49 protein-coding genes and 1 pseudogene (1 of these 50 running past the window's edge) are annotated in these 56,480 nt (G+C 74.0%); 22 read left to right on the top strand and 28 right to left on the bottom strand.

What is annotated here, in order from left to right; genetic code table 11:
* Positions 1 to 18 carry the 5' end (the start) of an Acg family FMN-binding oxidoreductase gene (locus SNE206_RS15810; protein ID WP_407913991.1) on the bottom strand. 981 nt of this gene lie to the left of the window's left edge, so the window shows 18 of its 999 coding nt (coding positions 1-18); it begins with the start codon at positions 16 to 18; the stop codon falls past the left edge of the window.
* Positions 19 to 561: 543 nt separating this feature from the next.
* On the opposite strand from SNE206_RS15810, the gene SNE206_RS15805 reads away from it, so the two are divergent.
* Both SNE206_RS15805 and SNE206_RS15800 read left to right on the top strand, forming a co-directional pair.
* Positions 562 to 1,647, top strand: coding sequence for an IS110 family transposase (locus SNE206_RS15805; protein WP_407913990.1), 1,086 nt, complete (start codon positions 562 to 564; stop codon positions 1,645 to 1,647).
* Positions 1,648 to 1,696: 49 nt separating this feature from the next.
* Positions 1,697 to 2,011: a hypothetical protein gene (locus SNE206_RS15800; protein WP_407913989.1), complete on the top strand. Its 315-nt coding sequence runs from the start codon at positions 1,697 to 1,699 to the stop codon at positions 2,009 to 2,011.
* A 215-nt stretch (positions 2,012 to 2,226) separates the two neighbouring features.
* Here the strand turns inward: SNE206_RS15800 and SNE206_RS15795 are convergent, their stop codons facing one another.
* Both SNE206_RS15795 and SNE206_RS15790 read right to left on the bottom strand, forming a co-directional pair.
* Entirely contained in the window at positions 2,227 to 2,658 is a 432-nt protein-coding gene (locus tag SNE206_RS15795) for a hypothetical protein (protein ID WP_407913988.1), read from the bottom strand.
* Between the two features lie 281 nt (positions 2,659 to 2,939).
* Positions 2,940 to 3,866, bottom strand: coding sequence for an AraC family transcriptional regulator (locus tag SNE206_RS15790; protein WP_407913987.1), 927 nt, complete (start codon positions 3,864 to 3,866; stop codon positions 2,940 to 2,942).
* Positions 3,867 to 4,015: 149 nt separating this feature from the next.
* Here SNE206_RS15790 and SNE206_RS15785 point away from each other — a divergent pair, with 149 nt between their 5' ends.
* The gene (locus tag SNE206_RS15785) at positions 4,016 to 4,948 is read left to right on the top strand and encodes an NADP-dependent oxidoreductase (RefSeq protein WP_407913986.1); all 933 of its coding nucleotides are present in this window, start codon (positions 4,016 to 4,018) and stop codon (positions 4,946 to 4,948) included.
* Between the two features lie 206 nt (positions 4,949 to 5,154).
* On the opposite strand, the gene SNE206_RS15780 is transcribed toward SNE206_RS15785, so the two are convergent.
* Complete coding sequence (locus SNE206_RS15780; RefSeq protein WP_407913985.1) at positions 5,155 to 5,466, bottom strand: NIPSNAP family protein; 312 nt, start codon at positions 5,464 to 5,466, stop codon at positions 5,155 to 5,157.
* 259 nt (positions 5,467 to 5,725) lie between these two features.
* Between SNE206_RS15780 and SNE206_RS15775 the strand changes: the two genes are divergently transcribed.
* The 3 genes from SNE206_RS15775 (at position 5,726) to SNE206_RS15765 (ending at position 7,634) form a co-directional block, all read left to right on the top strand.
* Positions 5,726 to 6,085 carry a hypothetical protein gene (locus SNE206_RS15775; protein WP_407913984.1) on the top strand — a complete coding sequence of 120 codons (360 nt, stop codon included), beginning with the start codon at positions 5,726 to 5,728 and terminating at the stop codon, positions 6,083 to 6,085.
* Between the two features lie 371 nt (positions 6,086 to 6,456).
* A complete protein-coding gene (locus SNE206_RS15770; RefSeq protein WP_407913983.1) occupies positions 6,457 to 6,609 on the top strand; it encodes a hypothetical protein in 153 nt (50 codons plus the stop codon).
* 545 nt (positions 6,610 to 7,154) lie between these two features.
* The gene (locus SNE206_RS15765) at positions 7,155 to 7,634 is read left to right on the top strand and encodes an ATP-binding protein (RefSeq protein ID WP_407913982.1); all 480 of its coding nucleotides are present in this window, start codon (positions 7,155 to 7,157) and stop codon (positions 7,632 to 7,634) included.
* A gap of 221 nt (positions 7,635 to 7,855) precedes the next feature.
* Here the strand turns inward: SNE206_RS15765 and SNE206_RS15760 are convergent, their stop codons facing one another.
* A complete protein-coding gene (locus SNE206_RS15760; RefSeq protein WP_407913981.1) occupies positions 7,856 to 8,719 on the bottom strand; it encodes an NAD(P)H-binding protein in 864 nt (287 codons plus the stop codon).
* A gap of 114 nt (positions 8,720 to 8,833) precedes the next feature.
* Between SNE206_RS15760 and SNE206_RS15755 the strand changes: the two genes are divergently transcribed.
* Positions 8,834 to 9,289: a MarR family winged helix-turn-helix transcriptional regulator gene (locus tag SNE206_RS15755; protein ID WP_407913980.1), complete on the top strand. Its 456-nt coding sequence runs from the start codon at positions 8,834 to 8,836 to the stop codon at positions 9,287 to 9,289.
* A 156-nt stretch (positions 9,290 to 9,445) separates the two neighbouring features.
* On the opposite strand, the gene SNE206_RS15750 is transcribed toward SNE206_RS15755, so the two are convergent.
* The 7 genes and pseudogenes from SNE206_RS15750 to SNE206_RS15720 form a co-directional block, all read right to left on the bottom strand.
* Positions 9,446 to 10,015: a DUF3291 domain-containing protein gene (locus SNE206_RS15750; RefSeq protein ID WP_407913979.1), complete on the bottom strand. Its 570-nt coding sequence runs from the start codon at positions 10,013 to 10,015 to the stop codon at positions 9,446 to 9,448.
* Between the two features lie 456 nt (positions 10,016 to 10,471).
* The gene (locus SNE206_RS15745) at positions 10,472 to 10,708 is read right to left on the bottom strand and encodes a hypothetical protein (RefSeq protein ID WP_407913978.1); all 237 of its coding nucleotides are present in this window, start codon (positions 10,706 to 10,708) and stop codon (positions 10,472 to 10,474) included.
* A gap of 37 nt (positions 10,709 to 10,745) precedes the next feature.
* Positions 10,746 to 11,195, bottom strand: a complete 450-nt coding sequence (locus SNE206_RS15740) for a hypothetical protein (protein WP_407913977.1) — start codon at positions 11,193 to 11,195, stop codon at positions 10,746 to 10,748.
* 698 nt (positions 11,196 to 11,893) lie between these two features.
* Positions 11,894 to 12,184: a hypothetical protein gene (locus tag SNE206_RS15735; protein WP_407913976.1), complete on the bottom strand. Its 291-nt coding sequence runs from the start codon at positions 12,182 to 12,184 to the stop codon at positions 11,894 to 11,896.
* A gap of 521 nt (positions 12,185 to 12,705) precedes the next feature.
* On the bottom strand, positions 12,706 to 12,909 hold the full coding sequence (locus SNE206_RS15730; protein WP_111553719.1) for a cold-shock protein: 204 nt from the start codon (positions 12,907 to 12,909) through the stop codon (positions 12,706 to 12,708).
* Between the two features lie 255 nt (positions 12,910 to 13,164).
* A pseudogene (locus SNE206_RS15725) lies at positions 13,165 to 13,718 on the bottom strand (aldo/keto reductase); the annotation flags it as partial.
* Between the two features lie 3 nt (positions 13,719 to 13,721).
* A complete protein-coding gene (locus tag SNE206_RS15720) occupies positions 13,722 to 15,815 on the bottom strand; it encodes an alpha/beta hydrolase family protein (RefSeq protein ID WP_407913975.1) in 2,094 nt (697 codons plus the stop codon).
* A gap of 277 nt (positions 15,816 to 16,092) precedes the next feature.
* Between SNE206_RS15720 and SNE206_RS15715 the strand changes: the two genes are divergently transcribed.
* The gene (locus SNE206_RS15715) at positions 16,093 to 17,277 is read left to right on the top strand and encodes a glycosyltransferase family 2 protein (RefSeq protein WP_407913974.1); all 1,185 of its coding nucleotides are present in this window, start codon (positions 16,093 to 16,095) and stop codon (positions 17,275 to 17,277) included.
* Between the two features lie 128 nt (positions 17,278 to 17,405).
* Here SNE206_RS15715 and SNE206_RS15710 read toward each other — a convergent pair whose 3' ends face one another.
* Positions 17,406 to 20,501, bottom strand: coding sequence for a type I polyketide synthase (locus tag SNE206_RS15710; protein ID WP_407913973.1), 3,096 nt, complete (start codon positions 20,499 to 20,501; stop codon positions 17,406 to 17,408).
* Between the two features lie 209 nt (positions 20,502 to 20,710).
* Between SNE206_RS15710 and SNE206_RS15705 the strand changes: the two genes are divergently transcribed.
* The 3 genes from SNE206_RS15705 (at position 20,711) to SNE206_RS15695 (ending at position 25,548) form a co-directional block, all read left to right on the top strand.
* On the top strand, positions 20,711 to 23,935 hold the full coding sequence (locus tag SNE206_RS15705; protein WP_407913972.1) for an AMP-binding protein: 3,225 nt from the start codon (positions 20,711 to 20,713) through the stop codon (positions 23,933 to 23,935).
* A complete protein-coding gene (locus SNE206_RS15700) occupies positions 23,932 to 24,339 on the top strand; it encodes a RidA family protein (RefSeq protein WP_407913971.1) in 408 nt (135 codons plus the stop codon). The genes SNE206_RS15705 and SNE206_RS15700 overlap by 4 nt, the downstream gene beginning before the upstream one ends.
* A gap of 144 nt (positions 24,340 to 24,483) precedes the next feature.
* Complete coding sequence (locus SNE206_RS15695) at positions 24,484 to 25,548, top strand: alpha/beta hydrolase (RefSeq protein WP_407913970.1); 1,065 nt, start codon at positions 24,484 to 24,486, stop codon at positions 25,546 to 25,548.
* Positions 25,549 to 25,706: 158 nt separating this feature from the next.
* On the opposite strand, the gene SNE206_RS15690 is transcribed toward SNE206_RS15695, so the two are convergent.
* A complete protein-coding gene (locus tag SNE206_RS15690) occupies positions 25,707 to 26,945 on the bottom strand; it encodes a helix-turn-helix domain-containing protein (protein WP_407913969.1) in 1,239 nt (412 codons plus the stop codon).
* A gap of 299 nt (positions 26,946 to 27,244) precedes the next feature.
* On the opposite strand from SNE206_RS15690, the gene SNE206_RS15685 reads away from it, so the two are divergent.
* From SNE206_RS15685 to SNE206_RS15665, 5 genes are all read left to right on the top strand, one after another.
* Positions 27,245 to 27,403: a hypothetical protein gene (locus SNE206_RS15685; protein ID WP_407913968.1), complete on the top strand. Its 159-nt coding sequence runs from the start codon at positions 27,245 to 27,247 to the stop codon at positions 27,401 to 27,403.
* Between the two features lie 692 nt (positions 27,404 to 28,095).
* Positions 28,096 to 29,154, top strand: a complete 1,059-nt coding sequence (locus tag SNE206_RS15680; protein WP_407913967.1) for a glycosyltransferase — start codon at positions 28,096 to 28,098, stop codon at positions 29,152 to 29,154.
* Positions 29,155 to 29,309: 155 nt separating this feature from the next.
* A complete protein-coding gene (locus SNE206_RS15675; RefSeq protein ID WP_407913966.1) occupies positions 29,310 to 30,101 on the top strand; it encodes a phytanoyl-CoA dioxygenase family protein in 792 nt (263 codons plus the stop codon).
* A 25-nt stretch (positions 30,102 to 30,126) separates the two neighbouring features.
* A complete protein-coding gene (locus SNE206_RS15670; RefSeq protein ID WP_407913965.1) occupies positions 30,127 to 31,158 on the top strand; it encodes a polysaccharide deacetylase family protein in 1,032 nt (343 codons plus the stop codon).
* A gap of 181 nt (positions 31,159 to 31,339) precedes the next feature.
* Positions 31,340 to 32,599 carry a D-arabinono-1,4-lactone oxidase gene (locus SNE206_RS15665; RefSeq protein WP_407913964.1) on the top strand — a complete coding sequence of 420 codons (1,260 nt, stop codon included), beginning with the start codon at positions 31,340 to 31,342 and terminating at the stop codon, positions 32,597 to 32,599.
* A 92-nt stretch (positions 32,600 to 32,691) separates the two neighbouring features.
* On the opposite strand, the gene SNE206_RS15660 is transcribed toward SNE206_RS15665, so the two are convergent.
* Entirely contained in the window at positions 32,692 to 35,082 is a 2,391-nt protein-coding gene (locus tag SNE206_RS15660) for an ATP-binding cassette domain-containing protein (RefSeq protein ID WP_407913963.1), read from the bottom strand.
* A gap of 433 nt (positions 35,083 to 35,515) precedes the next feature.
* Here SNE206_RS15660 and SNE206_RS15655 point away from each other — a divergent pair, with 433 nt between their 5' ends.
* Positions 35,516 to 36,541 carry a helix-turn-helix domain-containing protein gene (locus SNE206_RS15655; RefSeq protein ID WP_407913962.1) on the top strand — a complete coding sequence of 342 codons (1,026 nt, stop codon included), beginning with the start codon at positions 35,516 to 35,518 and terminating at the stop codon, positions 36,539 to 36,541.
* Between the two features lie 134 nt (positions 36,542 to 36,675).
* Here the strand turns inward: SNE206_RS15655 and SNE206_RS15650 are convergent, their stop codons facing one another.
* The 7 genes from SNE206_RS15650 to SNE206_RS15620 form a co-directional block, all read right to left on the bottom strand.
* On the bottom strand, positions 36,676 to 37,581 hold the full coding sequence (locus SNE206_RS15650) for an alpha/beta hydrolase (RefSeq protein WP_407913961.1): 906 nt from the start codon (positions 37,579 to 37,581) through the stop codon (positions 36,676 to 36,678).
* Positions 37,581 to 38,432: an alpha/beta fold hydrolase gene (locus tag SNE206_RS15645; protein WP_407913960.1), complete on the bottom strand. Its 852-nt coding sequence runs from the start codon at positions 38,430 to 38,432 to the stop codon at positions 37,581 to 37,583. Before SNE206_RS15645 ends, SNE206_RS15650 begins: the two co-directional genes overlap by 1 nt.
* A gap of 55 nt (positions 38,433 to 38,487) precedes the next feature.
* Positions 38,488 to 39,012, bottom strand: coding sequence for a DoxX family protein (locus SNE206_RS15640; protein WP_407913959.1), 525 nt, complete (start codon positions 39,010 to 39,012; stop codon positions 38,488 to 38,490).
* Positions 39,013 to 39,027: 15 nt separating this feature from the next.
* Entirely contained in the window at positions 39,028 to 39,702 is a 675-nt protein-coding gene (locus SNE206_RS15635) for a hydrolase (protein WP_407913958.1), read from the bottom strand.
* Positions 39,703 to 39,773: 71 nt separating this feature from the next.
* Positions 39,774 to 41,663, bottom strand: a complete 1,890-nt coding sequence (locus SNE206_RS15630; protein WP_407913957.1) for an amidohydrolase — start codon at positions 41,661 to 41,663, stop codon at positions 39,774 to 39,776.
* Between the two features lie 101 nt (positions 41,664 to 41,764).
* Entirely contained in the window at positions 41,765 to 42,493 is a 729-nt protein-coding gene (locus SNE206_RS15625) for a GPR1/FUN34/YaaH family transporter (RefSeq protein WP_407913956.1), read from the bottom strand.
* Positions 42,494 to 42,588: 95 nt separating this feature from the next.
* Entirely contained in the window at positions 42,589 to 43,557 is a 969-nt protein-coding gene (locus tag SNE206_RS15620) for an alpha/beta hydrolase (RefSeq protein WP_407913955.1), read from the bottom strand.
* Between the two features lie 244 nt (positions 43,558 to 43,801).
* Here SNE206_RS15620 and SNE206_RS15615 point away from each other — a divergent pair, with 244 nt between their 5' ends.
* Positions 43,802 to 44,815, top strand: coding sequence for a helix-turn-helix domain-containing protein (locus SNE206_RS15615; protein ID WP_407913954.1), 1,014 nt, complete (start codon positions 43,802 to 43,804; stop codon positions 44,813 to 44,815).
* 97 nt (positions 44,816 to 44,912) lie between these two features.
* Here SNE206_RS15615 and SNE206_RS15610 read toward each other — a convergent pair whose 3' ends face one another.
* The 6 genes from SNE206_RS15610 to SNE206_RS15585 all read right to left on the bottom strand — a co-directional run bounded on the left by SNE206_RS15610 (position 44,913) and on the right by SNE206_RS15585 (position 51,945).
* Complete coding sequence (locus SNE206_RS15610) at positions 44,913 to 45,281, bottom strand: VOC family protein (protein ID WP_407913953.1); 369 nt, start codon at positions 45,279 to 45,281, stop codon at positions 44,913 to 44,915.
* A gap of 241 nt (positions 45,282 to 45,522) precedes the next feature.
* Entirely contained in the window at positions 45,523 to 46,323 is an 801-nt protein-coding gene (locus tag SNE206_RS15605; RefSeq protein ID WP_407913952.1) for an SDR family NAD(P)-dependent oxidoreductase, read from the bottom strand.
* Between the two features lie 214 nt (positions 46,324 to 46,537).
* A complete protein-coding gene (locus tag SNE206_RS15600; RefSeq protein WP_407913951.1) occupies positions 46,538 to 47,320 on the bottom strand; it encodes a thioesterase II family protein in 783 nt (260 codons plus the stop codon).
* Entirely contained in the window at positions 47,317 to 49,320 is a 2,004-nt protein-coding gene (locus tag SNE206_RS15595; RefSeq protein ID WP_407913950.1) for a non-ribosomal peptide synthetase, read from the bottom strand. The genes SNE206_RS15600 and SNE206_RS15595 overlap by 4 nt, the downstream gene beginning before the upstream one ends.
* A gap of 161 nt (positions 49,321 to 49,481) precedes the next feature.
* A complete protein-coding gene (locus SNE206_RS15590) occupies positions 49,482 to 50,702 on the bottom strand; it encodes an MFS transporter (protein WP_407913949.1) in 1,221 nt (406 codons plus the stop codon).
* Between the two features lie 250 nt (positions 50,703 to 50,952).
* On the bottom strand, positions 50,953 to 51,945 hold the full coding sequence (locus SNE206_RS15585) for an aldo/keto reductase (RefSeq protein WP_407913948.1): 993 nt from the start codon (positions 51,943 to 51,945) through the stop codon (positions 50,953 to 50,955).
* A 226-nt stretch (positions 51,946 to 52,171) separates the two neighbouring features.
* On the opposite strand from SNE206_RS15585, the gene SNE206_RS15580 reads away from it, so the two are divergent.
* The 4 genes from SNE206_RS15580 to SNE206_RS15565 all read left to right on the top strand — a co-directional run bounded on the left by SNE206_RS15580 (position 52,172) and on the right by SNE206_RS15565 (position 56,435).
* A complete protein-coding gene (locus SNE206_RS15580) occupies positions 52,172 to 52,915 on the top strand; it encodes a class I SAM-dependent methyltransferase (protein ID WP_407913947.1) in 744 nt (247 codons plus the stop codon).
* Positions 52,912 to 53,649 carry an SDR family oxidoreductase gene (locus tag SNE206_RS15575; RefSeq protein ID WP_407913946.1) on the top strand — a complete coding sequence of 246 codons (738 nt, stop codon included), beginning with the start codon at positions 52,912 to 52,914 and terminating at the stop codon, positions 53,647 to 53,649. Before SNE206_RS15580 ends, SNE206_RS15575 begins: the two co-directional genes overlap by 4 nt.
* A gap of 66 nt (positions 53,650 to 53,715) precedes the next feature.
* Entirely contained in the window at positions 53,716 to 54,987 is a 1,272-nt protein-coding gene (locus SNE206_RS15570; protein WP_407913945.1) for a cytochrome P450, read from the top strand.
* Between the two features lie 77 nt (positions 54,988 to 55,064).
* Positions 55,065 to 56,435 (top strand): aspartate aminotransferase family protein, encoded by a 1,371-nt coding sequence (locus SNE206_RS15565; protein WP_407913944.1) that lies wholly within the window; start codon positions 55,065 to 55,067, stop codon positions 56,433 to 56,435.
* The last annotated feature ends 45 nt before the right edge of the window (positions 56,436 to 56,480 follow it).

The following is a 56,480-nucleotide window of genomic DNA, read 5'->3' as shown; positions in this document are numbered from 1 at the left end:
CGGCAGTGTCGCGATCATGGTGGATACTCCTTGCCCTCATGCCCTCGGCGGTGCGTCTCCGGGACGGGAGCAGCACCCCGCTGTCTCCAGCGTGCACCGCCGGCCGGTGCGTGCGAAGAGTCGTTGGACCCCTCTGTGGCAGCCCGCCGCGCCGGGGGCTGCGGCCCTCGCCGGCCGGGCCGGCGGCGTGCGCAGTGCCGTCCGACGACCAGCACGTCGACGTGATCACCAGGAGACCCGCGCCGATGATCCAGCCCGCCGTTCCGTATCACCGTGAGTCGGGCCGGGCTCCGGTTGACCCGAAACGTCGGTTCGACCGAGGCCGGTCGACTGACAGTGACGATGTTCGTGGTGATGTTGCCAGCGAGTCTGACCCATCGACTGACTGACGCTTCGGCTGTCCTGTTCGCGATTTGTCGGCTCGTTGGCACGTCATCACGCACGCGGCCGGACGGGCGTTTGTGACTTCATAGGAGCCTGGCCAGAGGCCCCGTCACTGTCTTGTCCACCCGCCCGACCGGCGCGTGCCGCCCTCGGCTCGGACAAGCGGCAAGGACGGACATGACCAGCATGACGCACGACGGTTCGGAGATCACCGGCGGAGTCGACACTCACGGCCTGACCCACCATGCGGCGGTGATCGACCCTCTTGGCCGGCATCTCGCCGATCGGGAGTTCCCGGCCACCGTCCGCGGCTACCGGGACCTGCTGGACTGGATGCGCTCGCACGGCGAGCTGACAGCGGTCGGCGTGGAGGGAACCGGCGCCTACGGCGCCGAACTCGCCCGGGTACTGACCGCCGCCGGGGTCACTGTCGTCGATGTCGACCGCCCGGACCGCAAGACCCGGCGGCTGCGAGGCAAGTCCGACCCGATCGATGCCTACGCCGCTGCCACGGCGGTGGCCTCCGGGCGGGCCACCGGCATCCCGAAGAGCCGCGACGGCCTGGTCGAGGCCGTGCGTGTGCTGCGGGTCGCCCGTCGCAGCGGTGTCAAGGCCCGCACCCAGGCAATGAACCAGATCCGCAGCACGCTCGTCTCCGCCCCGGCGGCGTTGCGAGAGCAGGTCGCGGGACTGCAGCGTGCCTCCTTGATACGCGCGCTCGCCCGGTTGCGGCCCGGCACGGACCTGTCCACGCCGCTGGCCGCGACCAAGGCGGCCCTACGGCGCCTGGCCCGCCGCCACCAGGCTCTGGACGAGGAGATCACCGAGCTCGATGCCGAGATCGGCCCGCTGGTCCGACGAGCCGCGCCGGAACTGCTCGCGCTGTTCGGCGTCGGCCCCGAGACCGCTGGCCAGCTCCTCGCATCCGCCGGGGACAACCCTGAACGGATGCGCTCCGAGAGTGCGTTCGCACACCTTGCCGGGGTCGCACCGATCCCCGCGTCCTCCGGCCGCACCCACCGCCACCGCCTCAACCGCGGCGGCGACCGGGCCGCCAACAACGCCCTGCACACCATCGTCCTGGTCCGCATGCGCTACGACGAACGCACCCGCGCCTACGTCGCCCGCCGCACCAAGGAAGGGCTCTCGAAGAAAGACATCACGCGTTGCCTCAAACGCTTCGTCGCCCGCGAGGTCTACCGCGCGCTCACCAGCACAACAGCCGCACAAATCACTCGAAACGACCTCGTGCCTGCCGCTTGACGTCTATAGGAGCATCGCCGAGTTCAGCCGCGTGGGAGGATCCGGTCCCATGACGGTCAACGGTCGGCTCTGGTCCGGCAGCGGGCTTCACGAAGATCAGATCGTCCGGTGCGAGGTCGTCGGACACCGCGGGCGCTTCGGTGTCGAGGTCTCCGTCGTCGAGCCCCGGTCCGACGCCACCGCGTTCATCGACTTCGTACTGCTGACCGACGAGAACAGGCACCTCACCCCGGACGAGTTCCCGCCGATCGGGAGCCTGCTCGACGCTGTGACCATGGACTTTCACCCGAACGGCGAACTGCGGCTGTGCGCCCGCCCGTCCTCACTGGCGCGTCGGCGGATCCTGGACGGCCGGGTGAGGTGAGGCCACGAAGGCAGTGCCCGGCCCGCTCGGCCTCGTCGACCGCTGACTGCCGTCCGGCGGTGCTCCGGTTCGGCCGCGATGGGACAGGAACCGACCGCCGCGGTCTTCAGGACGTACGGAGTACGCGCTTGCGGAGGAGGTCGGGTTCGGCCCGGCCGAACATCCGGCGCTTGATCGTCTCGATGCGGTTGACGTGCCCCTCCGACGGCCGGGAGTCACGGTCCCTCCAGCGGGTCGGCGAGGCGGCGGTACCACCAGAACTCCGTGCGCCAGTGGCGTCGGTGGGTGAACGGGTCGGGGAGCGTGCGTCGCCGGAAGGTGGTGTCCAGGGGGCGTAGGAGCCGGAGGAGTTCGGCGCGGGCCCGTACCGGCAGCTCGCGGAGGATCTCGTCCAGCACGTCACGTGCGTGGCGGACGTCGTCGAAGGAGCAGCCCGGGCACGAGCAGGGCGCCTCCCGCGGGTACAGGGGGCGTCTGCCGGGTGGGCTCAGGAACTCCCGGTACCGGCGGAGTGCCCAGTCGGTGGCACCGGGGTGGAGGTACCAGCTCCCGCCGGCTCGCTCGGCCCGGTGCACCGCCAGGCTCGTTCCGGTGGAGAGGCCGCGGATCCTGGGCGGCGGGGCAGGTCCCCAGAGGCGGGACGTCACGTGGTCGCCGCGCAACGCGCGGGGCGGTCTACGCGGCATCGGCCTTTCGACATGTGGTCACGGCAGCACGATGCCATGCCGTCCCGGTGCGTGTCATGTGGATTCCCCGCCCCTCCACGCGCCCCCGGCAACACCCGGACCGCAGGCAGCACCCGGGCCGCAGGCAGCACCCGGGCCGCAGGAAATCTTGCGTCACCGGCCGGAAGAGATGCGCCACTTCGGGGGTCTCGTACCGCAAGATCTTCTGTCACCCGGGAGAACCCCGCCGGTCCGACCTCCGGTCAGGAGGCCGCACCGGCCCGTCGCCGGTACTGGCCGGGCGGCACGCTGTGGGCCCGTTTGAACGCCTTGGCGAACGCGAACTCGGAGCCGTAGCCGACCCGTTCGCCGACGACGGCGATCGGGGTGTCGGAGTGGCGCAGCAGCCGGGCGGCCGTGGTCATCCGCCAGCGGGTGAGGTACGTGAGCGGGGGTTCGCCGACCAGGCCGGTGAACCGGCGGGCGAAGGCGGCGCGGGAGAGGCCCGCACTGTCGGCGAGCGACTCGACCGTCCAGGCGCGGCCGGGGTCACGGTGGATGGCGCGCAGGGCCGGGGCGATGGCCGGGTCGGTCAGTGCGGCGGCCCATCCGGCGGTGGCGTCGGCCGGCTGGTCGTCGAGCCAGGCGCGGAGGATGTAGAGGAGCAGCAGGTCGATCAGCTCGCCGACGATGCCGTCGGATCCGGGTCTGGGGTCGTCCAGTTCGGCGCCGAGCATGTCGATCGCGGCGCGCAGGGCGTGGTGGCGGTCGCGCCGGGCGGGCAGGTGGATCATCTCGGGAAGGCCGGCGACCAGGGGGTGGGGGCGTTCCTGGTCGAGGTGGTAGGAGCCGCAGAGCAGCACCGTACGGGCGCCGGGGCCGTCGATGGCGAACCGGCCGATCGGCGAGGTGCGGTCGGTGCGGTCGGGACGGAAGTCGGTGGCCGGGGAGTCCGGGTCGTCGGTCAGGGCGTGCTCGGCGCCGCTGCGCAGGAAGATCACGTCACCGGCGGCCAGGGCGAGGGACGAGCCGTCGGGCCGGACGAGCCAGCAGGAGCCCGCCAGCACCACGTGGAAGGCCGCACCGGTGGCCTCGTGGAAGCGCAGCCCCCAGGGCGCGCGGCACTCGGTGCGGGCCGTCCGAGGGCTCTCCGACCGCATGGAGGCGACGGCCTCGGTGAGGATGTCCATGCGGACACCCTACGCCGATACGCACGGACAGAGAGACGATCAGACAGGAAAGAGAGAGTTTCGACTATTCAGCGTCTCCCGTCGGCCGCCTAGGTTTGTTCCCAGGCCCGGACGACACGATCCGCGCCACCGACGGAAGGACCCCCGCCGTGCGCACCATCGACCAGCAGTCCTACGGAGAGCCCGGCGTCCTCCGGATCACCGAGGCGGAACGGCCGGAACCGCGGGTCACCGAGGTCCTGGTGCGGGTCCGCGCCGCGGGGGTCAACCCCGTCGACACCTACACCCGTTCGGGGGCGTTCCCGCTCCTGGGCGAGCCTCCCTTCGTCCTCGGCTGGGACGTCTCCGGCGTGGTCGAGCAGGTCGCGCCGGGCGTGAACCGCTTCGCCGTCGGCGACGAGGTCTACGGCATGCCGCACTTCCCGCGGCCGGCCGGGGGCTACGCCGAGTACGTCACGGCGCCGGCCCGGCAGCTCGCCCGCAAGCCGAAGGGGCTGGACCACGCGCAGGCCGCCGCACTGCCGATGGCCGGGCTGACCGCCTGGCAGGCCCTGGTCGACGCGGCCGGACTGCAGGCCGGGCAGCGGGTGCTGGTCCACGGCGGGGCCGGCGGGGTCGGACACCTCGCCGTGCAGATCGCCAGGGCCCGCGGCGCCGAGGTCTTCGCGACGGCGAGCGCCGCCAAGCACGATTTCCTCCGCGAGCTCGGCGCCGACCACACGATCGACTACACCGAGGCGGACTTCACCGCCGGGCTGCGCGGGCTGGACGTCGTGTTCGACACGGTCGGGAACGGCAACGGCCTCCGCTCGCTGCCCGTCCTGCGGGACGGCGGCGCGCTGGTCACGATCACGGAGCATTTCGACCCGGAGCTCGCCGCCCTCACCGCGGCGGCCGGCAGGCGGTACGCCGGAGTCGTGGTCGAGCCTGACCACGTCGGGCTGGAGGCACTGACCGAACTGGTCGAGACGGGCCTCCTGCGTCCGTACGTCGAGCACGTCCTCCCGCTGGAGGAGGCGGCCACGGCGCACGCCCTGGTCGAAACCCGCCGCACCCGGGGCAAGATCGTCCTGACTCTCTGATCCTCTGATCCCGGGGCTCCGGGAGCGCCTGAGGAGCGGGCCTGTGCCGAGGCTGCGCTGCCCTTCCCGGAGGCAGAGGCAGTCCAGGTGCAGGTACTCCGCACCGTCCCAGGCGCGGTCGCACGGCCGCGGTCACCGGCCCTCCCCCGCCCGCACGGCCGCCCCCGGGATCGCCGTGGCGGGCTCGGGGGCGGCCGGGGGCACGCTCATGCGTCGGTCTCCAGCGGTGTCAGGAAGCGGCGCTCGTACCGCTTGATGCACCTGGTCCTGCGGGCCAGCTCGAAGGCCTCCTGGCAGTCGGGGTCGGCCGCGGCGGCGATGCGGTAGCGCTCGTACTCGGCCAGGCTGCCGAACGTGAAGAGGGCGTACGCGATGTCGCTGTCGCCCTCGCTCGGCAGGAAGTAGCCGTGGTGCGTGCCGCCGAAGCGCGGGACGAGCCGCACCCAGCGCCGGCCGTACTCCTCGAAGTCCGCCAGCTTGTCGGGGTCGATCTCGTACTTCAGATGAACCGTGATCATGTCCGTCCCTCTTCCGCCGCAGGGCGCTCGCGCCTGTCCGGGTCGCCGGTCCGCGGGGACGGCGACCACGGCAGGGCCGTTCGTCGACGACTCGATCATTCCGTCCCGTAGCGCCTCCGACCAGCAGCGGGAACGCCCGCGAACCACAAGATCCCGCCAATCCCGCCAATCCCGCCCCACCGCCGCGCCCACCGGACCGGAGAGGGAGCTGTGACACAGAACGCATGACGCGGCGCGCCAGGCTCTCTACGGTGGAGGCATGAGCATCGGCACACTCCCGCAGCGCACTGTCGGGATCCGGTCAGGCGACGAGATCCACGACGCCCTGCAGCAGTTGCCCACCCGCCGGGACAAGCCGCGCCCGCAAGGCGCCCGGGCCGCCCTCGGGTGGGCACTCGACCCCTGGAAGTCGCCCCCCATCCCCATGGAGCCGTCCCCCGCCGACGTCCTCCTCCGCCTCATGGCCCAGGAACGCACCGCCATCGCCGTACGGCACGACCCCCGGCAGAGCCCGCAGCAGCGCCGCTACGCCCGGGGCGTCGCCCAGGCCCTCGGCTGGATCCTCGGATACAAGCCCGACCTCCCCCTCGCCCGGGCGGAGGCATCCGCCGGACGGTGACCGTACGGCCGTCACACCTGGTTCCGACAGCGCCGCAGCATCGCAGCGCCGCAGCGCCGCGCTCCCCGGCCGCCGGAGAGGGACGTCCCGGCGGCCGGGCCTGAGCGGCGACGGGGCCGGTCCGGGCGGCCGAAGAGGCGTGACGGCCGCCCGGACCGGTACCCCGCCCGACTCCCCGCCTCACCGCCGACCGGTCCGGCAAACCCCTCCACCCGCATCCCGCACGGACGACCGGCCACCCCGTCCGGCCCAGCCGCCCGCCGTCCGGAGCCAGGCGGACCGATCGTCGACCACCGGCCACGTCTGCACCAGGCGGACATCCGGCCCCGGAGCCAGGCGGACGCCTGCCCGGACGACGCTTCCCCGGCGTCGTGATCCAGGGTGACTCCCTGTCGGTCATCAGGGCCACCGTCGAGGAGATCCGGGCGGCGTGCGCAGCCGGAGCAGGCGAGGAGCCCGGGAGACTGCGGAATTCCTCCTGGCCGACCTGGACGAGACCCTCGCGGACTACACGGACGCCTTGACCCGGGGCACGGCATCGCACGGCCGTTCTGAGCGGTCGCGCACGACAGCCCGGCCGGTCGTTCACAGCAACAACAACACGACCGTTGCGCCCGGGCCCCTAATACCGCGGCCGGAATGTGTTTGCGCTCACAACAGAGCCACCGTAAGGCCTCCAGCAGGCCGGATCCACCGGCGGCCCGCACCGCCCACCGGGGCCGGAGCGACTGCCCTCGAAGGCGGTTCACCCACCCCGATACCGGACCGGAGCTGCACATTCCGCCCCCGGCGCACTCCAAAGGCCGACCGCGACGCGGCCGTCGAATCCCTTGACGATGCCCCCGGCGATGCCGACACTGGAATGTGAGCGCTAACAAGTCGCCGCTGGCCACCCACCCGGCCTCCGGGCCGTCCGCACCCCGCACACCCCCAGGGCGCACCACCCGCCCGGAGGTGGCATCGGACCAGGCGTCGCAGGCGCCGGAAGGACCCGCCCGCCCCAGCCGGCGCACCACCGCGCGGCGAGCAGGTCGAAGCTCCGACATCACGCCCCGGGAATGAGGCTCCGATGACCTCCACCGCCGTACTCCCGCTCCACGCCATCGGCGCGCCCTTGCCCGCCGACCCCGGCGCGGCGACCGTCCGGAGCGGATTCGTCGAGCTCCCCGCCGAGGCCCCCTACGTCGGCCGTGCGCGCCGGTTCGCCCGGTGCCTTCTCCGGCGGTGGGGCACCGGCGCCGACCTCGCCGACTCCGCCGTCATGGTGGTCTCCGAGCTGGCGGGCAACGCCGTCCGACACGGCGCCGGACACCTGATCGTCGCGATCACCTCGGAGGCGGCCGTGGTCACCGTCATGGTGACCAGTCGGGCCCCGCAGCGCACCGGAGAGGCCGACCTCGGCGACCCCTGCGAGCGCGGACGCGGGCTGGGCATCGTCGCCGCCCTCGCCGACCACCTGACCGTCGAGTCGACGGACGCCGGCTGGTCCGTCCGCGCCACCCTCACGGAAGGCTCCGCGGCCGGACACGGTGCCGCATCCGACCCTTGACGGTCGGCTCCGGAAGTCCTTCGGGGTTGATCGAGCTGCCGGGGCGACGGAGGATCCCTCGTGCCGGTCGGCGGGTGCGTGCCGGTCGAGCCGGGCCGGCAGGCCGCCGGCGGCGGATCGGCCACGCCGATCGGCAGAAGCGGATGGCGGGGCAACTGCGCCGGAGCCGTCCCTTCGCGGATGGCACAGGCGGGGCGGAGGAACTTCGGTCGTCCGCCGGCTCAGACGGCGGCAGGGCGCCGGAACGCGTCGGCGTTGTGCGCGCACCAGTTGGCGAACGTGCGCGGCCTGCGTTCGAGCAGCCGCTCCACGGTGTCGGTCCGGAAGCCGACCGTGTCGGCGCGCATGAGCGTGAAGGCCTCGGTGATGGCGTCGGCAAGCACCGGGGGTGCTCCGTCGGGGAAGCGGGACCGGAGAGCCTGAGCCGGTGTGACTGCCTCGCGGACCTCGATGTCGCGGCCGATCGCGGCGGCGATGATCCGGACCTGCTCGGTGACGGTCAGCGATTGATCGCCGGTCAGGACGTACTGCTTGCCCTGGTGGCCGTCCTGGGTGAGGGCGAGGGCGGCCACCGCGGCGATGTCGGCGGGGTCGATCGGCGCGTGGCGCCCCGGGCCGACCGGGTCGAGGACGTACCCCTCCTCGCGGATGGTGGGCGCCCATTCGAGGGCGTTGGTCATGAAGCCGCCGGGCCGCAGGATCGTGGCGGGTATGCCGCAGGCGCGGACGATCTCTTCGCGCTCGTGGTGCCAGCGGCCCATCGCGGGCATCGGGTCGCCGATGACGTTGATGGAGGACAGGTGCACGATGTGGCCCACCCCGGCGGCCCGGGCGGCGGAGACGGCATGGGCGGTGTGGGCGGTGCCGATACCCGGCGTCAGGAGGAACAGCTTGTCGACGCCGCTGAAGGCGGACGTCAGCGTCGCAGGGGCGTCCAGGTCGCCGACAGCGCGTTCGGCACGTTCGGGCAGTGCGGCGGCACGGGCGCGGGCGCGCACGAGGATGCGAACCCCGGCGCCCTTCGCGTCGAGCTCGCGGACGAGCTCTCGGCCGATGTTTCCGGTGGCTCCGGTGACCAGTATCATTCGGACTCCGCATAGACGCTAGCCGACTAACGATTACCGCGGAGACGCTAGCCGGTAACTGATTAGCCGTCAATCGACCTGCTGGTGCCCGACCGACACCCACCGGAGACCGCGATGCCCGAGTTCCTGGACCTGCACAGCAGAACGACGAAGGCGCTCCGGACCCTGGCCGACGGGGCCATGCGGCACCACGGCCTGCACCTGGGCCAGAACCACCTGCTCGCCGCGCTGTGGGAACAGGACGGCCGCACACCCGGAGAGGTCGCCGCCACGCTGAGCGTCACGACGCCCACCGTCGTCAAGATGGCCACCAGGATGACCACCGCCGGCCTGCTCACCCGGCGCCGCGACGACCGCGACAACCGCCTCGTCCGGCTCTGGCTCACGGACGCGGGGCGCGCACTGCAGGAACCGATCGAGGCGGAACGACGGTCGATGGAGGAAAAGGTCACCGCAGACCTCACCGAGGCCGAACGCGAACACCTCCTGAGCGCACTGACGAAGATCCACCGGTCGGCGAGCGGTCTGCTGGGCGAGCCGGGCGGCCACGTCGACCCGGCGAGCACCTGACACTTCCACGCCTTCCGCCTGGCAAGTCCCGAAACGGCGCCTTGGCACTCATCGGCGCCCGCGAGGTGGAGGGCGAAGCGCCGGGCGCAGACGCATCCGTTCGCCGTCACTCGATCGGGGCGTTCGACGGCGAACCCGGTCGTTCAGGCTTCCCTGTCAGCGAACCTGGTCGCTCTTCGGCCCTGTGCCTTTGGTCCTGACCGGAGTTCCCTCCGGAGTTCCCTCCGGGGTGAACGAGTGGTGGAAGGTGAAGGCGTGCGGCGCGGAGCCGTGGTCGTGGAGGTGTTCCAGCCTGGAAACCCCGTCCTGCCAGGTGGGTGTCACGCCGTCGGAGACCCACCAGATCACGTAACTCGGGTGTCCTGTCCTCTCGAACCAGTCGTAACGCCTGTTCAGCGCCGCACGGTGCAGACCGGTGTGGACGGCGTCGAAGGCGGGGTACAGATCGGTCCAGAGTGAGAGGGTCGCGGCCAGGGCGGTGGTTTCCACCGTACGGCCCTTGCCGTACCAGGCCGGTACGGCGAACTCTCCCCATGCGCCCCAGTCCGCCTCGAAGAGCATGCCCCGGTCGCCGTCTGCCGGTTCAGCACGGGCGAGGTACCCGGGGTGCCGGCCGATCTTCCGGTAGACGGCCTCACCGATATCGTAGAACTCGTTCGTGAGAGGTGCGGGATCGGCGAGAGGTGACTTCAGGACGCCGAACGTGTACAGCGCAAGACGGGGCATGCGTCTCTCCCTGGTCGGGGGGTGTCTGGTGCGGACCCCGGCTCGACGGCTTACGCACGGGACGAGGATTCGTGGGGCGTGACGACTCGTCCCGTCACGGGCGGCTCAGCCTGAAGCAACTCCTGTGCGCCCGTGGGCGATCGCCGAGGACCAGCTGAAGGTAGCCGCCTCTGCGGGCCATGTCGAAGTTGCGTTTTCCCTGTCCACGTGGCCTCTTGCACCGGCCGTCACTGGGGCTTGTCGGCGGCCGTGGCAGAGTCCAGGTGTGCGGCCGGTCGAGTCCCGGCTGACGGCCACCGGAAACCCAGGTGGACGGCCGTCCGGCCTGCGGTGTTCCTGATCGCTTCCGTGGACGGAGGAGACCCCTCCGTCCGGTTTGCCGGTGTTTGCGAAGCATCGGCGAATCGGCCGAAAAGGTCCTGCGACGAAGTCCGGCAGAGGATTCCTTCTCCGAACTTACTGCCGAGCCTTGCTCGTGGCCACGATGTCGATGGCGACCCGGAGCGGAGTCTCCGCATTCCCCAGTAGTGCCCGGGTGATTGCGATCGCCTGGATGATGCTCATGCCGCGCTCGGCCAGGAGGGTCTGGACGGCCTCCATTCCATCGCTCTCAAGGACCGGCCGGGACTCCTCGACAAGCGCGACCCAGCGTGCGGCTTCCTTGGGACGTAGTCCGATCACGTGGTCAAACACGACTGCTTCCTTCCCGTGCCGAGCCGGCGGGTTGTACTCACGTCCCGTAGGAGCTGACTGCTGCGCTCAGAGCCTTCACGGCGTCATCGTATTGATGGCGGTCGAAATGGAACGGGCCGAATCCCGAGTAGTCGCGTGTCCTGCGGTGGGGCTGTTCGAAGGAGTCCCAGGTCACGCGGTCAGATGTCACTGTGATGCCGGCCATCAGCGGCCAGCATCCCCACTCGCCGCATTCACAGCCGAGCACGGGCGTCTTCGGCCCCATGGCTCCGGTAGATCGTCCGTGGAAGTGGTCTTCCATCAGGCCGAACCGAAAGAACTGCGGGACAAGTCCACCGTAGGCGTCCCCGGCCGGCTGCATCCCAGCATCCATCTCGAACTGGTCGATCAAGTTGGTGAGTGGTGTTCGGTCGATGCACGGGACGACTTCGAGCACGCCACGTTCAGCGTGGCGTCGGCAGTCGAAGTGGATCTCCTGGCTGGTCATATTCTGATTTCCTCCCCTGAACTTGTTCTTGAGCACCGGTCGGGCTGGGGCTGTCAGCGCTGGTGGTAGAGCTCGCGGTAAGTGCGAAAGTCGAAGAAGTACAGGCCGTCGAACTCGGCCCGGACTCGATTTCCTGCAGGGTCCAGGCGCGGCCGGAGTAGTCGTCAGTCGCGACGCCTCCGTGCTCAAGCAGCAGTGCGACCAGTTGGTGGACCTCCGCGGTTCCGTCGATCCGCCCGGAGATGTCGATTGGGACTGCCCAGGCCGGGTGGTGACCGAGGGCCGCTTCGACGGCCGCCACGTCGTCGGGATCCCAGTCGGAGCCCAGGCTGCGACCCCGCTCGCAGGCGGAGATCGCGCTCGTAGGCATCGGCCCCGGAGCCGGGCGCCGGCTGAAGGAGGCCGGACCCGCCGGGGCGTCCCGGATCCGCGCCAAAACGGCCCACGCCGTCGAGCTCGCCACCGTCCTGGGCAGCGACCGGGTCGACCAAGACCTCGGACTCGCGGCCGCGGCAGCGGCCGGACGATTCGCCGACGACGACCTGGTCTCCATCCTGGAGCGCATCGCGGCGAACAGGCCCGTCGGCCAGGTCGTCCGCGCGGACGAGGCCCACTCCGTCCAGAACGGCACCATCAACTGGCAAGCCCTGGGCCGGCAACAGACGGCGGCCCGGGAGTAGAGGGCCGACCGGCCGAAGTCAGTCGCCGAGGAACCACAGATACAGGTGCTGCCCGCGCTCGACGACCTGGCACAGCTCACGGGCCTGCCCGACCCAGTCACCGCCCAAGTCGACAGGAAGCCGGTCGAGTTCCGCCAGCAGCAGCGGCACCTGCCGCTGGTTGAAGACCGCATCCCCATACGGCGTCAGGGCTCGGAGCATCGGGAACTCCGCCGGGTCCAGATCCGCGAAGCCGGCCGTCCACTCCACGCCGGCCTCGGCGCGAGCCACGATGTCCCCGCTGTCTCCACGCACCGCCATATTGATCATCCGCCGAGCCTACCGACGCCCACCGCGACCCACGAAGGAATTACCGACCGTGACGTTTCCCCAGGCCCTGGCCCTGCCCGAGGCCCTCGCCGGCAAAGACGTGGCCCCCTTGACCTGACCCCCGCCCCCAGGAACACCGTCGGCCACAGCCATGGATTTCTGATGGCCCCCGGCCCGTACACCCGACGGCCGCCCACCTGGGCATCTCCATGGCCGTTGACACACGGCCCAAGCCGTCGCCGAGCGGAGGGCCCTTCGACGCCACCACTGGTGCCGGTGCCTCGTCCGAACGAGCAGTTCGCCCGGCGAACAGTTCGAGCAGTTGTCGGCACCAGGACCGACCAGCCGCCCGGGCCTCGATCTCCCGCCCCCGGAGATGCGCCCGACGGGGCCCCGGCACGGGCCGACGTGGGCGAGCACGGGCGGACGCGGCCCGGCACAGGCGGCGAAAAACGCAAGGGCCCGCACCGGATGCGATGTCCGGTGCGGGCCCCTGCTACCAGGCGGGTGCCGTGGCGAAATTACAGCGGGCGAATGTTCTCCGCCTGCGGGCCCTTCTGGCCCTGCGTGACGTCGAACTCGACCTTCTGGCCCTCGAGCAGCTCACGGAAGCCGTTGGCCTGGATGTTCGAGTAGTGGGCGAAGACGTCCGGGCCGCCACCCTCCTGCTCGATGAAGCCGAAGCCCTTTTCCGCGTTGAACCACTTCACAGTGCCATTAGCCATAAAAAATTCTCCTTCAAAGGGGCTGTCCGAGACCCGCACGGTGCGGGCCCCGAGTGCCGCGATGATGACCCACCCGGAGAAAAGATCCGGAAAAAACAAATGCGCCTGCGAAATACCAGCAGGCGCACACCAAGTCCATGGGAACCACTACTGCAACTCCCTTGAACTGTAGCAGGCCCGACAGCGGAACGGCGGGACATCGACCTCCGGGTTCGCGCCGGGTCGCGCAGCGGCCTCCTGCTGCGGCGCCCGAGGTCAGCGCGCCGCTCCCCCGCCGCCGTGGTGGAGGTCGTCGAGGGCCGCGAGGTCGGCGTCCGAGAGGCGGATCGCTCCGGCGGCGACGTTGGCCGTGAGGTGGTCGAGGCCCCCTGTGCCCGGTATCGCCAGGACGTGCGGCCCGCGGTGGAGCGTCCACGCGAGGCGTTTCTGGCCAGGCCGGCGCCGGCCTGGCCCGCGGTGGCCGCGATCGCGTAGAAGGGGACGAAGGCGATGCCCTGCTCGCCGCAGAGCCGCACGAAGCCGTCGTCCTGCGGGCGCACCCCGATGCCGTACCGGTTCTGCACACAGACCACGGGGGCGACGGCCCGGGCCTCGGCGAGCTGGGCGGGGGTGACGTTGGAGAGGCCCAGGTGGCGGACGAGCCCGGCCTCGCGCAGTTCGGCGAGGGCGCCGAAGCGTTCGGCGACGGAGTCGGTGCCGACGATGCGGAGGTTCACGACGTCGAGGTGGTCGCGGCCGAGCTGGCGCAGGTTCTCCTCGACCTGGCCGCGCAGGCGGTCGGGGGTGGCGTGGGGCGCCCAGTGACCGGACGGTCACCCGGCACCGTGGACGCCGTGCCGCGGCGCCGGGGTGCCGGGGTCCCACGGCGGCGCGTCCGCCGTGGTGAAGCCGAACGCATGGGCGTAGAGGGAGAGTTCGGCCGTGAGGCACTGCTCGACGGTGCGCGCGGTGCGGAACCCGTGCTGTTCGCCCTCGAAGGTCAGGTAGGCGTGCGGCACACCGCTGCCCCGCAGGCGGTCCAGGTAGCGTTCGGACTGTTCGGGCGGGCAGACCGCGTCGTCGGTGCCCTGCAGGATGACGAACGGGGTGCGCACGCGGTGCGCACGGCGGAGCGGGGAGACCTCTTCGTAGCGGGAACGCGCCTGCGGCCACGGGCCGATCAGGCTCTCCAGGTACCGGGATTCGAAGTCGTGGGTGCCGCTGACACGCCACTGCTCGGGGTCGAGCAGCGGGTAGTAGATGCCCGCGGCACGGTAGAGGTCGGGCTCCGCCGCCAGCGAGGCTGCGGCCGTCCAGCCGCCGGCACTGCCGCCGCGGATGCCGATGCGGGCCGGGTCGGCGATGCCGCGGGCGATCAGGGCGCGGGCCACCGCCGCGCAGTCCCGGACATCGGTGACGCCCCAGTGCCCGCGAAGCCGTTCGCGGTACGCCCGGCCGAAGCCGGTCGAGCCGCCGTACTGCACGTCGACGACACCGATGCCGCGGCTGGTGAAGAAGGCGATCTCGGGACGGGCGACGAGCCGGCTGCGGGTGGTGGGACCGCCGTGCACCTGGACGAGGAACGGCGGGAGCTCGCCCTCCGGCGCCGCGGCACCGGGATGGTGCGGCGGGTGGACGAAGGCGTGGACCTCCTCGCCGTCCGGCCCGGGCAGGACCTCGTGGCGGCCGTACGGGTGGTGGTCGGCGTGGCGCAGCGGCTCGGCCCGGACCACCTCCGCCCGCGGCCGGCCCCGGCGCGGGGCGCCCGGCGCCGGGGCGGACGGCGCCGCGTGGGACGGCACGGCTCCGGACGGCACGGCTGCGCACGGCACGGCTCCGGACGGCTCCGGGTCGTCCACGGTCACGAGGACGACGGCCCACGGGTCGCGCGGGCCGGCGGCGGTCGCGGCCACCCGTCGGCCGTGCACGGCGAGGCCGACCCACTCGGTGTACGGGGACGGGACGTCGCGGAGCGAGCCGTCCGCCCCGAGTACGGCGAGCCTGCGGTCCGCGGTGCCGTGGGTGACGGCCAGCCGCCCGTCGCCGAGGGGGAGGAACCAGCGCGTGCCGATGCGCCACAGCGGCTCGCCGAACTCCTCGGGACGGGGGCAGAGGGCGCGCGAGGTGCCGTCCAGCCGCACCTCGTGGAGGTTCCACCAGCCGCCGGGGTCGGCCACGACGTGCAGCACGCCGGGACGGTCGGGATCCCACTCGACCTGGCCGACCGAGACGCCGTCGCCCCCGGCGATCCGGCGGGGGGTGCCGAGCCCGCCGTCGGGGGTGACCGGCGCGCACATCAGCTCGGTGGCGTCCCAGGGCATCGCCGGGTGGTCCCAGCCGATCCAGGCGGCGTGCCGGCCGTCCGGCGAGATCCGGGGCCCGGTCATGAAGTGGTGGGTGGCGGCGAGCACCCGCACGGCGCTGCGCGCGTGCGCGGCACTGCCGTCGAGCGGGAGGGCGACCAGCTCGCGCCGGACCTCCGTGCCGGTGCTCCCGGTGAACTCCTCGCGCAGGCACCAGATCTCGTCGCCGACCCGGGTGAAGTCGCAGTAGCGGGCGCCGGCCGGCCGCGCGGGCCGCGGGCTGACGGCGACCGGCGGCGTGCCGGGTGACGCCCGGTGGACCCGTTGGTCGTCCCAGTGCACGAAGACGAATCCGGCCGTGGGGTCGGCGCCTAGCGCCAGCCAGGGCCTGCCGCCGTACTCGATGACGCGCGAGCGGACGTTCCACGCGGGGCCGAGCAGCTCGCGGACCTCGCCGTCGGGGGTGCGGCCGACGAGCGCGCTGCGGCCCGCCTCGGCGGGGCGGGCCTCCGTCCACCAGAGCTCGTCGCCGACGAAGTCGAGCCAGTCGGCGGCGGATTCGCCCTCGGCGACCTCGGCGGCGGTGATCGGGGACGTCCACGTCCCGTACGGCGCGGTGCGCATCGTTTCCTCCTGATGGGAACGGCGGACGGACGGCCCGGCCGGCGGGCGGCCCGGCGAACGGACGGCCGACGGCGGTCAGGTGCCGGGGCCGGGCGGGTGCCGGATCGGCCGTCCCTGGGCTGCTCTTCCCCGTTCCGCGTCGCTCCAGACCTCCGGGCAACAGATTTGGCAATATCTTGCCAAGATGTGCCTCCGCCCGTTACCGTCTGGCCTGCGGAGGGCTGGACCGGGTCGGCCCCGACCCGCACCCCCGCCGGGCCTCGTGAGGAGCACACACATGGGCACGCCGAAATTCAGCGTCGTGATCCCCTACAAGCAGCGGCTGGACAACATCGGGCTGGCCTTCGCCGCACTCGCCGACCAGACCCTCGACCGCTCGGACATCGAGGTCGTGGTCGGCGCCCTGGAGTACGCGCCGGAGTACACCGCCCTGTGCCGGGAGTACGCGGACCGGCTCCGCATCGTCACCGTGACGGCGGACGTGCCGTGGAACCTCAGCCACGCGCGCAACCTGGCCGTGGCCCAGGCCACCGGCGAGGTGCTGGTCTTCCTCGACGCCGACATGATGCTGCCGCCCGGCTGCCTGGAGAACCTCTACACCCGGCACTACGCCCATCGGCAGAACGTCTGCATCGCCGGCGGGATGATCGGCTACGACGACGTGGCCGAACGCGACATCGACACGGTCACCGCCCTGCCGTACAGCCACTACCGCACCATCCTGGCGCAGTTGGAGCAGACCGACGTCAGCGGCATGGACGAGCGCTGGTCGCCCGCCTACCGCTCGCCGATCGCCCGCTTCCCCTGGGTGTACGCGCGCGGCGGGTTCCTCGCCCTTCCCGCCGCGACCCTGCGCCGCCACGGGCTCCACTTCGACGAGGGCTTCGACGGCTGGGGCCCCGAGGACCAGGAGTGGGGGCTGCGCGTCGCCGCCACGGGCACGCCCGTGCTGCTGCCGCAGGACGTGTACGGCGTGCACCTGCCGCACGCCCGCGACATCTCCGCCAACGGTGTCACCGCCGGGGTCAACAACAAGTACTACCTTGCGAAGTGGCCGCGTCTCGACCTCGAACTCGCCCTCGCCTTCGGCTGGCTGGAGGCCGACCGGATCTACCAGGAGGTCGAGCGCGAGCTCGCTGCCGCCGCCGGGGGCGAGGGCCGGGCGCTCGGCGCCGTCCGCGGCACCGTCAACGGCACGGACGTCCTCCTCCTCGGAGTGGTGACCGCGGACGGCGTCCCCCTGCCCTCCCCCGACCTCGACGCCCTGGACGACACACGCGCCCTCCCCGCGGTGCTCCCGCTCGCCGGGTTCGGCCTGCCCCACCCCGACGGCAGCGTCGAGGAGTGCCGCATCCTGCCGCCGGTCGCGGCCCTCGGTGCGCGCTACCGCGACGCGATCCTCCGCGAGGCGGAGCGCGTCGCCCGCAAGGTCACCGCCCCTGCCGGGGCCGCACGGGGCTGAGGCTCGCCGGAGACGCACGAGGCGCCGCCCACCCCCGGGCACACCGGGTGCGGGCGGCGCCTCGCGTCCGGGCCCGGCCCGGGCTGGCGGACGGGCTGGCGGGCTGGCAGGCAGGCAGGCAGGCAGGCTCAGGAGACTCCGGCGGGCACCGTCCCCGCCCGCCCGTGGAGCAGCCCGCGGGCCAGCTCCGTCTGCCGGCCCAGGGTGCGGCCGAGCAGCATGTCACGCACCGGCACCCGGATGCCGAGTTCCTGCCGGAGCCGGTGGGCGAGACGGGTGATCAGCAGCGAGTCCCCGCCGAGCTCGAAGAAGTCGGACGCGTCGGTGAGCCCGTCGTGGCCGAGCAGTTCCCGCCAGCACCGGGCCATCAGCACGGCGACGTCCACGTCCGCGTCCACGTCCGGGACGGCGGTGGGGCCCGCGGCCGCCGACGGGTCGGCGGACACCGCAGTCCCCACCGTCACTGCCACGGCAGCGGGCATGGCGGGCGGCACGGCGGCGGGCGGCATCGCGGCGGCGGGGCGCGGGCGTGCCTCCGGGGCGATCCACCGCGGCCCGGCGAAGGCGTAGCCCGGCAGGTGGACGGTGCGCCCGCCGCCGCACAGCCCACCGGGCGCGAGGGGCAGCCCCTCCACCCAGAGGGCGCCCAGCGCGGCGAGCACCTCGCCCGGTCCAGCGGTGCGGCCCGGCGAGAGCGGCACCGCGGGCAGTCCTGCGGCGTCGGCCATCGCCGACAGCACCCGGCCGGGCCCGATCTCGACGGCGACGGCGCCCGGCAGCGCGGCCGCGACCGCCGCGAGCCCGTCGGCGAACCGCACCGCACCGCGGGCCTGTCCGGCGAAGTGGCCGGGCGCCAGGACGGCTCCGGCCGGCAGGAGGCGGCCGGTGGCGTTGGCGGCGAGCGGCACCCGCAGGACCTGCGGGGACGACCCGGCGGCCGCCTCGGCGATCGCCGCGAGGGCCGGCTCGATCAGCGGCGAGTGGAAGGCGCGGGCGGTGGCGAGCCGGCGGGTGAAGGTCCGTCCGGCCAGCCAGGCCTCGAAGGCCTCGATCTCGGCGGGTGCACCCGCGACCACGCAGGAGTCGGGGGTGTTGACCGCGGCGACCACTGCCCGGCAGCCTGCGGCGGCGATCCAGGTCAGGGCCTCGTCCTCGGTGCAGCCCAGGGCGAGCATGGCGCCTTCCGGGCAGGCCTGCATGGCACGTCCGCGGGCCGTGACGAGGCGTGCGGCGTCCGCGAGGCCGAGCGCGCCGGCGACGCAGGCCGCGGTGATCTCGCCGAGGCTGTGCCCGGCCACCGCGGCGGGTCGCACCCCGAGGTCCGCGAGCGCCGTGGCGGCCGCGTACCCGACGGCGAACAGCGCCGGCTGCGCGAGCACGGTGTCCGCCAGCGCGTCGGCGGGGGCGTCCCGGTCGAGCAGCAGCGTCCGCAGCAGGCCGGACGACGGCACCCTCCCGGAGCCGCCGGGGGCGTCGGGGGCGCCGGGGCCGTCGCCGAAGGCCGCCAGGCAGTCGTCGAGGGCGTGCCGGAATCCGGGCAGCACCTCCGCGAACGGTGCGGCCATGCCGGGATGCTGCGTGCCCTGGCCGGGGAAGAGGAAGACCGCCGGCACCGCGCCGGAGGCCGGGCGCCGGCCGGTGACGACGCCGTCACCGCTGCGCAGCCGCGCCGCCACCTCCGCGCCGCTGCGTCCGGTGACCGCGAGCCGCCAGGGCAGTGCGGCCCGCCCGGTGGCCAGGGTGGACGCGACGTCGGCGAGGTCGGCCCCGGTGGTGACGAGGTGCCGGCCCGTCCGGTCGGCGGCCCGGGCCAGTGCCTCCGGGTCGGCGGCCGACAGCACCACGAGCCGCTCCGACGGTCCGGCGGCGGTCGGGGCGGCCGGTGACCCCGCGGCAGGCGCGGCGACGGCAGGCGCGGCGGCAGGCCGCAGGGGTGGCTGTTCCACGACGACGTGGGCGTTGGTGCCGCCGATGCCGAACGCGCTGACGCCGGCGCGCCGCGGTTCCGGGCCTGCCCAGACGGCGGCCTCGCGCGGCACGTGCAGCGGCGATCCCGCGGACTCCAGCAGCGGGTTGGGTGTGGTGAAGCCGGCCACCGGGGGCACCACGCCGTGCCGGACGACCAGCAGTGCCTTGATCAGCGCGGCCACGCCGGCGGCGTTGTCGAGATGACCGGTGTTGGCCTTGAGCGCCCCGACCGCCACCTGCCCGGGCCGGGCGCCCGCGGCGGTCAGTGCGGCGGAGGCGGCCGCCCATTCGATGGGGTCGCCGACCCTGGTGCCGGTGCCGTGGGTCTCCAGGTAGCCGATGGTCGTGCCGTCGACGTCCGCCGCGCGGAGGGCGGCGCGGATCACCGCCTGCTGCCCACCGACCGACGGCGCGTAGTAACCGGCTTTCGCCGAGCCGTCGTTGTTGACGGCGGTGCCGAGCACCACGCCGTACGGGTCGAGGTCCTCGTCGAGGGCGTCCTGCAGTCGGCGCAGCACGACGCAGGCGACTCCCGAACCGGCGACGACGCCGTCGGCCCCGCCGTCGAACGGTCGGCAGCGGCCGGTCGGCGAGTGGATCCCGCCGGGCAGGTGGAGGTGCCCGCCCTGCGGGTACGGGATGCCGGCGGCGACGACGAGGGCCTGGTCGCAGTCGCCGTTGAGCAGGGCCTGGGTGGCGAGGTGCACGGCGACGAGGGAGGAGGAGCAGGCGGTCTGCACGGCCATGGCGGGCCCGGTCAGCCCGAGGCGGTAGGAGACCAGGCTCGCCAGGAAGTCGGGCTCCGTGCCGTGGACGGCGTCCTCCAGCGTGACCGGGTCGAGCAGGCCGCTCGCGGCCATGGCGCGGAGGTAGCCGCTGCCGGAGGCCGAGGCGTAGACGGCGGTCACGGGGGTGACGCCGAGCGGGTCGGTTCCGGCGTCCTCCAGGGCCGACCAGGCGGTCTCCAGGATGAGCCGGTGCTGGGGGTCCATCAGCTCGGCCTCGCGCGGGCTGATCCGGAAGAGCGCGGGGTCGAAGCGGTCGGCGTCGTCGAGGTGGCCGCGGACGGGGACGTAGCCGGGGTCGTCGAGCAGGGCGCGGGGGACGCCCGCGTCGGCGAGGGCCTGCCGGTCGTGGCGGGTGGTGAGCACCCGTCCGGCCTTCAGGGCCTCCCAGAGTGATGCCACGTCGGGGGCGTTCGGGAATCGTCCGGAGATGCCGGTGACGGCGATATCCAGGGAGCGGTCGCGGACCATCGAACCACCTTCGGCTAGCGCGGTGCCCGGGCCGTCCGCGGCGCTGCGCGGGTCGGACGGCCTCCGTGGCCGGCGGGTGCCCGGCGCGGGCCCGGCCAACATTGCCAGACCGGACAAGCCTGTGGCAATATATTGCCTCCCAGTTGGCAACATTGGCGGCCTCCGCGGTGGACCGCGAGGCCGAACGGACCCGAGGGGAGAGGGTCGGCGTGCTACCTGACCCGGCATGGACCGAGGGGCGCCCTTCCACCGCGCCCGACGAAGGACTGCACGAGACGTTCGCCCGCACCGCACGGCGCCACCCGCACCGGACCGCCCTCGCCGGGACCGGCGGCCGCCTCACCTACCGGCAGCTCGACCGCACCGCCGACGCCTGGGCGGCCCGTCTGACCGCCGCGGGCGTCGTGCCGGGCGACCTCGTCCCCGTCCTGCTGCCGCGGAGCCCCGGCCTCGTCACCGCCCTGCTCGCCGTGCTCAAGACCGGCGCGGCGTACGCCCTGCTCGATCCGGCCTGGCCCGCCGACCGCCTCGCCCGCGTACGGGAGTTGCTGGACCCGCCGCTGCTGATCGCCCCGCACGGCCACCCGGGCCTGCCCGGCACCGACCCGGCCACGGCGCCCCCGGCCGGCCCGGGCCGGGAGACGTCCGTGTGGACCCCGCCGGCCGGCCCGGTCGACCCGCCCCCGGGCTTCCGTCCGGTGCCCGTCGGCGGCGGCGCCGCCTGCTGCGTGTTCTTCACCTCCGGCACGACCGGCCGGCCCAAGGGCGTCGTGACCCCGCACCGCGCCACCGCACGGCTCTTCCCGCCCGACGGCTTCGCCCGGTTCACCCCGCACACCGTCGTGCCGCTCGCGGCCCCCACCCCGTGGGACGCCTTCTCCCTGGAGCTCTGGTCCGTCCTGCTCAACGGCGGCACCTCGCTCGTCGTGGAGGACGCCTACCTCTCCCCCGCCGCACTGCGCGACGCGGTCACCACCCACCGGGCGGACACCGTCTGGCTCACCAGCAGCCTCTTCAACATGGTCGTCGACGAGGACCCCGACGCCTTCCACGGCATCACCCAGGTGATGACCGGCGGCGAACGCCTCTCCGCCCCGCACGTCCGCCGGTTCCTGCGCCACCACCCCGGCACCGCACTGCTCAACGGCTACGGCCCGGTCGAGAACACCGTCTTCGCCACGACCCACCGCATCACGGAGGCCGACTGCGACCTCCCCGGCGGCATCCCGCTCGGCCGCCCCGTCCCCGGCACCCAGGTGCACGTGCTGGACGGCGACCGCCCCTGCGGTGCCGGCCGCACCGGTGAGATCTGCCTCGGCGGCGACGGCCTCGCCCTCCACTACCTGCGCGAACCCGCCCTCACCGAACGGGCCTTCGCCACGGTCGTGATCGACGGACACCCGCGACGCCTCTACCGCACCGGTGACCTCGGCGTGTGGGACACCGACGGCCTCCTGCACTTCCGCGGCCGCGCGGACCGGCAGCTCAAGATCCGCGGCCACCGCGTCGAGCCCGCCGAGGTGGAACGGCAGATCGAGCGCCTGCTGCCCGGCGTCACCGCCTGCCGGGTGCTCGGACGACAGGCCTCCGACGGCGGCCGGGAGCTCGTGGCGTTCTGCACCCCGCAGGAACCGGGCGACCGGCTGCCCGACGCCGTACGCATCCTGGACACCGCACTCGTCCCCTACCAGCGGCCCGCCGCCGTGGTCGCCGTCGGCGCCTTCCCCCGCACCCCGCAGGGCAAGCTCGACGAAGCCGCGCTCCTCGCCCTGGCCGCGGCACCCCCCGCGGCCCGCCCGCAGGACGACGCCGACCCGGCCGTCGCACCCGCCACCCTCGCCGACCCCACCGACCGCGCGGTCGCCGAGGCCTTCGCCGAGGTCCTCCGGCAGGACGCCGTACCGCTCGACACCCCCTTCGTGGAGCTCGGGGGCAGTTCCCTCGGCGCCGGACGGGTCTGCGCCCGCCTCGCGGCCCGCCTCGGCCGGCCCGTACCGGTCTCCCGTCTCCACGAGCTGCCGACCGTCACCGCCCTCGCCGCCTGGCTGCGCACCACCGGCTCCGAGTCCTCCGAGCCCTCCAGCCCCTCCCACGCCACCGGCACCACCGGCACACCGCTGACACCGCTGCAGACCGTCTACCTCACCCGGCAGATGCTCGACCCGGCCGACCTGACCGCACACTGCCTGCTCACCTGGACGATCACCGGCGACCTCGACCACCACGCGCTGGAGGACGCCGTCGCCGACGTGCACCGGCGCCACGAGCCGCTGCACAGCGCGTACCTGCTCGACCCGGCACCGCACGCACGGCCGACGGACATCCCCCCGCCGCCGCTCGACGTCCTGCCCGACCACCCGGACACCGCCTCCGCCGTCCGGACGCTGCGCACCGAACTCGCCGACGAACTCGCCCTGGAGGAGGGCGAGGTGTGGCGCACGGCGCTGGCGCCGGTGCGACCCGGAGGCGCGGCCGCCGGACCGCGCACCACGGTGTTCGGCTGCGTCGTGCACCACATCGCCTTCGACGGATGGTCGGAGTCCGTCCTCGCCCGGCACCTCGCCGACGCCTACGCCGCCCGCACGGCCGCCACCGTCCGGGGCCCGCATGCCGATCCGGAGCCGGCCCGGCCTGCGCCCGGCCTGGCGGAGGTCCACGCGGAACGCCTCCGCCACGCCCGGCACGCCGGACCGCGCGACCGCCACGAGTCTTACCTGCGCGACGAGTTGAAGGGGATTCCGGCTCTGCCCTGGCCCGTCTCCGACCGGGCCCGCGACACCGCGGGCCCGGGACGGGTGGAGGCCCGCCTCACCGCGGCCCAGCTCGCCGGCGTCGACGCCCTCGCGGCGGAGGCGGGCACGACCCGGTTCGGCGCCCTGCTCGCGCACTGGGCCGCGGCCCTGGCCGAGACCACCGGTGCGCGGGACTTCGGGGTCGGCGTACCCGTGGCTCAACGCGACTCGCCGCTCCTCGCCGGTGCCGTCGGCTGCCACATCGAGATGCTCTGCCTGCGGATGCGCGGCACCGCGCTCGACGGCGGCACCGCCGGCGCACGGGAGACCGGCCGCACGGTGGCCCGCGCGCTCGCCGCCCAGGACGTGCCGTTCGCCGACGTGCTGCGGCTCACCGAGCCGCGACGGACCGGCCGGCCGCCCCTCTACCAGGTGCTCTTCGCCCTCCAGGATAACGCCGCACCCCGGCTCCGCCTCCCCGGCCTGCACACGGCGTTCCTCCGGCAGCCGTACCTGGACCTGCCGCTCGAACTCCACACCGAGCTCTGGCCCGAGGACGACGGCGGCATGCGTCTGGAGGTGGCCTTCCGGCCGGACGCCGTCGCCGAGTCCACCGCCTGGGAACTCGCCGGCCGCTTCACCGACCGTCTCGCGGTGCCCGCACCGCACACGTCCGCTCTCACCCCAGGAGTACCGGCATGACCAGACTCACCCACATCTCCGCACCGGCGGGCGTCGCGCCCAGCGACGGCTACACGCACGTGGTGACCGGGCCGGGCCGGCTGGCCGCCGTCGCCGGACAGCTGCCCTTCGACGAGAAGGGCGCCCTGGTCGGCGAGGGCGACCCCGCCGCCCAGGCCCGGCAGGTCTTCACCAACATGCGGGCCTGCCTGGCCGCGGCCGGCGGCACCTTCGACGACGTGGTCAAACTGACCGTCCACCTCACGGACATGGCGCACCTGGCCGAGGTGCTCGCCGTCCGCGACGAGTTCATCGACACCGCCCGCCCGCCGGCCAGCACCGTCATGCAGGTCGCGGCGCTGTTCCGGCCCGAACTCCTCCTGGAGGTCGACGCGTTGGCGATCCTCGCCGACGACGCGCACTGAACCGCGCCGCACCGCACTGCACCGCGCCGCACCACGCCGCACCGTACGCAGCCCGACCACAGCCGCAGCAACAGCCGCTGCTGCGGCCCACCACACCCGTCGAACCCCGCACCGCGTCCCCCGCCCGCCCACGGCAGGAGTGCCATGACCGACCTCGCCACCACCGACCGCACCACCACCGACCGCACCGATACCGGCCGGACCGACACCGACACCCGTACGGCGGCGGCCCGCACCGCCGACGGCGCGCCGCCGCCGTTCGACCGCGAGCTGGCGCAGCCGCTCGCGGCGATCCTCGCCGACCTCGCGATGCCGCTGACCCCGGCGCTGATCGCCGACCGCCGCCGCCGCAGCGCGGCCGGCCGGCTCACCGACGCGCAGATCCTCCGCGGCGGCGCCTTCACCCTGGAACACCTGGAGGTGCCCGCCGCGCACGGCAGGCCCGCGATCCCCCTGCTGCTGTGCCGGCCCACCGCCGTCGCCGTGCCGCGGGGCGTCGTCCACCACACCCACGGCGGCGGGATGGTGGCCGGGAGCCACCGCAGCACCGAGCTCGCGGGCGAGCTCGACCGGGCCCAGGAACTCGGCCTGGCCGTGCTGTCCGTCGACTACCGCCTCGCGCCCGAACACCCCGACCCGGTGCCGGTGGAGGACTGCTACGCCGCGCTGCTCTGGCTGGCGGACCACGCCGTACGGCTGGGCCTGCCGGCCGACCGGATCGTGCTCAGCGGCAACAGCGCAGGAGGTGCGCTGGCCGCCGGCCTCGCCCTGCTCTCCCGTGACCGCGGCGGCCCGCGGCCGGCCGGGCAGCTGCTGCAGTTCCCGATGCTCGACGACCGCTCCGACAGCTTCTCCGCCCGGCAGATGGCCCGGGTCGGGCTCTGGGACGGCCTCTCCAACCGTGCGGGCTGGACGGCACTGCTCGGCGATCGCCGGGGCACGGACGCCGTCGCGCCGTACGCCGCGCCCGCGCGGGCCCGCGACCTCGCGGGGCTGCCTCCGGCGTTCCTGGAGGTCGGCTCGGTGGAGGCGCTGCGCGACGAGGGCGTCGCCTACGCCTCGCGCCTCTGGCGGGCCGGCTGCGAGGCGGAACTCCACGTCTGGGCCGGGGCGTTCCACAGCTTCGACGAATGGGTGCCGTCGGCGGTGGTCTCGCGGAGCGCGCACGCCGCCCGGGTGGCGTGGCTGCGGCGGGTCCTGGAGCTCTGACCGCCCGGGCGGTCACGGCGCACGGGCCGACGGCGTTCCCCCACCCGGGTGGGGGAACGCCGTCGGGCTGCGCCTGCCGTCACGAGCGGTTCGGCCGTCACGAGCGGTGGACCGTCCGTCTGCTGCGGTGCCGTCGTGCCGCGGAGCGCGGCGCCGGCTCAGGGGGCGGGGACGGGCCGGCCCTGGTGGAGCTCCTCCAGGGCTTCCGCGAGGATGCGCCAGATGTCCGCGGCGAGGTCGATGTTGGAGCTCTGACGGGCTTCCTCGCCCAGCTCCTTCAGCCGGCCGAGCCCTTCGGCCTCCCGGCCCTCCAGGAGCAGCAGGCGGCTGTCGAGGATGCCCAGCCGCACCTGGTCGCGGTAGACCAGGAGGAGTTCGTCCCGGCTGAGCTCGTCGTGCGCCCGGCGGGCGTCGTCGAACCGCCCCTCGTGGAAGGCGAGGTAGGCCTGCAGGGTGAGCAGCTCCTGCCGCAGCACGGGCGTGCCGACGAGGGAGAGCGCCGTCCCGGCCTCCTGCAGGCAGTCCCGGCCGTGGTCCACCATCGGCGGCTTGGTCTGGAGGTAGAGGGAGGCGGCGGCGAGCCGCAGCCGCACCCACAGGGTGAGGTCGACCCTGCTCTCCAGGCCGAGCATCGCGCGCTCCAGGTAGTCGCGGGCGCCCTCGTGGTCCCCCTGCCGGGAGCGCACGGTGGCCGCCGACCACAGCGCCTCGGTACGGGCCACGTCCGACCCGCCGCGTTCCGTGAGCCGGACGAGCTCGTCGACGTGCGCGCGGGCGTCGGGCAGCTGACCGGCCTCGGCCTCGGCCGCGACGAGGGTCTGGAGCGCCGCCCCGGTGTCGGAGACGGAGAGCTTCGCCTCGGAGGCGAGCTGGTAGGCGCGGGAGGCCACGCCGATGGCGCGGGCCACCTCGCCGGTCGACCGGAGCAGCCGGGCGAGCTGCGCCCAGGCACGGCACTGCAACTCGGGCAGGCCGAGTTCGTCGGCGATCCGGGCGAGCTCCTCCAGGCAGGCGCGCTCCTCGGAGTGCCGGCCCTGGCGCCGCCAGTAGCGGAAGACCACCCACAGGGCCTGCCAGCGCGAGAGGAGGTCGGCTCCCGGGGCGCGGTTCAGCGCGGTGATGAGGGCTTCGATCGCCTCGTCGCTGTCCGTGGACGTCGCGATGGAGAGGGCCTGGGCCAGCGAGCCGCCGCTGGGGGGTACGTCGAAGGCGGACCGGTCGACGCCGAACCGGTCGGCGAGGTAGGCAACCACGCGATCGGTCGGCTGCCGTGCTCCCGATTCCAGTCGCGACAGGTATCCGGTCGAGATTTCGTCGCCCGCGAGGGCGGCCTGCGAGAGGCCACGCTCCTGCCTCAACTCCCTGAGGCGGCGGCCGAAAAAGGGCTGCTCCATCATGCTGATCCCACAATCCACACGGATTCAGATTCGGTCAGACGGTCAGCCCCCTGCGGGGGGCCTGCAGGGACATGCCGGGAGCCTCACCACTGTGCCAGGGGCAACTGTAATGGGCTGACACCGTTTCTGGCAATTGTGCCCGCACACCCTAGGCAAGTGATCTTCACCACAGAGTGACACCTTGTCACTAATTTGACATCTTTCAGGCAAGGACTTGCCAACGATCTTTTCCCGCGACTAGTTTTTCTTCTCGTACCAACGGATGCACCGATCCCTGCCCCTCCTCGACTGGAGCCGTCATGCGCAAGTACATCGGAACCGCCTCCGCCGCCGCCCTGGCCACCCTCCTGCTGGCCTTCCTGGTCGCCGCCCCGTCGAGCGCCGCCATCCAGGCGCCGGGAGGCGCCTCGGCCGTCGTCCTCGCCGGCGACGGGCTGGACGACATCGACTGGCCGTGAAACGGCGGACACGCACGACCCCGGCGCCGCGCGGGCCACGCCCCGCAGGCACCCCCGCGCGCCGGACCACCGGCCGCCCCGGCCCCCTCGGGGCCCCGGGCGCCCTGCACCCGTGACGGTCGGCCGGCGGACTTCTCCCCGGTGAATCGACACCTTTCCTTGCTGCACTCCCGCGAGGATCTTGACCAACCTTGTCAACCCTTTGCCACTGCGGCATTCCAGGCTCTGGGGCGCGCACGGCCATTCGGGAGAACGCTCTCCCGGTTTTCTGCCAACGATCGCGTTCCGCCGTGCGCCGAAAAACCCCGCCGACAGGCTCGGGCTGCCCGCCCGGCCCTTCGCGGACGGCCGCCCCACACGCCCCATCAGACCCACGGAAACACCCCTTTCGGACCTGCAGCCCCACGGCTCGCCACGCCCGAACGAGAGAGCGCTTTCCCATCTGCGTTCCGTCCCGGTCCGTCCCGGTCCGGCCACGGCCCGGAACCGTTCCGGCACCGTTCCGCCGCCGTTGCGCAGGCATCCCCGCAGAGCCCGACCCGGTAGCCCGCAAGCCCGGTAGCCCACAGGCCCGGCAGGCCCCGCAGGCCCGGCAGGCCCGGCAGGCCCGGCAGGCCCGGCAGCCACTCGGCAGCCACTCGGCAGCCACCCGACCGACCCGGCCGGCATCACCCCTCCTCGAAGGAGCACCCATGCCCCTGACCGTGCACGACCCGGTGGGCACACCCACCGTCGCCGTGATCATCCCCGTCCTGAACGGGGCCGCGCACATCGACCACGCACTGGCCTCCCTCGTCACCCAGACCGTCCCGCCGACCGAGGTCGTCGTCGTCGACGACGGTTCGGACGACGACACGTACGAGCGCGCCGGCCGCTGGGCCGACCTGCTGCCGCTGCGCGTCATCCGCGGCGAGCACGGGGGCACCTGGCACGCCCGGCAGACCGCCATCGCGGCGACCGGCTCCGAACTCGTCCTCCAGCTCGACGCCGACGACATGCTCCTGCCGGGTGCCGTCGCCGCCATGACCAAGGCGTACGCCGAGCGTCCCGGGCTGATCGCGCCCCGGCGGCTGCTGCTCGTCGAGAACGAGACGGAGGACATCCCGCGGCCGGTCACCGAGCGCCTGCCGGACTCCGACGACCAGTACGCCTACATGCTGGTGCGCAACTACCTCGGCGTCGGCTGCCTCTACAGCCGGAAGGACTACGAGGCGGTCGGCGGCTACCGGCCGTGCCGGTACGCGGAGGACTGGGACCTGTGGCTGCGGTTCGCGGCCGCCCGCATCCCCGTGTCGCTGCCGATCGAGCCGACGTACGTCTACCAGATGCACAGCGGCAACCTCTCCAGCAACATCGACATCGGCGCGACCGACCTGGAGATCCTCGGCCGCTTCCTGGAGGACGGCGACGCGCACCACCGTCTGATCGCCAAGCTGGCGTACCTCCAGCGCGCCGGCCTCCCCTACGTGCAGAGCCTGGAGGAGCGCGCACCCGCGGACTCCCCCGTCGCCGCCACCGCGGCCGGGCTGTCCGAGGACGACCCCGTCGAGGTGCGGTACGACCGCGACCTCGGGTACGTCCTCGTCGGCCGCGCTGCGGAGACCGGCGACCGCCGCCTGGTGGTCCTCTCCCCCGACGGGCAGCGGCGGCTGCGGTCGGCCGTGCTGCCCACGGGGCTCCTCGAATCGAACGAGACCGACCCGGTGCACCACTGGGAGGGCTGCGACCTCACCTGGTGGGGCTGGCACTGAGGCCCGCCGCCACCGCCTCCGTACGGCACCGCCCCTGACGTCCCGGCGGTCGGCCGCGACGCGCCGGCCCGTCGCAGGCCCGCCCGCGCACCGGGCCCGCCGCGGCCGCGCCGCCCGCCGGGGGACGACCCCACGCAACAGAGCGGAGTACGCGCATGACCCCTCAGACGTTACTGCCCCTCAGGTCCACCGACCTCGACCGGTTCACGGAGGACGGCTACCTCGTCCTGCCCGGGTTCCTCCCCGACGAGCTGGCCGCACGGCTCCGGCGGGAGGCCGACCGCTGGGTCGACGACGGCCTGCGGGCCCGGTCGATCGCAGCGGTGCTCGACCCCGACGCCCACGGCACCCCGCCGGTCGTCGAGGTGGAGCTCCCCGCCCACGGCGAACTCGTCGGGCACCCTCCCCTGCTGGAGCTGCTCGCCGGGCTGATGGGCCCGTCGTTCGCCTTCCACCACCTGCACAGCGACCGGCAGGCCCCGGACACCCCGGGCAAGGCCTGGCACCACGACTACGAGCAGCGGCCGCAGACCGACCGGCGGTACGCGATGATCCACACCCTGCACTACCTCGACGGCCTCGACCGCGGCACGTCCTCGCTGGCCGTGCTGCCCGGCTCGCACCGGGAGGTGGCCGACAAGGACGCCCGTGCCGGGCTCGGCACCCGGGAGCTGCCGGGGGAGGTGGTCGTCGACCGGCTGCCGCCCGGGTCGACGGTCGTGCTGCACTCGGCGCTCTTCCACGCCCGGCGCCGCCGGCCCGGGTCGGCGGGCAAGGACCGCTACTTCGTCGACGCCTCCTACTGCGAGACCGGCCGGCTCTGGCCGCCGGTCAAGCCGTACTGGCGCTCCGTGCTGCGCAGAGCGCAGGACCTCGGCCTCGACCACGGCCGGTGGCCCGAGCTCTTCGCCGAGCGTCACTTCACCGAGTACACCCGGCCGGCCTGAGCCGCTGCCACGACGGAGGTACAGGATGTTGTACTCAGGAGTCTCCTGGGGCGCCACCGGCTTCGAGGTCGACACCGTCGGCCCCGACGGCGGGCGCGTCCTGCCCCGGATGCGGTTCGCCGCGGGCCGGGCCGACGAGATGATCGCGTACCTGCGCGGCATCCGGGGCCCGCACGCCGCCGTGGTGGAGAGCACCAACGGGATCCTCGACGGCCGCATGATGGCGGCCGGCCTGGAGGTGTTCCGGGCGGACGAGGACGCCCTGCCGCGGCGGCCGGCCTTCGGGTCCGTCCCGGCCGGCGACGTGGCGCACGCCGCGGCCCGCGACCCGGGCGCGCTCACCCGGCTGGTCCGCACCCGCGGCACCCAGACCGGGCGCGAGCCGCTGCTGGAACGGTGGATCGCCTCCGCCGCCGACGCGACGGCCGGGATGTCCGCCGCGGGCCGCTGCCTCGACCACGGGCCCCGCGAGCGCCGGGAGATCGCGCTGACCTTCGACGACGGCCCGCTGCCGCCCTACACCGGGCGGATCCTCGACGTGCTGGAGCGGTACGGCGTGCCGGCGACCTTCTTCTGCGTCGGCATGAACGCCGGCGCGTACCCGGAGGAGGTCCGGCGGATCCGCGCGCAGGGCCACGGGCTGGCGAACCACACCTGGTCGCACCCGTTCCTGCCGGAGCTCACCCGCCCGGAGCTGGTCGAGCAGCTCACGCGCACCCGCGACCGGATCGCCGAGGTGTCGGACGGCCCGGCGCCCACGCTGTTCCGGCCGCCGTACGGCGCCCGCACCCCCGAGGTGATGCGGTGGCTCACCGAGGCGGACGCCCGCGTCGTGCTCTGGGACGTCGCCCCGGACGACTGGGCGATGCCCGGCGCGGACTTCATCGCCGACACCGTCCTCGCCCAGGCCCGTCCCGGATCGGTGGTGCTCCTGCACGACGGCGGAGGCGACCGGACGCAGACCGTCGAGGCACTGCCGGCCATCGTCGAGGGCCTGCTGGAGCGCGACTACCGCTTCGTCCTCGTCGACGACATGGTGACGGCGCCGGTCGGCTGACCCGCGCCCCGCACGGCACGCAGCAGCGCCGGGTGGGGGAGCCCGTACGAGCGGCTCCCCCACCCGGCCCCGTGCTGCCGGAACCCGTACGGGCGCCGGGCGGCCCGCAGCCCCCGTACCGGCCCACGGCTCCCGCACCCGCACCCGCACCCGCACCCGTACCGATCGGAGTGATCACGCCATGGAGTCCCTCCCGGCCACGAACTGGGCCGGCAACGTCGCCTTCGGCGCCGAGCGCACCCACCGGCCGCGCGACCTCGACGAGCTGCGCCGGCTCGTCGCCGGCTCGGCCCGGATCAGGGCGCTCGGCAGCGGCCACTCGTTCAGCCGGGTCGCCGCCGCGCCCGGCGACCTCGTCCTGCTCGACGGGCTGCCGGCCACCGTCGGCGTGGACACCCACCGCTCGACGGTCAGCGTGCCTGCGGGCCTGCGCTACGCCGAACTCGCCGTCGCCCTGCACCGGGCCGGCCTCGCCCTCGGCAACCTCGCGTCGCTGCCGCACATCTCCGTCGCCGGGTCGGTGGCGACCGGCACCCACGGTTCCGGCGACGCCCGGCGCTGCCTGGCCGCCGCGGTGACGGGCCTCCAGCTCGTCGGCCCGGAGGGCGACCTCGTCGAGCTGGACCGCGCCACCGCACCGGACACCTTCGCCGGGTCGGTCGTCGCACTCGGCGCGCTCGGCGTCGTCACCCGTCTCACCCTGGAGGTCGAACCCGCGTACGCGATGGCGCAGCGCGTCCGGGTGGCGGTGCCCCTCACCGAGGTCGCCGACCGCTTCGACGCGGTCCTCGGCGCCGCCGACAGCGTCAGCGTGTTCACGGACTGGCGCAGCCCGGAGGCCCAGGTCTGGCTCAAGCGGCGGACCGACGGCAGCGGCAGCAGCAGCGGCTGGGAGGGCGGCCGGGCGGCGGACCGGCCGCTCAACCCCGTGCCGGGCATGCCGCCGGAGCACAGCACCGAGCAGCTCGACGTACCCGGGCCGTGGTTCGAGCGGCTGCCGCACTTCCGCCCGGAGCTGACGCCCGGCGCCGGGGAGGAGCTGCAGTCGGAGTACTACCTGCCGCGGGAGGCGGCGCCCGCCGCGTTCGAGGCGCTGCGCGGCATCGGCGACCTGGTCGCACCGGCGCTGCACATCGCGGAGGTCCGGACGGTCGCCGCCGACGATCTGTGGCTCAGCCCCGCGTACGGGCGGTCCACGGCGACCTTCCACTTCACGTGGGTCCGGGACGCCGCCGCCGTCGCACCGGTGATCGCGGCGGTCGAGGAGCGGCTGATACCGCTGGGCGCCCGGCCGCACTGGGGCAAGCTCACCGGCCTGGCCCCGGGCGGACTGGCGGCGCGCTACGAGCAGGCCGGCGAGTTCGGACGGCTGGCGCGGAAGCTCGACCCGGCCGGGAAGTTCCGCAACGCGTTCCTCGACGCCCTGCTGGGCGACGGCTGACCTCCGCTTCGGGGCGTGACCGCCTCCGGGCGGTGCGACAGCTGTCGCACCGCCCGGAGCGGGCCGTCCCCGTGGAGTCCGCGAGGGCCCGGTCAGCCGCCGACGTACGCCGCGAGGTGCTCGCCGGTGAGGGTGGAGCGGGCGTCGACGAGGTCGGCGGGTGTGCCCTCGAAGACGATCCGGCCGCCGTCGTGGCCCGCGCCGGGGCCGAGGTCGACGATCCAGTCCGCGTGCGCCATGACGGCCTGGTGGTGTTCGATGACGATCACCGACTTGCCGGAGTCGACGAGCCGGTCGAGGAGGCCGAGCAGCTGCTCGACGTCGGCGAGGTGGAGGCCGGTGGTCGGCTCGTCGAGGACGTACACGCCGCCCTTGTCGGCCATGTGGGTGGCCAGCTTGAGCCGCTGCCGCTCGCCGCCGGACAGCGTGGGGAGCGGCTGCCCGAGGGTGAGGTAGCCGAGCCCGACGTCGGCGAGCCGGCCGAGGACGGCGTGCGCGGCCGGGGTGCGGGCCTCGCCGGTGCCGAAGAACTCCTCGGCCTCCGCCACCGACATCGCGAGCACCTCGCTGATGTCGCGGCCGCCGAGGCGGTACTCCAGCACCGAGGCCTGGAACCGCTTGCCCTCGCACTCCTCGCAGGGCGAGGCGACACCGGCCATCATCGCCAGGTCGGTGTAGATGACGCCGACGCCGTTGCAGGTCGGGCAGGCGCCCTCGGAGTTGGCGCTGAACAGGGCCGGCTTCACGCCGTTGGCCTTCGCGAACGCCTTGCGGATCGGTTCGAGCAGCCCGGTGTACGTCGCCGGGTTGCTCCGCCGCGAGCCGCGGATCGGGCTCTGGTCGACCGACACCACGCCGTCGCCCGGCGGGATCGACCCGTGCACGAGCGAGCTCTTGCCGGAGCCCGCGACGCCGGTGACGACGGTGAGCACCCCGAGCGGGATGTCGACGTCGACGTCGTGCAGGTTGTTCGCCGTCGCGCCGCGGATCTCCAGGAAGCCGGTGGGCTTCCGCACCGACTCCTTCAGCGCGGCCCGGTCGTCGAGGTGGCGGCCGGTGACGGTGTCGCCGGCCCGCAGCTCCTCGAAGGTGCCCTCGAAGCAGATCGTGCCGCCGGCCGTGCCGGCGCCGGGGCCGAGGTCGACGACGTGGTCGGCGATCGAGATCGTCTCCGGCTTGTGCTCCACGACGAGCACCGTGTTGCCCTTGTCGCGCAGCCGCAGCAGCAGGCCGTTCATCCGCTCGATGTCGTGGGGGTGCAGCCCGATGGTGGGCTCGTCGAAGACGTAGGTGACGTCGGTGAGGGAGGAGCCGAGGTGGCGGATCATCTTGACGCGCTGCGCCTCGCCGCCCGACAGCGTGCCGGCCGGCCGGTCGAGCGCGAGGTAGCCGAGGCCGATCTCCACGAACGAGTCGAGGCTCTGCTGCAGCGCGGTGAGCAGCGGTGCCACCGACGGCTCGTCGAGGCCGCGCACCCACTCGGCCAGGTCGCTGATCTGCATCGCGCAGGCGTCGGCGATGCTGATCCTCCCGATCTTCGACGACCGGGCGCCCGCGGTGAGCCGGGTGCCGTCGCACTCGGGACAGGTGGTGAAGGTGACCGCCCTGTCCACGAACTCCCGGATGTGCGGCTGCATGCCCTCCCTGTCCTTGGCGAGCATCGACTTCTGGATCCGCGGCACCAGCCCCTCGTACGTCATGTTGATGCCCGCGATCTTCATCCTGGTCGGCTCGCGGTACAGGAAGTCGTGCAGTTCCTTCTTGGTGAACGCGCGGATCGGCTTGTCCGCGTCGAAGAATCCGGACTCGCTGTAGAGCCGGGAGTTCCAGCCGCCCCCCGTGTAACCGGGGACGGTGATCGCGCCCTCGGAGAGCGACCTGGAGCCGTCGTAGAGCTGGGTGAGGTCGATGTCGGAGACCGTCCCGCGGCCTTCGCAGCGCGGGCACATTCCGCCGGTGATGCTGAAGCTGCGGCGCTCCTTGACGCTCTGTCCGCCGCGTTCCACGGTGACCGCGCCCGCTCCGCTGATCGAGGCGACGTTGAAGGAGAACGCCTTGGGCGAGCCGATGTGGGGCTTCCCGAGCCGGCTGAAGAGGATGCGCAGCATCGCGTTGGCGTCGGTGACGGTGCCGACGGTGGAGCGCGGGTCGGCACCCATGCGCTGCTGGTCGACGAGGATCGCGGTGGTCAGTCCTTCGAGCACGTCGACCTCGGGGCGGGCCAGCGCAGGCATGAAGCCCTGCACGAAGGCGCTGTAGGTCTCGTTGATCAGCCGCTGCGACTCCGCGGCGATGGTGCCGAACACCAGCGAGCTCTTGCCCGAGCCGGAGACGCCGGTGAACACCGTCAGCCGCCGCTTGGGGATCGCGATGCTGACGTCCTTGAGGTTGTTCACGCGCGCGCCGTGCACGCGGATCAGATCGTGGCTGTCGGCACCGTGCGGAGCGGGCGACGGCGTGTCCGTCCTCGTGGTCATGCCCATCGTGTCTCCATCTGTTACGTGGGGCCGCGTGCGCGGTCCCCCCTCGGCGTCGCCTGGCTCGATCTAACCAGTTCCGGGGCGTGCGTCCGGGGTTTCCGGTGGGCACGGCCGCGGCCCGGCCGGTCGGCCGCGGCGGCCGGGTGCCCGGGGCCACCACGCTAGGGGCGGGCCGGGCCCCGGCGCTTCTCGGATCCTGACCGGTCAGGTGGCCGGGCGGGGCGGCACGGCGGGGCGACCGAAGCCGGTCGTCGGTCCGTGGTGCCGGGGCCAGGGCAGGTGGCGGCGATCCGCAGGCGTGGGCGGCGGGCTCCGCCGGGGCGGGCCGGCTCTCCTTCCGCTGCCCGGGCGCGCCTTGTCGCCGGTGCCGGCACCCGGTTGACTTCGTTCACGCGCCGGCCCACCGAGCGGTGCCAGGGGTGAGGGGAACCAGCAGATGTTGATCGACAGCACGGCCATGGCACCTGACGAGCGGGCCGAGGCGATCCGCGAGGTGATCTGGAGCAGCGTGGTACGGGTGGAGATCACCCACCAACCCGACCCGCGGCTGATCCGCACGGTGGGTGCGATCAGCCGTATCGGGCCGCTGACGGTCTGCTCCGTGCGGGCGAACGCCACCACCGTCCGGCGCACTCCCGCACTCGCCCGGGACGACCTGGAGCCGAGCGTGTTCGTCGGGTTGCAGGTCACCGGCAGCAGCATGGTCGTCCAGGATGCCAGGGAAGCCGTGCTGCGGCCCGGCGACCTGGCGCTGTACGACACCACCCGGCCCTACACGCTCCTCAACAGGGACGGGATCCATCAGCACTTCTTCCGGATCCCGCGTGCTGAACTCGCCCTGCCGGAAAGGCTTCTGGACCGTGCCACCGCCGTCCTGTTCAGCCGCCGGAACCCGCTGGCCGACCTTACCGCCACCTGCCTGCGGCGAATCGCGCGCCACCAGGCCCGGCCTGCATCGCCCTCCGGACACAGCCTGGACGCGGCAGGCCGGCCGGGCATCGAACTGCTGCGCGCTCTCGTCACGGCCCGTCTCGGTGACCACCGCACAGCCTCCCAGACTTCGCAGGAGACCCTGCATCTACGGGTCCTGGAGTACGTCCGGGCCCATCTGGGCGATCACGACCTGACGCCGGCCCGTATCGCGGCCCATCACCACGTCTCGCTCCGCCAGCTGTACGCCGTCCTTTCGAGGAACGGCGTGCATCTGGGCGATTGGGTCCGGTCGCAGCGACTGGAACGCTGCCGTGCCGAACTTGCGGCGCTCTCGGCACGTCACCGGTCGATCGCGGCGGTGGCGTACCGCTGGGGCTTCCCGAACGCCGCCCATTTCAGCCGCACCTTCAAACACGCGTACGGTCTCACCCCCAGCGACTGGCGGGCCCTGCACGCTGCCGGCCCTGAGAGCCCCCGCCTGCAGACTGACACGGAGTCACGGCCGCGAGCGGAGGAGGCCTCCGGCTGACAGGGGGTGATCGAGGTGCGGCCCCCTGTTGCCGAACGGGCGTTGTCGAACGGCGCCGCCCGCTGCCTGATCGACAACGGGCGGCGGTGCCGGGCCCGGGGATCGCGCCTCCCCCGGACCCGATCGGCCCCGTTCTAGGAGGCGGGGTCGGCGAAACGGCGGACGAAGGTGAGGGCGGTGCCGGCGACTTCGTGCCAGCCGTGGTCGATGGTCAGGGAGTGGCCGCGGCCGGGAATCTCGGTGATCTCGGTGATGGCGTGCTCGTTGCGGGCCTGCTTCTTGTAGGAGGCGTTGGCGATGGCCCAGGGGACCGTGTGGTCCTTCTCCCCGGAGATGATCAGCAGCGGTCCGCGGTCGGCGGAGGTGGTGTCGACCCTGGCCTCGGTCCACGGGTTGACGTTCGCCGCGGCCGCCTGGAAGAGGGGCTCTCCCGGAGCGGGGACGGCGAAGGTCTCGTACAGCTCGCGGGCCTCCTCCTCGCTGACGGCGTTGGCGAAGGAGTAGCGGAACTGCTGGTAGGTCAGGGGGACGGCCCGGTGGTAGTTGGCCGGGTTGCCGAGGACAGCGCTCGCGGCCCGCAGCGAGGACAGCGGCAGCGGCAGCACGCCGCGGAAGGGCGCCGGGTCGATGGCCACGGATGCCCGGGCCAGGCCGCGCCCGGCGGTGATCTGGGTGATCAGCCCGCCGAAGGAGTGGCCGATCACCACGGGCTTGCGGTCGAGTCTGCCGATGAGGTCGCAGAAGTGGTCGGCGACCTGGCCGACGCTCTTGCCGGCGAAGACCTCGGGGTGGGCGTTGGCCTCCTCGACGGTCTGCGGGTCGTCGGGCCAGCCGGGGGTGACGGGTGCGAAGCCGGCCTCCTCGAAGACCGCGGCCCAGCGGTCCCAGCTGGTGGGCAGCAGCCACAGGCCGTGGATGAAGACGACGGGGATCCGGCCGGTGGCGTTGGCCGCCTCGACCCGGGCGAGGTCACGTGCGTAGGACACGGTGGATGCGGGAGATGGCGATGGCACGGGTGGCTCCTCGGACGAAGCGGGCATCAGACGGTGACGGTACGGGAGGCGGAGCGGATGAGTGCGACAACGGCATCGGGTCTGCTGTGCATCGGCAGGTGGGAGGAGGGCACCTCGACCGTCCGGGACCGGGCCCGGGCGGCCTGGAACCGCTGGAGTTCGGGGACGATGCCCCGGTCCCGGGTGGAGATCAGGGTCCACGACGGCACCGTGTGCCACGCCGCGCCGCTCACCCGGTCGGTGAACGCGGAGGCGCTGAGCGGGCGCTGGCCCGAGGCCAGTACCCGGGTGGTGGGACGCGGAACATCCTGGGCGAAGACCTCGTGGTACCGGTCGGGGCGGATGTGGAGGTCGACGGCGGTGGTGCCGTCGGGGCCGGGTACGGGGACGGGGGCGAGTGCGGCATCGAGCCGGGAGCCGGGGAACCGCGCGGCGAGTTCGCCGAGGACCTCTCCGGTGTCGGGGATGAACGCGGAGACGTAGACGAGGGCTTTGACGCCGGGCGCGGCGACGGCGGCCTGGGTGATGACCGCCCCGCCGTAGGAGTGGCCGACCAGGACGACGGGTCCGGTGACGGCGGCGAGCCGGGCGGCGACCTGAGCGGCGTCGTGGGTGAGGCCGCGTAGCGGGTTGGCCACGGCGATCACCGGGTGGCCGTTCCGCTGGAGCCGTTCGGTGACGGGGTTCCAGCTGGAGGCGTCGGCGAACGCGCCGTGGACCAGGACCACGGTCGGCGTCCCCGCCTGTTCCGCATCGGCGCCGGATCCGGCGTGGGCCTCGGCCGCAGGGGCCGCGGCGGCCGAGGCGACGGTCAGTGCTGCTGCGGCGCCGACGGCCCTCTTCAGGGTGTGGCGTCGGCTCGGTGCACGGCCGGTCATGGTCGGGGTCCTTCCGGGTACGGGGGCAGGGCGCAGGTGCCCGGTGCCGGTGCGGTCACGGGGACCTCGGCGGAGCCTGGGGCGCGGGTACGGGCGGGTGGTGCAGCAGGGCGCGCACGGCGAGGCCGCCGGCCGCGCCGGCCGCCAGTGCCGCCGCGGCGGACCAGCCGGGCCAGGGGGGCAGGCCCAGGGCGTGGTCGAGGGAGAGGCGGCCGGGGCCCGTGAGGGCGAGCGTGGTGGCGATGCCGATGAGGACGAGGGGGTACTCGTAGCCGTCGTGCTGCACCCACAGGCCGTTGGGCCACTTGACGGTGAGTGCGACGGTCATCACGCCGACGGCCCCGGCGGCGCCGAGCGGGGTGAGGGCTCCGGCGGCCAGCAGCAGGCCGGAGCCGACCTGGCCGGCCCCCGCGGCGAGGGCGGTGAGCGCCCCGCCGCGGAAGCCGTCGTGCCGGAACTCCTCGGTGCCGCCCGCCAGTCCGCTGCCGCCCAGCAGGAAGCTGACCTTCTGCACTCCGTGCGCGGTGATCAGCAGGCCCGCCAGGAGCCGCAGGAGGAGCAGTCCGGTGTCGGTGTCCATGGTCGAGGGCTCCGGTCAGCCGGCGGCGTGCGGGTCGATCATGGAGTGGGCGTAGACGATGCCCAGGCCGTAGGCACCGCCGTGCTCCTTGACCACGTCGGTCGTGGCGGCGTACGTCTCGGTGCGCGCCCAGTCGCGCTGGAGCTCCAGGAGCACCTGCAGCCAGGTGACGGGGACGGCGCCGGCGGCGGTCATCCGCTGGAGGGCGTGTTCGTGGGCGGCCGGGGTGACGCCGGCAGAGGCGTCGGCGACGACGTACACCTCGTAGCCCTGGCTGAGTGCGGAAAGGGCGGGCAGTACCAGGCAGACCTCGGTCCACAGGCCGCTGAGCACGATCTTGTGGCGGCCGGTCGCCTTGACGGCTTCCACCAGGGCCTCGTCCTCCCAGGCGTTCATGGAGGTCCGGTCGACTATGCCGTGCTCGGGGAAGACCTCGCGCAGCTGCGGCAGGATCGGCCCGGAGAAGGAGGCGGCGGCCACGGTGGACAGGACGACGGGGACGTCGAAGGCCCGGGCCGCCTTGGCCAGGCCCACGGTGGCGTTGATGACGGCGACACGGTCGGTGCTGGCGGCGCCGAAGAACATCTGCGGCTGGTGGTCGACGAACAGCATCATCGCGTTGTCGGGGGTGAGCAGGTCACGGCTGGGCGCGGCGGTGACTGCGTCGAGGTTGACGTCGAAGTCGGACACGAAGGGTTCCTTCCGAAGGTGAACGGTGCGTGAGATGGAACGGAAAGGGGGCGGCCGCCGCGAGGGGCGGGTCAGAGGCCGAAGCAGGGGTCGAGGACGACGGGCGGCTCCTCGGGGGCGGCGAGGCCGCGCGCGACCCTCCACTGCCGGTGCTGCTCGCCGGCGGCGACCGCCTGCACCAGCAGGTCGGCCTGACGGGCGCCGGCCGCCGACGGCGGCGGGGTGGCCTGGTAGCCGCCGAAGTGGGCGGCCGGGCTCCAGGCCGGGCTGATCGGCGGGACGGCTTCGTCGAGGCCCTCGTACTCGCCGGCGGCGTAGACGATCCGGCCGCCGACGACGGTCAGCACGGCCTCGATGTGCGGGATGTCGTCCGCGTGCACGGCGAAGAAGTCGTGGCTGAGGACGGCGAAGTCGGCGTACCAGCCTTCCTTGAGGACGCCCTTGACCTCGTCCTCGCCGGTGATCCGGGCGCCGCCGCGGGTGTACAGCTCCAGGGCGCGCTCGCGGGGGACCAGCCGGTCCGGCGGGTAGAGGCACAGGTCACCGACCGTCCGCCCGGTGACCAGCCAGTGCAGGGCGACCCACGGGTTGTAGGAGGAGACCCGGGTGGCGTCGGTGCCGGCCGCCATCGGTATGCCGGAGGCGAGCATCTCCTTCAGAGGCGGGGTGCGGGCGGCGGCCTCGGAGCCGTACCGGTCGGCGAAGGCCTTGCCCTGGAAGGACATCCGGTTCTGAACGCTGATCGCGCCGCCGAGCGCGGCGATCCGCTCCAGGCTGCCCGGGGTGACGGTCTCGGCGTGGTCGAAGAGCCAGCGGCCGCCGCCGGGGAACAGACCCTCGGCGGCGAGCTTCTCGAAGACGGCGAGGTCGCGCCGGATGGTCTGGTCGTAGGTGGCGTGCAGCCGGAATCCCCAGCCGTGCTCCAGCAGCAGCCGGACCGCCTGCTCGAACTCGCCCTCGTACCCGGCGGACAGTTCGGGGCGGGGCTCGGAGAAGTTCTCGAAGTCGGCCGCCGCCCAGGTCAGGTTCTCCCCGGCGCCGTTGAGCCGCAGCCACTCGTCGCCCTCGTCGGGCCGCACGGTCTCCACCCAGCGGGCGAGGTCGGCCAGCTCCTGCCCGGCGGTCTGCGGGAAGAGGTGGTAGCCGATCCGTACGCTGAGCTCGCCCGCGCGGGCCAGTTCGATGACGGTCGCGTAGTTGTCCGGGAAGCTCTGGAAGCCGCCGGCGGCGTCCACGGCGGAGGTGAGGCCGAAGCGATTCAGTTCGCGCAGGAAGTTCCGGGTGGAGACCTTGCGGTGCTCCGCGTCCAGGGTCGGGGCGGCGGCGAGGGTGGAGTAGAGGATCAGCGCGCCCGGCGCCGCCAGCAGCACCCCGTTGGGCTCTCCGTCGCGGCCCCGGACGATCTGGCCGCCGCGGGGGTCGGGGGTGTCGCGGGTGAAGCCGGCCGCGCGGACGGCGGCCCGGTTGAGGATCGCCGACTGGTAGAGGTGCAGCACGAACACCGGGGTGTCGGGGGCCGCGGCGGTGAGCTCGGCCGGGGTCGGCATCCGCCGCTCGGCGAACTGCTCGGCGCTCCAGCCGCCGACCACCCGGATCCACTGGCCCTTGGGGGTGCGGCCGGCCTGCTCGCGGAGCATGGCCAGGGCCTGGCGCAGCGAGGGGACGCCGTCCCAGCGCAGTTCCAGCACGTAGTTGAGGCCGCCCCGGATGACGTGCAGGTGCGAGTCGTTGAGGCCGGGGACGACCCGGCGCCCGAGGGCGTCGACGATCCGGGTGCGGGGGCCGATGCGGGTGGCCACGTCGGCGTCGTCGCCGAGGGCGGTGATCCGGCCCGCGCGGACGGCGAGGGCGGTGGCGGCTGGGCGCAGCGGGTCGCCGGTGTGGATCCTGGCGTTGCGCAGGACGACATCGTCGCCGTCGCCGGTTCCGGGGGTGACGCCGCTGACCGGCATCGTGGGCATGGTGACTCGCTTTCGGGGGTGTCACGGCGGTGGGGTACGGGCGCGGGCGTAGGCGTTGGCGCGGGCGCGGGCGCGGGCCGCGCAGGGCTCGGGCGGCCGGCTCAGAGGGTTCGGCGCACGCCCGCGTGGCGTTCGAGGTTGCGCAGCTGGACCGTCAGGTCGCCGTGCACGGCCTGGTGCGCGGGCCCGCGCCGGCCGATCGGCAGCACCTCCTGGCCCCGCATGTCCTCCAGCATCAGGGCGAAGGCCGCATACATCGCCACCGCGGCCAGCAGCAGGCCGAGCGCGCCGGAGACGGTGGCGAGCAGGTGCACGCCGGAGAGGTTGGCGGCGGCGGCCACCGCGAAGCGCGGCACAGCGGTGCAGAGCACCAGCCAGAGCGCCCGCTTGGGCATCGCGACGCTCGCCATCATCAGGGCGAAGAGGGCGAAGCAGAGGTTCAGCACGCCCAACACCCGCGTGCCATGCGCCGGTTCGGCGGCCAGGACCAGCGAACTGGCCAGCCACATCCCGGAGAAGCAAGCCATCAGGGTGGCCGCCAGGACATCCCGGGCGCCGAACGCCAGGAATCCCACCAGGAGTTGGAGGAAGAAGGCAGGCAGGATCGCGAGGGCGACGGCGCGCTCGGCGCCGTCCTCGAACAGGCCGAGCTGGAGGCAGCCGACGATGGTCGAGGCGATTGCCACGGTGTAGAAGCCGAGCGGCATCGGCGAGGCGATGGGCCGAAGGGTGATGCGCGTCATGCCGCGCAGGTCGGGTTCGTGGTGCCGGCCGCCGGCCGGCCGGATCGGGGCGTCGGGCCCCTCGGGGGTGCTGGCGCTGGTGGCCATGGGTCTCCTCGGGCTGGGGACAGGCGCTGCCGGCGGACGAGATCCGGGATCCGCCCGCGGAGGCGGCCCGCTCCCCGTCCGCCGGACGCCCGGGGTCAGTGGGTGGCGAGGGCCTTGCGCAGGGTGGCGACGGCCAGCCCGATGGCCACCTCGGCACCATGGGTGCCGCGCAGCGCGTCGAGCAGGACGAAGTCATGGATGACGCCCTGGACGCGGACGGCGGTCACGGCGACGCCGGCCTGCCGCAACTTGGCGGCGTACGCCTCGCCCTCGTCGCGCAGCACGTCGGCCTCGGCGGTGATCACCAGGGCCGGGGGCAGGCTGGTGAGCTGCTCGGTGGTGGCCCGCAGCGGGGAGGCGGTGATCCGCGCACGCTCGCTCTCGTCGGTGGTGTACTGGTCCCAGAACCACTGCATGCCGTCGCGGCGCAGGAAGTAGCCCTCGGCGAACTGCCGGTAGGAGCCGGTGTCGAAGTTGGCGTCGGTCACCGGGTAGAAGAGCACCTGGTGGGCGAGCGTCAGGCCGCCGCGCTCCTTGGCGAGCAGGGTCAGCGCGGTGCTCAGGTTGCCGCCGACGGAGTCGCCGGCGACCGCGATCCTGGTGGCGTCCAGGCCGTGCGCGGCGCCGTCGGTGACGACCCAGCGGGCGACGGTCCAGACCTGTTCGAGGGCGACCGGGTAGCGGTGCTCCGGGGAGAGGTCGTACTCGGGGAAGACCACGGCGGCGCCGGTGCCGACGGCGAGTTCGCGCACCAGGCGGTCGTGGGTACGGGCGCTGCCGAAGACCCAGCCCGCGCCGTGCACGAAGACGACGACGGGCAGGTCGCCCTGCGCACCGGCGGGCCGCACGATCCGGGACCGCACCTCGCCGGTCGGACCGCCGGGGACGGTCACCCATTCCTCGTCGACGGCGGGCAGCTCGATCTCGCCGGACTGGGCCTCTTCGACGGCCTTGCGGCCCTCGGCCGGTGGCAGCTGGAACAGGAACGGCGGTGTCCCGGTCGCCTCGGCGAAGGCGGCGGCCTGCGGTTCCAGTACCGGTGCGACAGGGATGTGGTCGGTCATGGATCGGACCTCTCCGTGGATCGAGGGGTGTGTGCCGCGCTGGTGGGGCGGCGCACGTCCGAAGCTAGACGGCGGCCGAGGGGGCCGGTCGTCCGTGCGTGCAGGAGCGCTGCCCCTCGGTGCAGGGCTTCACCGGGAGAGCACCGGGAGAACAGTCACGTGCACGGGCGGGCACGTGGGCGCCCCGGGCCTCCCGGGAGGATGGGCACCGCCGCACCCGGAGACCGTGTTGGAGGATTGGTTCGTGCTGCTGCTGGACTTGGAGGACTTCGTGCCGCGCGAGAGGGTGGATGCGTTCCACCACGCGATGACGGACACCTCCGTGCCGAACGAGATAGTCCACGAGGAGCACGAGGCGGGGATGAGCGCCCGGATCGAAGGATGGCGGGTGGGCGGCCTGGACCTCTTCGACATGCGGTGCTCCGGGTTCGAGGTCCGGCGCACGGCCAGACACGTGCGCCGCCACCGGGACCGTCCGGTGGTCTCGGTCTCGCTCCAGACCAGGGGCGTCCACCGGGCCGAACAGGCGGGCAGGCGGTTCACCCTGGGACCGGAGGACATCTGCGTCTTCCACGAACTCGCGCCACGCACCTACGGCTGGTCCGGACACGGCGCCTCGCAGGCCGTCACCGTCGACATGGAGTATCTCGGGCTGCCGGTCGACACCGTGGTCCGGGCCTCCGTACGGCTTCGGGCCAGCCCCGTGCACGACCTGCTCCTGGGGCATCTGCGGGCGGTCTTCCGTGATCCGGGCCGCCTCGAAGCGGACCCCGGAGCCGGCGCCCTCGCCCACTCCACCACCGAACTCGTACGGGCCCTGCTGACCTCGGCGGCGCACGACGAGCGGGACCAACGGGTCAGAGCAGCCATGAACATGTCCCTGACGGCCCGGATCATGACATACGCGCGCCGCCACCTCACCGACCCCGACCTCGGACCGGAGCGCATCGCCCTGGAACACGCCATATCCAAGAGGCAGTTGTACGTGCTGCTGGGACGCGCGGGCATCCGTCTCGAACAGTGGCTCATCAGCGAGCGGCTGGAGGCGGCATGCCGGCTCCTGGCCTCACCCCGCCACGCCACACTGCCCGTTTCCGCCGTGGCGGCCCGTTGCGGCTTCACCAGCCCCAGCCATTTCACCCGGCGCTTCCGCGCCGCCTACGGGGTCACCCCGGGCGAGTGGCGGCGCCATCGGATCCGTCCCCCTGCCCACAGCGGTGCCGACAGGGCGACCTGTCCCGACGACCGGCACGGGTAGAGAGCGGCGGCCGCTCCTGCTGCCGGCCGGACCGTGCACGGGAACGCCGAGTCCCGCTGAAACGGGGGCGGTTGTCGGGTGGGAGGCTGCGGGAGGTTCAGCTTCCGGTCAGACAGAAGGGATGCCCGGCCGGGTCGGTGAAGACCCGCCACCTGTCGCCGCCCGGTTGGTACTCCGGCTTGGACGCGCCCAGCTCCAGCAGCAGGGCCTCGGCCTCGTCGAGGTCATCGACTGCGAAGTCGAGGTGGGACTGTTGCGGCACGGCCTGGTCCGGCCAGCTCGGGGCCCGGTGGTCGTCGACCCGTTGGAAGCCGATGAGCAGCCCGCCCTCACGGGTGAGGCCCGCGAAGTCGTCGTCGGACCCGGGGTGAAGTGCGAGACCGGTGGCCTGCCGGTAGAACGCGGCCAACGCCTGCGGATCAGGGCAGTCGAGTGTTATCGCCGTCAGTTTCATCTGCGGGGGCATGGCTGCTCCGTCACGGCCGTCACGCTCTCGAGGACAGGTCGCGTCACACCATACCGATCAGCTTCACCCCTCGTGACCCGGCCCTGACGTGGTCGACAGCTCCCACGCCCACGCAGGATCATGAAGTCGCACCGGAACACCAGGGGCAGGCCGGGCCCGGCGCTTCCCGGGTCCTGACCGGACCTGCAGCGGTGGACGTGCGCCCGGCCGGACCTGACCTGCGGCGGTGTCCGGGCGGAGGTCAGCGCGAGGCCCGCTGGGCGTCGACGATCAGGCGGGCCGCCTCGGCCGCGGCCCCGGTGCCCGCACCGCGGCGCGGCCGCCCGGACCAGCCGGGGAACTGCCCGGCGACGGCGCACCGCCACCGCAGCTTCAGCGGCGCCACGTTGGTCTCGCCGCGGTTCTGCTCCACCGCGCGGAGGACGGCGGCGGCCACGTGGCCGGGGGCGACGGTGCGCACGCCGCTGGGGACGGCCGCGCCGGTCGCGGCGAACATGCCCGCGTCGCGGACGAACCCCGGCTGGACGAGCGAGACGCCGACACCGGCGCCGTGCAGGTCCTGCCGGAGGCTGTGCGCGAAGCCGCGCAGGCCGAACTTCGTGGCCGTGTAGAGCGACGAGGCCGGGGTGGCGGCCTTGCCGGACATCGAACCGACGAAGACCAGGTGACCGCGGCCGGCGGCGACCATGCGGGGGGCGAGGAGCCGGGCGAGGAGCACCGGCGCGTACAGGTTGACCGTCAGGGCGCGGTGGATCTGCTCGGGCGTGTAGTCGAGGAGTTCGCCGCTGGCCGGGAGCGCCGCGTTGGCGACGAGCAGGTCGGTGTCCGGGCAGGCGTCGGCGAGGGCGGCCACCTGGGCCGGGTCGGCGAGGTCGGCGGGTACGGCGCGGGCGCCGAGGTCGGCGGCGAGGCGGTCGAGCGCCTCGGAGCGGCGGCCGGTCAGCACCAGCCGGGCGCCGGCCCGGGCGAGGCCGGTGGCGAGCGCGCGGCCGATGCCGCCCGTGGCGCCGGTGAGCAGGACGGTGGCTCCGGTGATGCGCATGGCGGCCTCCTGGGCGCGGCCCGGGGCGGGCCGCCGACGGGGGGATGGCGGGCGGTACGGGGGGTGCGGGGGGGGTGCGGGCGGGTGCAGGCGGACGGGGGTGCGGACGGGTGCCGGGAGGCGGCCTCGGGCCGGTGCGCGGGGGCGGGCCGGTACGTTCGGCGCCCCCGCCGCGGGGACGGCCTGCGGCGGGGGCGCGTACGGGGCCGGCCGGTCAGCCGCGGGCGGCGGCGGGCGCGAGCGTGGCCAGGATCAGTTCGTACGGGGGGCGGTCGACGAGGTAGAAGTGGTCCCCCCGGGTGGTGTGCGCGCGCACCGGGCCCGCGGTGAGTTCGCTCCAGGGCCGCCGGTCGGCGTCGGTGTCGGCATCGCCGGCGATCGTCGTGACGGGGCAGCGCAGGGGCGTCTCCGGGCGGGGCCGGTAGGTGTGGAACATCCGGCTGTCGGCGCGGACGTACGGCAGGACGAGCTCCTGGAAGGCCGGGTCACGGGCGAGTTCGGGGTCGGTGCCGCCGAGGGTGAGCAACCGCTCGACGACGGCGGCGTCGTCCTCGGCGTTCTCCCCGCCCTCCTCGGCGCCTTCCCCGCCCTCCTCGGCGCCTTCCCCGGCGGCCGGGTCGGGGTGGGGGGCGTCGCACGAGCCGGAGGCGAAGAGGTGTGCCGGGCGGATGCCGCGGGCCTCCAGCACCCGGGCGGTCTCCAGGGCGATCGGTGCCCCCATGCTGTGCCCGAAGAGGGCGAGCGGGCGGTCGGCGAGCGGCTCCAGCGCCTCCGCGATCACGGCGGCGAGGGCGCGCAGATCGGTGGCGGGGGGCTCGGCGAGGCGTTCGGCCCGGCCGGGGTAGCGCACGGCGTGCACCTCCGTGCCGGGCAGGTGCGCGCCCCAGTCGCGGTAGAAGGACGCCGAACCGCCGGCGTGCGGGAAGCAGATCAGGCGCTGCTGCGGGTCGTCGACGGGGGTGGCGCACTGCAGCCAGATCGTGGCGGGCCGGGTCACTTCGCGGCCTCCCGGCCGGCGCGCTGCCGTTCGGCGCGGAGCGCACGGGCCCGGCGGGCGGCGGCGTGCCGGTCGCCGCCCCGCGCAGCGTCCGCGTCGGCGCCGCCGGTGCGGATCAGCTCCGCCTGTGCGGTGACGGTGGTGTGGCGGAACAGCGCCACCACGGACGGCCGGGTGCCGGTGCGGGCCTCCAGGGCGTCCTGCAGCTGGAACATCGCGAGCGAATGGCCGCCCAGGTCGAAGAAGTTGACGTCGCGGGGCACGGTGTCGACGGCGAGCACGTCGCGCCAGGCGTCGCCGACGCGGGCCGTCAGGTCGCCGTCGGCCGTCTGCGGCCCGGGCTGCGCCGTGGCCCCGGCCGTGGCGGGCGGCCCGTCCGCGGGCGCCCCCGTCGGCACCGACACCGACACCGGCTCCGGCAGGGCGGTGAGGGCGGCCCGGTCGGCCTTGCCGTTGACCGTCCTCGGGAAGGCGTCGAGCACGGTGATCCGGGCCGGCACCATGACGGCGGGCAGCAGCTCGGCGAGCCGGGTGCGCAGCAGCGCCGCGGCCGGGCGGGACGGCGCGAGGACGTACCCGGCCAGTGCGGTGTGCTCCGCGTCGGGCACCACGACGGCCTCCCGGACACCGGGAAGCTCGCACAACCGGGCCTCGACGTGGCCGAGTTCGATGCGATGGCCGCGGATCTTCACCTGGTGGTCGCGGCGCCCGAGGAAGTCGAGCATGCCGTCGGCGTTCCAGCGGACGAGGTCGCCGGTGCGGTACATCCGGCCGCCCGGCGCGGGTGCGAACGGATCGTCGTGGAAGGCCCGCGCGGTGGCCTCGGGCAGGCCGAGGTAGCCCCGGGCGACACCGGCGCCGCCGATGTACAGCTCCCCCTCGCAGCCGGGCGGCACGGGGCGCTGCTGCTCGTCGAGGACGTAGAGCCGGGCCCCGGGCACCGGCCGGCCGACGGAGACGGCGCCCGGCTCGTCGTAGCGGCGGCAACTCGCCCAGACGGTCGCCTCGGTGGGACCGTACTCGTTGACGAGTGCGACCGGCCCGCCGCGCAGGGCGAAGTGACGGTTCATCAGTTCCGGCGGCAGCGGTTCGCCGGCCACGACCACGGTGTCGAGGGAGCGCAGGCGCGTCGGGCCGAGCCGGTCGGCCGCGTCGAGGACGACCCGGTAGAGCGACGGCACGCACAGCAGCATGGTGACCGCGTGCCGCTCCACGATGCGGACGAGCGCCTCCGGGTCGCGCACCTCCTCGGACGTGGCGACGACGAGGGTGCCGCCGGCCGTCAGGGTGCCCCACAGGCCGGCCATCGACGAGTCGAAGGCGAGCGGCGAGACGAGCAGGAAGACCGGCGCCCCGGGGTAGACGAGGCGGCGGGCCAGGGTGGAGGCGGCCAGCTGGCCGTGTTCGACGAGCACGCCCTTGGGCCGGCCGGTGCTGCCGGAGGTGTGGATGACGTACGCCGGGTCGTCGGGGGCCGCGCCCGCCGGCGGGCCGGCCGGGGTGTCGGTGTGCTCCTCGGCGTCGGCCGGGACCACCGGGACGCCGGGGAGCGTGCCGGAGCCGACGTCCCCCGCGGTCACGACGGCCGCGACCCCGGCGCCGTCCAGGAGTTCCGCGGTGCGCAGCGGCGGGTTCGCCGGGTCGACGGGGACGAAGGCGGCGCCTGCGCGCAGTACGCCGAGCACCGCGGCGACCATCCCCGTGGAGGGTGCCGCCAGCACGCCGACGCGGCTGCCGCGCCCGATCCCTGCGGCGGTGAGCCGTGCGGCGATCCGTCCGGCCCAGCCGTCGAGGGTGCGGTAGTCGATGCTCCGGCCTGCCGCCACGACGGCCGTCCGGTGCGGGTCGGTGCGGGCGAACCCGGCGACGAGGTCGTGGACGAGGCCGGGCCGGCCGCCGGGCAGCGGGGTGCCGCAACCGGGGTCCGCGGGGCTGCCGTCGTGGCCTGCCGGGTCGAGGGGACGGCGGCCCGCCGGGGCCGTCGGTGTCGATATGGTCATCAGCACTCCTCTGTGTCGTCGATGGGCTGCGGGGCCGGGCCCGCCTGCGGACGCGCGGCACGGGGACGCGTCACGGACGCGGCACGGACACGGGGTGCGCGCCCGTGCGGCGCAGGTCGGACGGACGCCGGACGGACGCCCGGCGGATCACACCCGGCGGATCACACCCGGCGGAGTCCGGTGGCGACCGTCAGGACCTGCAGCACGAGCAGGCCGGCGAGGGTCGCGGCGAGTCCGAAGCCGTCGGCGAACCAGCCGATCAGCACCGGTCCGGCGAGGAATCCGCCGTAGGTCAGGGTGTTGACCTTGGCCAGGGCGGCGGTCGCGGCGGCGGAGTCCGGTGCGGCACCGTCCTCGGCGGCGCCGTGGCCGACGGCGCTGAAGATGAGCGGCACGATCACGGAGAGGCCGGCCCCGTGCAGGCCGAAGCCGATCACCGCGAGGACCGGGGTCGGGCTGACCACGACCACGGCGAGGCCGAGCACGGCGAGCGCACCGGCCCAGCGGACGAGGGTGGACGCGCCGAACCGCGCGTTGAGCCGGTCGCCGACCAGCCGTCCGCCGGCCTGGCAGAAGCTGAAGCAGATGTAGCCGACGGAGGCCATGGCCAGGGTGGCGCCGAGTTCCTCATGGAGGAAGATGCCGCCCCAGTCGCCCACGACGGCCTCCGAGACGAGGACGACGGTGCCGGTGAGGCCCAGCACGAGTACGCGGCCGGTCCATCCGTCACGCCATCCGGCGCGCGGCGCGGCGGGGTCGGCCTCCGGCGCGGCGCGGTCGGCGGAGGCGGGCAGCATGGACCGGCCCGCCGCCAGGGCGAGCACCACGAGGACGCCGCTCACCGCAAGGTAGTGCGCCGGGTAGGCGACGCCGGCCTTGACGACGAGGCCTCCGACGGTGGCGCCGGTCAGCGTGCCGATGCTCCAGGCCGCGTGACAGCTGTTCATGATGGGGCGGCCGAGGGCGCGTTCCACCGCGATGGCGTGGGCGTTCATCGACACGTCGACAAGGCCGTTGACCGCGCCGAACACCAGGAGGGCCGCCATGAAGAGGACGCGGTTGCCGGCGAGGGCGAGGCAGGCCAGCGAGGCGGGCAGCGCGACGATCATCACCCGGGCGAGGGCGCCGCTGCCGAAGCGGGCGACCAGGGAGCCGGCCCACTGGAGCGTCACCAGTCCGGTCACGACCGGGAGGAGCAGGTAGAGGCCCAGCAGGCCGTTGGACAGCCCGAACTCCGCCTTCAGCGAGGGCATCCGCAGGTAGTAGTTGGCGAAGAGCAGGCCCGCCACCAGGAACGGCGCGGGTGCCGCCCAGCGCACCCGCGGCGGCAGCGGCCCCTCCGGCCGGTCCGTGCGGATCAGGTCCTTCTCCGGTGTCGCCATCGGCCGGTCCACCCCTCCGTCAGCCGGTGCGCGGCGGCTCCGGTCGTCGAACGTGCCGCGCGGCCTGCGGCCCTCGGCGGGCCTGCGCCGGACGCCGCACCACGCATTGGCAATACTTTGCCACATGGTTGCCAATGGTGGCAATGGCCGGCCCCGGGCGATCGACGGCCGACCCGCGCTCTACGCACGGGCGGCCGCCACCGACGCCCCCGACGCAGCCGCGGTGCCGCCGGCGGCGCCACCAGCGGCATCACCAGCGGTGGTGGACGGCGGCGCGGATCCGCCGGTCGTACAGGGCCTCGACGGCCGTCAGCACCGCGGCATCCAGCGGCGGGAGCGCGGCGGCGGCGGCGTTGGCCCGCACCTGCGCGGCGCTGCGGGCACCGGGGATGACGGTGGTGACGCCCGGCTGCTGGAGGATCCAGCGCAGCGCGGTCTGGGCGGGCGTGGCACCGGCGGGTGCGAGCGCGGCGAACTCCGCGGCGGCGTCCACGCCGTCGGCGTAGTCCACGCCGGAGAACGTCTCGCCGACGTCGAACGAGGCGCCGCCGCGGTTGTAGGCGCGGTGGTCGTCGGGGGCGAACGCCGAGTCGTGCCGGTAGGCCCCCGACAGCAGTCCGGACGCGAGCGGCACCCGGGCGATGATGCCGACGCCCGCCTCCCGGGCGGCGGGGAGCACCCGTTCGAGCGGCTTGCGGCGGAAGGCGTTCAGGATGATCTGCACACTCGCGGTGCCCGGCCGGGCGATGGCGGCGAGCGCCTCGTCGCAGCTCTCCACGCTGACGCCGTAAGCCGCGACGCGCTTCTCGTCCACCAGGGCGTCGAGTGCGTCGTACACCGCGTCGGAGGAGACCACCGCCGAGGGCGGGCAGTGCAGTTGCACGAGGTCGAGCCGGTCGACCCCGAGGAGCCGCCTCGAACGGTCCGTCCAGGCGCGGAGGTTGTCGAGGGTGTACGCGGCCGGGTCCTGCCGGGCGGCCCGCCGCCCGGCCTTGGTGGCGACCGTCACCGACGGTCCGTCACCGCCCCGTTCGCGCAGGAACGCGCCGATCAGCCGCTCGCTGCGACCGTCGCCGTAGACGTCGGCGGTGTCGAGGAACGTCACGCCGGCGTCCGCCGCCGCGTGCAGCACGGCGAGGGCCTCGCGGTCGTCCACGGCGCCCCAGTCGGCGCCGAGCTGCCAGGTGCCGAGGCCGACGGCCGACACCTCCCTGCCGATCCGTTCGAAGGTCCTGCGCTCCACGGTGCCGCCCTCCTGTCGGTGTCGGAGGACCCGGCCGCGGCCGGATCCTCCCCTTGTCAACAACTTGCCATATTCTTGCCTCATCTGGCAATGTGGTGCGCCCACCGGCAGCCCCACGACAGGCAGCCCGACGACCGGTCGCGTGGCACCGGGCCGCCGGACGGGGCTCCGCACGGGACCGCCCGCCACCGCGCGGGACCGACCGCCACCGACCGAAAGGGCTCGTATGACCGCCAGGAAGAAGTTCGGGGATCCGGCACTCTTCGGCGAGGAGTGGGCCGACGACTACGACGAGAAGACCACCCTCGACCCGGCCCCTGCCGTCGACTTCCTCGCCGACCTCGCCGGCCGCGGCCGAGCGCTCGAACTCGCCGTCGGCACCGGCCGGGTGGCCCTGCCGCTGGCCGCACGCGGAGTCCGCGTCGAAGGCGTCGAGGGCTCCGACCGCATGGTGCGGCGCCTGCGGGAGAAGCCCGGCGGCACCGCGATCCCGGTGGTCGTCGGCGACATGGCCGACGTCCCGGCCGAAGGCCCCTTCGCCCTCGTCTACCTGGTGTTCAACACCCTCTTCAACCTCATCGACCCGGAGCGCCAGGCCGACTGCTTCCGCAACGTCGCGCGGGTCCTCGACGAGGACGGCGCGTTCGTCGTCGAGGCCTACGTGCCCGACCCGTCCTTCTTCGACCGCGGCCAGCGCGTCGAGACGCTCGCCGTCACCGAGGACTCCGCCACCATCGAGGTCTACCGGTTCGACCTCGCCGCGCAGCGCTTCCACAGCCAGAAGATCACCTTCGACGCCGACGGCGTCCACCTGCGCCCCCACGCCGAGCGCTACTGCTGGCCGTCCGAGCTCGACCTCATGGCCGCCCGGGCCGGGCTGCGCCTCGACCGGCGCTTCGCCGACTGGTCCGGACGGCCCTTCGGCCCCGACAGCACCGGCCACGTCTCCGTGTACCGGCCAGCCCGGTGAGCGCCGCCACCGTCGCCCTGGTCACCGGGGCCAACAAGGGCATCGGTCGGGAGACGGCCCGCCGGCTGGCGCTGCGCGGGGCCACCGTCCTGCTGGCCAGCCGCGACCCCGACCGCGGCGCCGAGGCGGCCCGCACGCTGGCCGGGGAGGGCGTCCGCGTCCGCCCGGTACGGCTCGACGTGACCGAGGCGGAGAGCGTCACGGCGGTCGCCGCGCGGATCACGCAGGAGTACGGACGGCTCGACGTGCTGGTCAACAACGCCGGCACGTTCCTCGGGGCGCGCGCCACCGACACCACCGGCGCCGTCATGCAGGACACCCTCGCCGTGAACGTCGTCGGCGTGGTCACCGTGATCCACGCCCTGCTGCCGCTGCTGCGGAGCGCCCCCGCACCGCGGATCGTCAACGTCTCCAGCACCACCGCCTCGATCGGGCTGACCGCCGACGGCTCGGACCTGCCCGGCGACGCCTCGCTGCGCCTCGCCTACGCGAGTTCGAAGGCCGCGCTCAACATGCTGACGGTGCAGTACGCCCGAGCCTTCGCCGAGGACCCGGAGCTGGCGCACCTGAAGATCAACGCGGCGTCTCCCGGCTACACCGCCACCGACATGAACGCCTTCCGCGGCACGCGCAGCGTCGAGGAGGGCGCCCGCGCCGTCGTCGAGCTCGCCACGCTGCCGGACGACGGCCCGACCGGCGGCTTCTTCGACGACCGCGGCCGGGTGGCCTGGTAGGTCGGCCCGGTCCGCAGCCCCCGCACCCACCTCACCCACCGCATCCGTCCCGTCAGGAGGCCCGCCATGACGGCACCCACGACCACCCCGGCAGCCACCGCACCCACCTTGTCCGCCGCAGCCGCCGCACCCACCTCACCCGCCGGGACGCCGCCCGCGTCCGACGCCCCGGCCTCGCCCAACGCCCTCGTCGACCCCGCCCTGCACGCCGACGGCGACCCGTTCGCCGTGTGGCGGTGGATGCGCGCGCACGCGCCGGTCCGCCGGCACGAGGCCGGCGAGCTCCCGGCCTTCTGGTCGCTCACCCGGCACGAGGACATCCGGGCCGTCTACCGCGACCCGGCGGTGTTCAGCTCCGCCCGGGGCGTCCTGCTGCGGCCCGCCGCACTCGGCGACGACCCGGGCGGCGGGACCACCCTCGCGCTGACCGACCCCCCGCGGCACAAGCAGCTGCGCGGCATCGTCGCCGACTGGTTCACCGCGCGCTCGGTCCGTTCGCTGGAGGAACCCATGCGGGCCGCGACCCGGGCGATCCTCGCCCGGGCGGTCGAGCAGGGCGAGTGCGACCTCGTCCACGACGTCGCCGGACGGCTGTCGATCTACGTCATCGGCCACATCATGGGGGTGCCCGAGGAGGACCACGAGTCCCTCTTCGCGTGGACGGACGAGGCCTTCGCCGCCGGTCTCTCCCTCGCCTCCTCCCCCCGGCTCATGGGCTACTTCATCGACCTGATGAACCGGCGGACGGCCGACCCGACCGACGACCTGACCAGCATGCTGGTGTGCGGGCTCATCGACGACGAACCGCTCACCGAGTACGAGATCGTGCTCAACTGCGAGAACCTCGTGGGTGCCACGGAGAACGGCCGGCTCGCCCTGGCCGGCGGGGTGCAGGCCCTCCTCGACCACCCCGACCAGCTCCGCCGGCTGCGCGGGGACCGCTCCCTGATGCCCTCCGCGATCGAGGAGGTGCTGCGGTGGACGTCCAGCGCCACCCACAGCATGCGCACCGCCACCCGTCCGGTCGACATCCACGGCCGGCACGTCGAGGCGGGCGACCGCGTGGTGCTGTGGGTGCCGTCCGGCAACCGCGACGAGGCCGTCTTCGACGACCCCGACCGCTTCGACATCACCCGCACCCCCAACCGGCACCTCGCGTTCGGCGGCGGCGAGCACTTCTGCATCGGCAGCACGCTGGCCCGCGCGCAGATGCGCATCCTCTACACCGAACTCCTCGACCTCGACGCCCGGATCGACCGCACCGGGCCCGCACACCCCGTGCACTCGATCGCCGTCCGCGGCCCCGAGACGCTCCCGGTGCGCCTCACCCCCCGGTGACCGGGCGCCGCCTCCGCGAACCCCCGGACAGCCGCGCATCCCCAGGACCTCCGACACGCGCAGGAGACAACCACGCCATGGACGGATCCCGTACAGCCGCAGCACCTGTCACCCCCACCACGCCCGCCCCCACCACGCCCGCCCCGGCCGCACGGGCCCGCACCGACCGGGCCGAGGCCGCGCGGGCCCGCGACCGGCGGCACGTCTGGCACACCTGGTCGCCGCTGAGCGCCGACCGCTCGGCCCTGACCCTCACGCACGGCTCCGGCCACCGCGTGTGGGACATCGACGGCCGGGGCTACGTCGACGCGTCCGCCCTCAACTCCACCTGCGGGTACGGGCATCCCGAGGTGCTGCGAGCGATCGCCGGCCAGGCCGCGCGGCTGCACCACGCCGACCTCTCGGTGGCCGGCCACGAGCCCGCCGGGCTGCTCGCCGAACGCCTCTCCGCCCACCTGCCCCCCGGCCTGTCGAAGACCCTCTTCGTCAACAGCGGCTCCGAGGGGTTCGACGCCGCCGTGATGATCGCCACCTCGTACTGGACGCACGTGGGCCGGCCGCGCTCGCGGGTCGTCACCTTCGCCCGCGGCTACCAGGGCGCCACCCTGCTCAGCCGCAGCATGTCCGCCCTCCCCCGCAGCCGTCACCTGCTCAGCCCGCCGCTGCCGGTCACCCTCGTCGACCTGCCCGCCGAGCCGCGCCTGCTGCGCCGCGAGGAGTCGCTCCCCGCGCTGCTGGAGGCCTTCCGGCAGGCCGTCGGCGACGACCCGGACGACCTGCCCGCGGCCGTGGTGGTGGAGCCGTTCCTCAACGTCGGCGGCGCCGTGGTGCTGCCGCCCGGCTTCCTGCGGGGGCTGCGGGAGCTCTGCGACGCCACCGGCACCCTGCTGGTCGTCGACGAGGTGTTCACCGCCTACGGGCGCTCCGGGCGGATGTTCGCCTGCCTGCGGGAGGACGTCGCCCCCGACATCGTGGTCTCCAGCAAGGGCCTCACCGGCGGGTACGTGCCGCTCGCGGCGGTCACCGTGCAGCAGCACGTCCACGACACCTTCGACCGCGATCCGGTCGTCGGGGGCCTCCGCTACGGCCACACCACCTCCGGGCACGCCGTGGCGTGCGCCGCCGCCCTCGCCACCCTCGACGTCATCGAGAAGGAGGACCTGTGCGCGCGGGCCGAGCACCTCGGCACCGGGCTCCTCGGCCGGCTCGCGCCCCTGACGCGGACGGAGGGGGTCGTCGACGTACGCGGGCTCGGGCTCATCGTGGCGGTGGAGACCGTCTCGGAGGAGACCGCCGCCCGCGCCGTGGCCCGCGCCCGGGAGCAGGGCCTCCTGCTGCGCCAGATCGGACCGTCCGTGGTGGCGGTGCCCCCGCTGGTGATCGACGACGAGGGTGCGGCCGCCGTCGCGGACGGGCTCACCGCCGCGGTGGCGTACGCCACCGCCTGACGCAGGACGGCAGCACCGCGGCCCCCGGGTGTCCGCGGCCCGGTG

The organism is Kitasatospora sp. NE20-6, assembly GCF_045862635.1.
Note: the sequence above shows the minus strand (reverse complement) of the source record. Positions and strands in the feature narration are given on the sequence as shown.

What these genes read in the sequence shown, in the direction of transcription:
- SNE206_RS15800 (WP_407913989.1), top strand. Translation starts at nt 1,697, where the DNA reads ATGACGGTCAACGGTCGGCTCTGGTCCGGCAGCGGGCTTCACGAAGAT.
- SNE206_RS15790 (WP_407913987.1), bottom strand. Translation starts at nt 3,866, where the DNA reads ATGGACATCCTCACCGAGGCCGTCGCCTCCATGCGGTCGGAGAGCCCT.
- SNE206_RS15675 (WP_407913966.1), top strand. Translation starts at nt 29,310, where the DNA reads ATGACCCCTCAGACGTTACTGCCCCTCAGGTCCACCGACCTCGACCGG.
- SNE206_RS15700 (WP_407913971.1), top strand. Translation starts at nt 23,932, where the DNA reads ATGACCAGACTCACCCACATCTCCGCACCGGCGGGCGTCGCGCCCAGC.
- SNE206_RS15755 (WP_407913980.1), top strand. Translation starts at nt 8,834, where the DNA reads ATGCCCGAGTTCCTGGACCTGCACAGCAGAACGACGAAGGCGCTCCGG.
- SNE206_RS15630 (WP_407913957.1), bottom strand. Translation starts at nt 41,663, where the DNA reads ATGCCCACGATGCCGGTCAGCGGCGTCACCCCCGGAACCGGCGACGGC.
- SNE206_RS15590 (WP_407913949.1), bottom strand. Translation starts at nt 50,702, where the DNA reads ATGGCGACACCGGAGAAGGACCTGATCCGCACGGACCGGCCGGAGGGG.
- SNE206_RS15580 (WP_407913947.1), top strand. Translation starts at nt 52,172, where the DNA reads ATGACCGCCAGGAAGAAGTTCGGGGATCCGGCACTCTTCGGCGAGGAG.
- SNE206_RS15735 (WP_407913976.1), bottom strand. Translation starts at nt 12,184, where the DNA reads ATGATCAATATGGCGGTGCGTGGAGACAGCGGGGACATCGTGGCTCGC.
- SNE206_RS15625 (WP_407913956.1), bottom strand. Translation starts at nt 42,493, where the DNA reads ATGGCCACCAGCGCCAGCACCCCCGAGGGGCCCGACGCCCCGATCCGG.
- SNE206_RS15695 (WP_407913970.1), top strand. Translation starts at nt 24,484, where the DNA reads ATGACCGACCTCGCCACCACCGACCGCACCACCACCGACCGCACCGAT.
- SNE206_RS15775 (WP_407913984.1), top strand. Translation starts at nt 5,726, where the DNA reads ATGAGCATCGGCACACTCCCGCAGCGCACTGTCGGGATCCGGTCAGGC.
- SNE206_RS15765 (WP_407913982.1), top strand. Translation starts at nt 7,155, where the DNA reads ATGACCTCCACCGCCGTACTCCCGCTCCACGCCATCGGCGCGCCCTTG.
- SNE206_RS15750 (WP_407913979.1), bottom strand. Translation starts at nt 10,015, where the DNA reads ATGCCCCGTCTTGCGCTGTACACGTTCGGCGTCCTGAAGTCACCTCTC.
- SNE206_RS15565 (WP_407913944.1), top strand. Translation starts at nt 55,065, where the DNA reads ATGGACGGATCCCGTACAGCCGCAGCACCTGTCACCCCCACCACGCCC.
- SNE206_RS15740 (WP_407913977.1), bottom strand. Translation starts at nt 11,195, where the DNA reads ATGACCAGCCAGGAGATCCACTTCGACTGCCGACGCCACGCTGAACGT.
- SNE206_RS15715 (WP_407913974.1), top strand. Translation starts at nt 16,093, where the DNA reads ATGGGCACGCCGAAATTCAGCGTCGTGATCCCCTACAAGCAGCGGCTG.
- SNE206_RS15805 (WP_407913990.1), top strand. Translation starts at nt 562, where the DNA reads ATGACCAGCATGACGCACGACGGTTCGGAGATCACCGGCGGAGTCGAC.
- SNE206_RS15610 (WP_407913953.1), bottom strand. Translation starts at nt 45,281, where the DNA reads ATGCCCCCGCAGATGAAACTGACGGCGATAACACTCGACTGCCCTGAT.
- SNE206_RS15655 (WP_407913962.1), top strand. Translation starts at nt 35,516, where the DNA reads ATGTTGATCGACAGCACGGCCATGGCACCTGACGAGCGGGCCGAGGCG.
- SNE206_RS15620 (WP_407913955.1), bottom strand. Translation starts at nt 43,557, where the DNA reads ATGACCGACCACATCCCTGTCGCACCGGTACTGGAACCGCAGGCCGCC.
- SNE206_RS15780 (WP_407913985.1), bottom strand. Translation starts at nt 5,466, where the DNA reads ATGATCACGGTTCATCTGAAGTACGAGATCGACCCCGACAAGCTGGCG.
- SNE206_RS15595 (WP_407913950.1), bottom strand. Translation starts at nt 49,320, where the DNA reads ATGACCATATCGACACCGACGGCCCCGGCGGGCCGCCGTCCCCTCGAC.
- SNE206_RS15645 (WP_407913960.1), bottom strand. Translation starts at nt 38,432, where the DNA reads ATGACCGGCCGTGCACCGAGCCGACGCCACACCCTGAAGAGGGCCGTC.
- SNE206_RS15730 (WP_111553719.1), bottom strand. Translation starts at nt 12,909, where the DNA reads ATGGCTAATGGCACTGTGAAGTGGTTCAACGCGGAAAAGGGCTTCGGC.
- SNE206_RS15670 (WP_407913965.1), top strand. Translation starts at nt 30,127, where the DNA reads ATGTTGTACTCAGGAGTCTCCTGGGGCGCCACCGGCTTCGAGGTCGAC.
- SNE206_RS15685 (WP_407913968.1), top strand. Translation starts at nt 27,245, where the DNA reads ATGCGCAAGTACATCGGAACCGCCTCCGCCGCCGCCCTGGCCACCCTC.
- SNE206_RS15640 (WP_407913959.1), bottom strand. Translation starts at nt 39,012, where the DNA reads ATGGACACCGACACCGGACTGCTCCTCCTGCGGCTCCTGGCGGGCCTG.
- SNE206_RS15760 (WP_407913981.1), bottom strand. Translation starts at nt 8,719, where the DNA reads ATGATACTGGTCACCGGAGCCACCGGAAACATCGGCCGAGAGCTCGTC.
- SNE206_RS15665 (WP_407913964.1), top strand. Translation starts at nt 31,340, where the DNA reads ATGGAGTCCCTCCCGGCCACGAACTGGGCCGGCAACGTCGCCTTCGGC.
- SNE206_RS15570 (WP_407913945.1), top strand. Translation starts at nt 53,716, where the DNA reads ATGACGGCACCCACGACCACCCCGGCAGCCACCGCACCCACCTTGTCC.
- SNE206_RS15690 (WP_407913969.1), bottom strand. Translation starts at nt 26,945, where the DNA reads ATGATGGAGCAGCCCTTTTTCGGCCGCCGCCTCAGGGAGTTGAGGCAG.
- SNE206_RS15720 (WP_407913975.1), bottom strand. Translation starts at nt 15,815, where the DNA reads ATGCGCACCGCGCCGTACGGGACGTGGACGTCCCCGATCACCGCCGCC.
- SNE206_RS15650 (WP_407913961.1), bottom strand. Translation starts at nt 37,581, where the DNA reads ATGCCCGCTTCGTCCGAGGAGCCACCCGTGCCATCGCCATCTCCCGCA.
- SNE206_RS15660 (WP_407913963.1), bottom strand. Translation starts at nt 35,082, where the DNA reads ATGGGCATGACCACGAGGACGGACACGCCGTCGCCCGCTCCGCACGGT.
- SNE206_RS15680 (WP_407913967.1), top strand. Translation starts at nt 28,096, where the DNA reads ATGCCCCTGACCGTGCACGACCCGGTGGGCACACCCACCGTCGCCGTG.
- SNE206_RS15710 (WP_407913973.1), bottom strand. Translation starts at nt 20,501, where the DNA reads ATGGTCCGCGACCGCTCCCTGGATATCGCCGTCACCGGCATCTCCGGA.
- SNE206_RS15605 (WP_407913952.1), bottom strand. Translation starts at nt 46,323, where the DNA reads ATGCGCATCACCGGAGCCACCGTCCTGCTCACCGGCGCCACGGGCGGC.